The 57,092-nt window shown below is 68.4% G+C and carries 55 protein-coding genes and 2 pseudogenes (1 of these 57 running past the window's edge); 27 read left to right on the top strand and 30 right to left on the bottom strand.

Annotated features, from left to right (window positions below; all coding sequences use genetic code 11):
- Both PGN37_RS07440 and PGN37_RS07435 read left to right on the top strand, forming a co-directional pair.
- Positions 1-1,181, top strand: the 3' portion of a protein-coding gene (locus PGN37_RS07440; protein ID WP_442932877.1) for a primary-amine oxidase. It extends 835 nt beyond the left edge of the window; 1,181 of the gene's 2,016 nt are visible here — the last part of the coding sequence; the start codon falls outside the window, past its left edge; the stop codon is at positions 1,179-1,181.
- Positions 1,182-1,187: 6 nt separating this feature from the next.
- Positions 1,188-1,514 (top strand): YnfA family protein, encoded by a 327-nt coding sequence (locus PGN37_RS07435; protein WP_335330389.1) that lies wholly within the window; start codon positions 1,188-1,190, stop codon positions 1,512-1,514.
- Positions 1,515-1,518: 4 nt separating this feature from the next.
- Here the strand turns inward: PGN37_RS07435 and PGN37_RS07430 are convergent, their stop codons facing one another.
- Positions 1,519-2,412, bottom strand: a complete 894-nt coding sequence (locus PGN37_RS07430) for an SCO6745 family protein (RefSeq protein ID WP_335330388.1) — start codon at positions 2,410-2,412, stop codon at positions 1,519-1,521.
- Between the two features lie 56 nt (positions 2,413-2,468).
- On the opposite strand from PGN37_RS07430, the gene PGN37_RS07425 reads away from it, so the two are divergent.
- Positions 2,469-3,212 (top strand): DUF4333 domain-containing protein, encoded by a 744-nt coding sequence (locus PGN37_RS07425; RefSeq protein ID WP_335330387.1) that lies wholly within the window; start codon positions 2,469-2,471, stop codon positions 3,210-3,212.
- A 2-nt stretch (positions 3,213-3,214) separates the two neighbouring features.
- Here the strand turns inward: PGN37_RS07425 and PGN37_RS07420 are convergent, their stop codons facing one another.
- Positions 3,215-3,916: a FadR/GntR family transcriptional regulator gene (locus tag PGN37_RS07420; protein WP_335330386.1), complete on the bottom strand. Its 702-nt coding sequence runs from the start codon at positions 3,914-3,916 to the stop codon at positions 3,215-3,217.
- A 150-nt stretch (positions 3,917-4,066) separates the two neighbouring features.
- Between PGN37_RS07420 and PGN37_RS07415 the strand changes: the two genes are divergently transcribed.
- A complete protein-coding gene (locus PGN37_RS07415; RefSeq protein WP_335330385.1) occupies positions 4,067-4,579 on the top strand; it encodes a gluconokinase in 513 nt (170 codons plus the stop codon).
- Complete coding sequence (locus PGN37_RS07410) at positions 4,579-6,060, top strand: GntP family permease (RefSeq protein ID WP_335330384.1); 1,482 nt, start codon at positions 4,579-4,581, stop codon at positions 6,058-6,060. Before PGN37_RS07415 ends, PGN37_RS07410 begins: the two co-directional genes overlap by 1 nt.
- Positions 6,061-6,069: 9 nt before the next feature.
- Here PGN37_RS07410 and PGN37_RS07405 read toward each other — a convergent pair whose 3' ends face one another.
- Positions 6,070-6,564: an RDD family protein gene (locus PGN37_RS07405; RefSeq protein ID WP_335330383.1), complete on the bottom strand. Its 495-nt coding sequence runs from the start codon at positions 6,562-6,564 to the stop codon at positions 6,070-6,072.
- A 100-nt stretch (positions 6,565-6,664) separates the two neighbouring features.
- On the bottom strand, positions 6,665-7,552 hold the full coding sequence (locus PGN37_RS07400) for a DoxX family protein (protein WP_335330562.1): 888 nt from the start codon (positions 7,550-7,552) through the stop codon (positions 6,665-6,667).
- Positions 7,553-7,622: 70 nt separating this feature from the next.
- Here PGN37_RS07400 and xylB point away from each other — a divergent pair, with 70 nt between their 5' ends.
- A complete protein-coding gene (xylB, locus tag PGN37_RS07395) occupies positions 7,623-9,017 on the top strand; it encodes a xylulokinase (protein WP_335330561.1) in 1,395 nt (464 codons plus the stop codon).
- A 3-nt stretch (positions 9,018-9,020) separates the two neighbouring features.
- On the opposite strand, the gene PGN37_RS07390 is transcribed toward xylB, so the two are convergent.
- Positions 9,021-9,947: a LysR family transcriptional regulator gene (locus PGN37_RS07390; protein WP_335330382.1), complete on the bottom strand. Its 927-nt coding sequence runs from the start codon at positions 9,945-9,947 to the stop codon at positions 9,021-9,023.
- Positions 9,948-9,982: 35 nt separating this feature from the next.
- On the opposite strand from PGN37_RS07390, the gene PGN37_RS07385 reads away from it, so the two are divergent.
- The gene (locus tag PGN37_RS07385) at positions 9,983-11,464 is read left to right on the top strand and encodes an FGGY-family carbohydrate kinase (RefSeq protein ID WP_335330381.1); all 1,482 of its coding nucleotides are present in this window, start codon (positions 9,983-9,985) and stop codon (positions 11,462-11,464) included.
- Positions 11,465-11,470: 6 nt separating this feature from the next.
- On the opposite strand, the gene PGN37_RS07380 is transcribed toward PGN37_RS07385, so the two are convergent.
- Positions 11,471-12,226, bottom strand: coding sequence for an SDR family NAD(P)-dependent oxidoreductase (locus PGN37_RS07380; RefSeq protein WP_335330560.1), 756 nt, complete (start codon positions 12,224-12,226; stop codon positions 11,471-11,473).
- 32 nt (positions 12,227-12,258) lie between these two features.
- Positions 12,259-13,314 carry a sugar-binding transcriptional regulator gene (locus PGN37_RS07375; RefSeq protein ID WP_335330380.1) on the bottom strand — a complete coding sequence of 352 codons (1,056 nt, stop codon included), beginning with the start codon at positions 13,312-13,314 and terminating at the stop codon, positions 12,259-12,261.
- Between the two features lie 116 nt (positions 13,315-13,430).
- Between PGN37_RS07375 and eltD the strand changes: the two genes are divergently transcribed.
- The 8 genes from eltD (at position 13,431) to PGN37_RS07335 (ending at position 22,297) form a co-directional block, all read left to right on the top strand.
- Positions 13,431-14,519, top strand: a complete 1,089-nt coding sequence (eltD, locus tag PGN37_RS07370; protein WP_335330379.1) for an erythritol/L-threitol dehyrogenase — start codon at positions 13,431-13,433, stop codon at positions 14,517-14,519.
- Between the two features lie 61 nt (positions 14,520-14,580).
- Positions 14,581-15,987: an extracellular solute-binding protein gene (locus PGN37_RS07365; RefSeq protein ID WP_335330378.1), complete on the top strand. Its 1,407-nt coding sequence runs from the start codon at positions 14,581-14,583 to the stop codon at positions 15,985-15,987.
- A gap of 14 nt (positions 15,988-16,001) precedes the next feature.
- The gene (locus PGN37_RS07360; protein ID WP_335330377.1) at positions 16,002-16,958 is read left to right on the top strand and encodes a carbohydrate ABC transporter permease; all 957 of its coding nucleotides are present in this window, start codon (positions 16,002-16,004) and stop codon (positions 16,956-16,958) included.
- Positions 16,959-16,961: 3 nt separating this feature from the next.
- Positions 16,962-17,843 (top strand): carbohydrate ABC transporter permease, encoded by an 882-nt coding sequence (locus PGN37_RS07355; protein WP_111512279.1) that lies wholly within the window; start codon positions 16,962-16,964, stop codon positions 17,841-17,843.
- Positions 17,843-18,949 carry an ABC transporter ATP-binding protein gene (locus tag PGN37_RS07350; protein WP_335330376.1) on the top strand — a complete coding sequence of 369 codons (1,107 nt, stop codon included), beginning with the start codon at positions 17,843-17,845 and terminating at the stop codon, positions 18,947-18,949. The genes PGN37_RS07355 and PGN37_RS07350 overlap by 1 nt, the downstream gene beginning before the upstream one ends.
- Positions 18,946-20,073, top strand: a complete 1,128-nt coding sequence (locus PGN37_RS07345) for an ABC transporter ATP-binding protein (RefSeq protein ID WP_335330375.1) — start codon at positions 18,946-18,948, stop codon at positions 20,071-20,073. The genes PGN37_RS07350 and PGN37_RS07345 overlap by 4 nt, the downstream gene beginning before the upstream one ends.
- The gene (gene derK / locus PGN37_RS07340; protein ID WP_335330374.1) at positions 20,070-21,821 is read left to right on the top strand and encodes a D-erythrulose 4-kinase; all 1,752 of its coding nucleotides are present in this window, start codon (positions 20,070-20,072) and stop codon (positions 21,819-21,821) included. Before PGN37_RS07345 ends, derK begins: the two co-directional genes overlap by 4 nt.
- A gap of 5 nt (positions 21,822-21,826) precedes the next feature.
- A complete protein-coding gene (locus PGN37_RS07335) occupies positions 21,827-22,297 on the top strand; it encodes a ribose-5-phosphate isomerase (protein WP_335330373.1) in 471 nt (156 codons plus the stop codon).
- Between the two features lies 1 nt (position 22,298).
- Here PGN37_RS07335 and PGN37_RS07330 read toward each other — a convergent pair whose 3' ends face one another.
- Positions 22,299-22,889: a TetR-like C-terminal domain-containing protein gene (locus tag PGN37_RS07330; protein ID WP_335330372.1), complete on the bottom strand. Its 591-nt coding sequence runs from the start codon at positions 22,887-22,889 to the stop codon at positions 22,299-22,301.
- An 85-nt stretch (positions 22,890-22,974) separates the two neighbouring features.
- Between PGN37_RS07330 and PGN37_RS07325 the strand changes: the two genes are divergently transcribed.
- A complete protein-coding gene (locus PGN37_RS07325) occupies positions 22,975-24,207 on the top strand; it encodes an FAD-dependent monooxygenase (RefSeq protein ID WP_335330371.1) in 1,233 nt (410 codons plus the stop codon).
- Between the two features lie 2 nt (positions 24,208-24,209).
- Here PGN37_RS07325 and PGN37_RS07320 read toward each other — a convergent pair whose 3' ends face one another.
- The 8 genes from PGN37_RS07320 to PGN37_RS07285 all read right to left on the bottom strand — a co-directional run bounded on the left by PGN37_RS07320 (position 24,210) and on the right by PGN37_RS07285 (position 31,937).
- Entirely contained in the window at positions 24,210-25,097 is an 888-nt protein-coding gene (locus PGN37_RS07320; protein ID WP_335330370.1) for an LLM class flavin-dependent oxidoreductase, read from the bottom strand.
- A 183-nt stretch (positions 25,098-25,280) separates the two neighbouring features.
- Positions 25,281-25,652: a hypothetical protein gene (locus tag PGN37_RS07315; protein ID WP_335330369.1), complete on the bottom strand. Its 372-nt coding sequence runs from the start codon at positions 25,650-25,652 to the stop codon at positions 25,281-25,283.
- A gap of 66 nt (positions 25,653-25,718) precedes the next feature.
- On the bottom strand, positions 25,719-26,972 hold the full coding sequence (locus PGN37_RS07310; protein ID WP_335330368.1) for an HNH endonuclease signature motif containing protein: 1,254 nt from the start codon (positions 26,970-26,972) through the stop codon (positions 25,719-25,721).
- A 58-nt stretch (positions 26,973-27,030) separates the two neighbouring features.
- Entirely contained in the window at positions 27,031-27,681 is a 651-nt protein-coding gene (locus PGN37_RS07305; RefSeq protein ID WP_335330367.1) for a class I SAM-dependent methyltransferase, read from the bottom strand.
- 2 nt (positions 27,682-27,683) lie between these two features.
- Complete coding sequence (locus PGN37_RS07300; protein ID WP_335330366.1) at positions 27,684-28,016, bottom strand: DUF732 domain-containing protein; 333 nt, start codon at positions 28,014-28,016, stop codon at positions 27,684-27,686.
- A complete protein-coding gene (locus tag PGN37_RS07295) occupies positions 28,013-30,910 on the bottom strand; it encodes an MMPL/RND family transporter (protein WP_335330365.1) in 2,898 nt (965 codons plus the stop codon). The genes PGN37_RS07300 and PGN37_RS07295 overlap by 4 nt, the downstream gene beginning before the upstream one ends.
- Entirely contained in the window at positions 30,907-31,332 is a 426-nt protein-coding gene (locus PGN37_RS07290) for an MmpS family transport accessory protein (RefSeq protein ID WP_442932886.1), read from the bottom strand. Before PGN37_RS07290 ends, PGN37_RS07295 begins: the two co-directional genes overlap by 4 nt.
- Positions 31,333-31,523: 191 nt before the next feature.
- Complete coding sequence (locus tag PGN37_RS07285; protein WP_335330364.1) at positions 31,524-31,937, bottom strand: hypothetical protein; 414 nt, start codon at positions 31,935-31,937, stop codon at positions 31,524-31,526.
- Positions 31,938-32,041: 104 nt separating this feature from the next.
- Here PGN37_RS07285 and PGN37_RS07280 point away from each other — a divergent pair, with 104 nt between their 5' ends.
- The gene (locus PGN37_RS07280) at positions 32,042-32,848 is read left to right on the top strand and encodes a nuclear transport factor 2 family protein (protein WP_335330363.1); all 807 of its coding nucleotides are present in this window, start codon (positions 32,042-32,044) and stop codon (positions 32,846-32,848) included.
- A 59-nt stretch (positions 32,849-32,907) separates the two neighbouring features.
- On the top strand, positions 32,908-33,486 hold the full coding sequence (locus PGN37_RS07275; RefSeq protein WP_335330362.1) for a hypothetical protein: 579 nt from the start codon (positions 32,908-32,910) through the stop codon (positions 33,484-33,486).
- Positions 33,487-33,493: 7 nt separating this feature from the next.
- On the opposite strand, the gene PGN37_RS07270 is transcribed toward PGN37_RS07275, so the two are convergent.
- Both PGN37_RS07270 and PGN37_RS07265 read right to left on the bottom strand, forming a co-directional pair.
- Positions 33,494-34,273, bottom strand: a complete 780-nt coding sequence (locus PGN37_RS07270) for an SGNH/GDSL hydrolase family protein (protein WP_335330361.1) — start codon at positions 34,271-34,273, stop codon at positions 33,494-33,496.
- Positions 34,274-34,284: 11 nt separating this feature from the next.
- Positions 34,285-35,064 carry a hypothetical protein gene (locus tag PGN37_RS07265; protein WP_335330360.1) on the bottom strand — a complete coding sequence of 260 codons (780 nt, stop codon included), beginning with the start codon at positions 35,062-35,064 and terminating at the stop codon, positions 34,285-34,287.
- 32 nt (positions 35,065-35,096) lie between these two features.
- Between PGN37_RS07265 and PGN37_RS07260 the strand changes: the two genes are divergently transcribed.
- Complete coding sequence (locus tag PGN37_RS07260) at positions 35,097-35,570, top strand: NUDIX domain-containing protein (RefSeq protein WP_335330359.1); 474 nt, start codon at positions 35,097-35,099, stop codon at positions 35,568-35,570.
- 34 nt (positions 35,571-35,604) lie between these two features.
- Here the strand turns inward: PGN37_RS07260 and PGN37_RS07255 are convergent, their stop codons facing one another.
- From PGN37_RS07255 to malQ, 7 genes and pseudogenes are all read right to left on the bottom strand, one after another.
- Positions 35,605-37,005, bottom strand: a complete 1,401-nt coding sequence (locus PGN37_RS07255; protein ID WP_335330358.1) for an MmgE/PrpD family protein — start codon at positions 37,003-37,005, stop codon at positions 35,605-35,607.
- Positions 37,006-37,102: 97 nt separating this feature from the next.
- Positions 37,103-37,525, bottom strand: coding sequence for a hypothetical protein (locus PGN37_RS07250; protein WP_335330579.1), 423 nt, complete (start codon positions 37,523-37,525; stop codon positions 37,103-37,105).
- A gap of 333 nt (positions 37,526-37,858) precedes the next feature.
- Positions 37,859-38,048, bottom strand: a pseudogene (locus tag PGN37_RS07245) (LysR family transcriptional regulator); the annotation flags it as partial.
- On the bottom strand, positions 38,048-39,151 hold the full coding sequence (locus PGN37_RS07240) for a PDR/VanB family oxidoreductase (RefSeq protein ID WP_335330357.1): 1,104 nt from the start codon (positions 39,149-39,151) through the stop codon (positions 38,048-38,050). The pseudogene PGN37_RS07245 and the gene PGN37_RS07240, both read right to left, overlap by 1 nt.
- Positions 39,151-40,074, bottom strand: a complete 924-nt coding sequence (locus PGN37_RS07235) for a metal-dependent hydrolase (RefSeq protein ID WP_335330356.1) — start codon at positions 40,072-40,074, stop codon at positions 39,151-39,153. The genes PGN37_RS07240 and PGN37_RS07235 overlap by 1 nt, the downstream gene beginning before the upstream one ends.
- 59 nt (positions 40,075-40,133) lie before the next feature.
- Complete coding sequence (locus tag PGN37_RS07230; RefSeq protein ID WP_335330355.1) at positions 40,134-40,607, bottom strand: hypothetical protein; 474 nt, start codon at positions 40,605-40,607, stop codon at positions 40,134-40,136.
- An 84-nt stretch (positions 40,608-40,691) separates the two neighbouring features.
- Entirely contained in the window at positions 40,692-42,854 is a 2,163-nt protein-coding gene (malQ, locus tag PGN37_RS07225) for a 4-alpha-glucanotransferase (RefSeq protein WP_442932875.1), read from the bottom strand.
- Positions 42,855-42,927: 73 nt separating this feature from the next.
- On the opposite strand from malQ, the gene PGN37_RS07220 reads away from it, so the two are divergent.
- The 5 genes from PGN37_RS07220 (at position 42,928) to PGN37_RS07200 (ending at position 48,979) form a co-directional block, all read left to right on the top strand.
- Complete coding sequence (locus PGN37_RS07220) at positions 42,928-44,115, top strand: MFS transporter (protein WP_335330558.1); 1,188 nt, start codon at positions 42,928-42,930, stop codon at positions 44,113-44,115.
- Positions 44,116-44,185: 70 nt separating this feature from the next.
- Entirely contained in the window at positions 44,186-45,763 is a 1,578-nt protein-coding gene (locus PGN37_RS07215) for a carboxylesterase/lipase family protein (RefSeq protein WP_335330353.1), read from the top strand.
- A 48-nt stretch (positions 45,764-45,811) separates the two neighbouring features.
- The gene (locus tag PGN37_RS07210; protein WP_335330557.1) at positions 45,812-46,702 is read left to right on the top strand and encodes a sterol desaturase family protein; all 891 of its coding nucleotides are present in this window, start codon (positions 45,812-45,814) and stop codon (positions 46,700-46,702) included.
- Positions 46,703-46,712: 10 nt separating this feature from the next.
- Positions 46,713-48,125, top strand: coding sequence for an NAD(P)/FAD-dependent oxidoreductase (locus PGN37_RS07205; protein ID WP_335330352.1), 1,413 nt, complete (start codon positions 46,713-46,715; stop codon positions 48,123-48,125).
- A 182-nt stretch (positions 48,126-48,307) separates the two neighbouring features.
- Positions 48,308-48,979, top strand: a complete 672-nt coding sequence (locus tag PGN37_RS07200; RefSeq protein ID WP_335330556.1) for an Rv1815 family serine proteinase — start codon at positions 48,308-48,310, stop codon at positions 48,977-48,979.
- Here PGN37_RS07200 and PGN37_RS07195 read toward each other — a convergent pair.
- Positions 48,976-49,440 (bottom strand): nitroreductase/quinone reductase family protein, encoded by a 465-nt coding sequence (locus PGN37_RS07195; RefSeq protein ID WP_335330351.1) that lies wholly within the window; start codon positions 49,438-49,440, stop codon positions 48,976-48,978. The two genes, PGN37_RS07200 and PGN37_RS07195, sit on opposite strands and share 4 nt — an antisense overlap.
- A 105-nt stretch (positions 49,441-49,545) precedes the next feature.
- Here PGN37_RS07195 and PGN37_RS07190 point away from each other — a divergent pair, with 105 nt between their 5' ends.
- On the top strand, positions 49,546-50,229 hold the full coding sequence (locus PGN37_RS07190; protein ID WP_335330350.1) for a TetR/AcrR family transcriptional regulator: 684 nt from the start codon (positions 49,546-49,548) through the stop codon (positions 50,227-50,229).
- A gap of 4 nt (positions 50,230-50,233) precedes the next feature.
- Here the strand turns inward: PGN37_RS07190 and PGN37_RS07185 are convergent, their stop codons facing one another.
- Positions 50,234-50,662 carry a hypothetical protein gene (locus PGN37_RS07185; protein ID WP_335330555.1) on the bottom strand — a complete coding sequence of 143 codons (429 nt, stop codon included), beginning with the start codon at positions 50,660-50,662 and terminating at the stop codon, positions 50,234-50,236.
- Between the two features lie 205 nt (positions 50,663-50,867).
- Here PGN37_RS07185 and PGN37_RS07180 point away from each other — a divergent pair, with 205 nt between their 5' ends.
- Both PGN37_RS07180 and PGN37_RS07175 read left to right on the top strand, forming a co-directional pair.
- Positions 50,868-51,359, top strand: coding sequence for a VOC family protein (locus PGN37_RS07180; protein WP_335330349.1), 492 nt, complete (start codon positions 50,868-50,870; stop codon positions 51,357-51,359).
- Entirely contained in the window at positions 51,356-52,861 is a 1,506-nt protein-coding gene (locus tag PGN37_RS07175) for an FAD-binding protein (protein ID WP_335330348.1), read from the top strand. Before PGN37_RS07180 ends, PGN37_RS07175 begins: the two co-directional genes overlap by 4 nt.
- A 3-nt stretch (positions 52,862-52,864) precedes the next feature.
- Here PGN37_RS07175 and PGN37_RS07170 read toward each other — a convergent pair whose 3' ends face one another.
- From PGN37_RS07170 to PGN37_RS07160, 3 genes and pseudogenes are all read right to left on the bottom strand, one after another.
- A complete protein-coding gene (locus tag PGN37_RS07170) occupies positions 52,865-54,781 on the bottom strand; it encodes an ABC transporter ATP-binding protein/permease (protein ID WP_335330347.1) in 1,917 nt (638 codons plus the stop codon).
- A 45-nt stretch (positions 54,782-54,826) separates the two neighbouring features.
- Positions 54,827-56,724: pseudogene (locus PGN37_RS07165) on the bottom strand (ABC transporter ATP-binding protein/permease).
- 78 nt (positions 56,725-56,802) lie between these two features.
- On the bottom strand, positions 56,803-57,092 hold a 290-nt coding region (locus tag PGN37_RS07160), incomplete at its 5' end, for an aromatic-ring hydroxylase C-terminal domain-containing protein (RefSeq protein WP_442932874.1).

The following is a 57,092-nucleotide window of genomic DNA, read 5'->3' as shown; positions in this document are numbered from 1 at the left end:
ACCACCGGGAGGGCATGACGCTGCACACGATCCGATACCGGGACGGGGACCGTGACCGGTCGGTCGCCCACCGGATGTCGTTCGCCGAGATGGTGGTGCCCTATCGCGATCCGTCGCCGGATCACTACCGGCGCACGGCTTTCGACATCGGGGAGTGGGGCCTGGGCTTCATGACGACGTCGTTGGAGCTCGGCTGTGACTGTCTGGGGGAGATTCGCTACCTCGATGCCGTGCTGCACGACAGCGCCGGTGAGCCCTACCGCATCACCAATGCGATCTGCCTGCACGAAGAGGACAACGCCGTGCTGTGGAAGCACGTCGACCACGACATCGGCGCCGAGGTGCGCCGGATGCGGCGGCTGACGCTCTCGTTCCACGTGACCGTCGCCAACTACGAGTACCTCGTCTACTGGCGTCTCTACCAGGACGGCAACATCGAATGCGAGGTCCGCGCGACCGGCATCATGGTGACCACGCCGCTGCCCCCCGGTGCGCCCAGTCCCAACGGCACGATCGTCGACGAACGCACGTATGCGCCCTTCCACCAACACTTCCTGGTGGCGCGCCTCGACATGGACGTCGACGGCACGGACAACACGGTCGTGATGAGCGAGTCCGCGGCAGAACCGATCGGTCCCGACAATCCCTACGGCTTGTCGGTGGTGACGCGCAACGTCCCGTTGCGCACCGAGAAAGAGGCCCGCCAGGACGTCGACTTCGGCACGCAGCGCGCGTGGAAGGTGGTGAACCCCAACGTGGTCACCGGGATCGGTGCCCACCCGGCCTACAAGCTGGTGCCCAGCGGGGCCATTCCGCCGATGTTCGACCCCGCCTCGCCGGTACTGCAGCGCGCCGGGGTGATCGCCCACACCCTCTGGGTCACCCCGAACCGACCCGACGAGCGTTGGCCCGCAGGCGAATTCGTCAACCAATCGGTCCGCGACACGGGGCTCACGCAGTGGACGGCGGCTGACCGTCCGATCGAGAACACCGACGTGGTGCTCTGGTACGTGTTCGGTATCCACCACATCACCCGGCCCGAAGACTGGCCGGTGATGCCCGCCGACGTCGTCTCGTTCTGGCTCAAGCCCTTCGGCTTCTTCGACCGCAACCCCGCGCTCGACGTCATCGACACGCCGCCGCAGGCGTGTCACACGTCGAGCACCAGCGCGCACCACTAGCGCAGCGTGATCGCCAAATCCGCCGCACTGTTCGTCCTCGCTGCGGTCCTCGAGATCGGTGGGGCGTGGCTGGTGTGGCAAGGAGTTCGCGAGCACCGCGGCTGGCTGTGGATGGGTGCCGGGGTGATCGCCCTAGGCGCTTACGGATTCGTCGCCGCGTTCCAGCCCGACGCCCATTTCGGCAGGGTGCTCGCCGCCTACGGTGGCGTGTTCATCGCCGGCTCACTGCTGTGGGGGATGGCGCTGGACGGCTTCCGCCCGGATCGGTGGGACGTGGCCGGTGCCTTGATCGCTCTGCTCGGCGTGGCGCTCATCATGTACGGCCCGCGCTGAGCACTCACCCGAGATGGGCGCTCCCGTCGTCGAGGTCGTCGCGGCGCAGCCCCATGGGCGTGCCCGCAGGCACGTCGCCGGCCGCGATCACGGCGCGGGTGATCGGGGTCAGGGCACCGAACAGCGTCTCGACCTCGTCGTCGCCGAGCGCGTCGAGAGCGGGCAGGGCGAGCGCATCGGTCCTGTCCTCGATGTGCTGTTTCAACGCGCGGCCCTCGTCGGTGATGGCGCCGGCGGAGTCGAGCAGTCCGCGCTGGCGCAACGCATCACTGTGTTCTGCCCACTGCGTGTCGTCGTAGTCGCGGCTGCGCTTGATCATCTGCTCGGGCACCCGGCCGGCGGCGGCGTGCAGCACGTTGCATTCGCGGCCACACAGACCTTCGGCGGTGAGCACGGCGACGTGACCGTCGCCGCGATGCTCCCGCAGAAGGGTGGCTGCGTGCCACAGGCGTGGCAGCGGGTCACTCGGCCACGACAGCGACCGGTTGGCCGCATACAGCACGCGACCGTCGACGCCGGCACCTGCTGCCGCACGAGCGGCCAGCTCGGACGCGGCGTGCGCATCGGCGTCGGTGACACCGCAGCGGCGCAGCGCCGCCACCGCACCGTCCTCACGGGCGCGCAGGGCCGCTGCCGGTGGAGCCACATCCCACGCGGCGGGCAGTGCTGTGGCGACCCGATCGGCGGTGAAGTTGTAGAACGCCGCGGTGACCACGTCGGACGGGACGATGCCCAGCGGTGCGGACCGGGCGGCGAAGTAGCCCATCCAGAAGCCGCGGTAGCCGAGTCCGTCGAGAGCTGCGCGGGCTTCCGGCGCGAAGTAGGTGACGGCGTGGACGGGTTCGATCCGGTCGAAGAATCGGCGTGCCAGCGTGATCGGGCGAGAGCGGTTCTGCACCCTCGCAGTCAATCACCCCGCAGGCGCAGGTCTGCTAACGTCCCCGTGGGTCGGGGGTGACAGGCAAACAGATGGCCAAGCTGATCGGAGTGTTCGCCGGGCTGGTTCTCGGCTGCTACGTTCTGCCGGCCTGCAGCTCGCCGGTCAGTTCCGACGCCGTCCCCGCCGTGGCGCCCGACGATTTGCAGGCCGACATCGCTGCGCGACTGGCGAAGGCAGGGCAGACGCCGGAGTCGGTGGTCTGCAAGGACCCACTGGTCGGCGAAGTAGGGCAGTCCGCGCGATGCGACGTCGTGCTGAGTCCGACGAACAGTTTCGAACCGATTGTCACCGTCACCGACATCGACGGCGCCTCGATCGAGTACGAGATGATCCCGGCGCTCTCGCAACCTCAACTCGAACGTGCTGTGGCGCGGCTGGTGTCGAGCACGCCCGACACGGTGGCGTGCCTCTCGGGACTGCCCGGCCGTGCCGGTGCGGTCGCGCAGTGCGATGTCTCGGCAGGCGGTGCTCCGGTGCGTCGCACGGCGACGGTCACCGGCGTCACGGGGTTGACGATGACCTTCGACCTGCTGCCTCTGCTCACCAAGGAGGAATTGGAGTCGTCGCTGCTCGACGAGCTCACCGGCAGGGTGAACAGGAGACCGGACTCCGCGGTGTGCGGTGGCGGCTTGGAGGGCCGGGTCGGTGACACCGTCGACTGCACGGTGGTCTCGGGTGCGGAGCGGGCGGAGCTGACGCTCACGGTGACCGCCGTGGACGGCACCAAGATCGATTACACCTACGCGCCGCGGCGCTGATGTCAGTCGTCGGCGGCAACCGCCGACGCCGCCTCGTCGATGATCGCCCGCATCGCGTTCTCCGCGGCATCTGCCTCGCCCAGTCGGACCGCACGGGCCACCTCGTCGTGCAACGCGATCGCCGCCGGGTTGGGCGTGTCAGGCATCATGCCGTGATGAGTGCGGCCTGCCAGTACCTCGGCGACCACGTCGTAGAGGGCGCGAAACATCTCGTTGCCGCTGGCCTCCAGGAGCGTTCGATGAAAGACCTTGTCGGCCAACAGATACGACTCGAGATCCCCGGATCGTCCGTGCATCACCATGTCGGAGACGGCGGCGGCCATGATGCGGCACTGGTGCGGATCTGCGCGCTGCGCGGCCAGTGCGGCGGCTGCGGGTTCGAATCCGCGCCGCAGTTCGGACAGTGAGGCGAGTTGCCGGGCGCGGTCGTCGGAGTCCAGGCGCCACCGAATCAGTCGGGGGTCGAAGACGTTCCACGAGGCGGCCGGCTGGATCGTGATGCCGACGCGGCGTCGGGAGGCCACCATGCCCATGGATTCGAGGACCCGGATGGCCTCCCGGGCGACGCTGCGCGACACCTGGTAGCTGACACAGACGCCGTCCAGGTTCAGGACGTCTCCGGCGGCGTGGGTGCCGGACACGATGGCTGTACCGAGCGCGCTCAGCACGCTGCCATGGAGGGCTGCGGATGGCGTCTCGGTCACGCAATCATCCTGTCATACGCTTCAGTCGCTTCGAATAATCAGATAGATATCGGCATCTACTTGCAATCGTATGCCTATTAAGGCATGGTGTGTGACGGCAAGCACAGCAGGGTAGCCGGGCGCGGTAGTCGGCCGGGGCAGGAGGATCAGGTGGCGTCACCCGTGGTGGTCATGGGCGTGTCGGGGTCGGGCAAATCGACCGTGGGTGCCGCACTGGCGCAGCGGCTGAGAGTGCCGTTCGCCGACGCGGACGACTTTCATCCCGCCGCCAACATCGCCAAGATGACGGCCGGCCATCCCCTCGATGACGACGATCGGTATCCCTGGCTCGAAGCGATCGGCGACTGGCTGGCGCAACGCTGCGAGGACGGCGGGGTGATGAGCTGCTCCGCGCTCAAGCGCAGCTACCGGGACCAGTTGCGCCGGCACTGCCCGGGTGTGCTGTTCCTGCACCTGAGCGGCACGCCGGACGTCATCGCCAGGCGGCAGGCGAGCCGGCCCGGGCACTTCATGCCCGCATCACTGTTGGCCTCGCAGTTCGCGACCCTCGAGCCGCTGGACGCCGACGAGCCGGGCACCACCATCGACGTCGACCAGAGTATCGACGCGATCATCGACACATATTGCACGACAACAGCTTCGACGATCGAACAGGAGAAGTGATGATCTCGTCACCCACGTCATCGGCGGTACTGACCGTCCTCGCGGCGGACACCGAGCTACCGGAACCGGTGGCATCGGGCTGGCAGCTGGTGCTGGCGGCGTTGGCCGGTATCGCACTGATCGTCGTGCTCATCACCGTGGCGAAGCTCCACCCGTTCCTGTCCTTGATCTTCGGCGCGCTGACCGTCGGGATCGTCGCCGGCATGAACACCGGCGACGTCCTCGAGTCGTTCTCCGACGGATTCGGCACCACGGCGGCCGGCGTCGGCATCCTGATCGCGCTCGGCGCGATGTTCGCCAAGCTGCTCGCCGATTCGGGCGGCGCCGACGAGATCGTCGACACGATCGTGGGCCGCGCCTCACCACGCGCGCTGCCGTGGGCGATGGCCGTCGTCGGCGCGATCATCGGTCTCCCGATGTTCTTCGAGATCGGCGTCGTGCTGCTGATGCCCGTCATCTATCTCGTAGCCAAGCGCTCGGGTCTGTCGTTGATCACCATCGGAATCCCCGCTCTGGCAGGGCTTTCCGCGATGCACGGGCTCGTCCCGCCGCATCCCGGACCGCTCACCGCGATCGACCTGCTCGGAGCCGACCTCGGCGTCACGCTCGCCCTGGGTGTGGCCGTGGCGATTCCCACCGTCATCGTCGCGGGTCCGCTGTTCGGCAAGCTGGCCGGTCGCTGGGTCGTCATCGACATCCCGGACCGCTTCAACGCTGACGACGTCCGTGGCGGCGGCGATGGAAACGGCGGCACCGGCATCGCGGAATCCGGTGGAGCCGCCGGTGGCCTGCAGACGGTCGCTCAGCGCACCCGACCGAGCTTCGGCATCACGATCTTCTCGGTGCTGTTGCCGGTCGCGTTGATGATGGGCAAGGCACTGGTCGACATCTTCATCGACGACGAGAACAACGTGCTGCGACAGACTTTCGACATCCTGGGCCGGCCGCTCATGGCGCTGCTGATCGCCGTGATCGTCGGGATCTTCACGCTCGGCCGCGGCGCCGCGATGACGCGCGACCAGATCGTGAAGTGCGTCGAATCGTCGCTGCCGCCCGTCGCGGGCATCATCCTCATCGTCGCCGCGGGTGGCGGATTCAAACAGCTACTCGTCGACACCGGCATCGGCACGCTGTTGGCCGACTGGGCCAAGGGTGCCAATGTCTCGGTGATCCTGCTGGCCTGGACGCTTGCGGTGCTGATCCGTCTCGCCACGGGCTCTGCCACGGTCGCCACGATCACCGCGTCGTCGTTGATGCTGGGTCTGGTCGAGGGCTTGAGCACCGGCGAGGTGTCGCTGGTGGTGCTCGCCATCGGCGCCGGGTCGCTGTTCTTCTCCCACGTCAACGACGCCGGCTTCTGGCTGATCAAGGAGTTCTTCGGGATGAGCGTCGGACAGACCATCAAGAGCTGGTCGGTGATGGAGACCGTGCTGTCGGTGACCGGTCTGATCCTGGTGCTGCTGCTCGGACTCGTCATCTGAGTCCAGCTGTCAGGGGGCCTTCAGCACCTGGGTTCCGCCGGCGAGCTCGTCGTGCTTGCCCTGCTTGGTGGGGCTGCTGTTGATCGTCACGGCAATGACGACGATCGCCACCACACCGAGCAGACCGCCGATGAACGGGATGATCGGCAGCAACGTCCACGAGTTGCGGATCGCCGATTGTGCGGCAGTGGGTTTGGGCGCACCGCCGGGACCGTGCACGCTCAGGCCCAGCAGCTTCTTGCCCGGGGTCCAGCCCTGCGTCACCTCGAACGCCACGTAGTACGCGAAGCTCAGCGCGCCGGTGAACAGGCCGGTGATCCAGACGTTCGATGTCGCACCGATCGCGAACACGATGATGCTGCCGACGATGCCGACGATCAGACCATCGATGAACCGGGCGGCGAAGCGCACGCCGACACCGCCGGGCTGGGCGCCGCCGCCGGGCGGCGGGTACGACCCGGGGTAGCCGTATTGGCCGGACTGCGGGGGATAGTCGCTGGTCATCAGGGAGCTCCTCGTGGCGGCGGCTGGGCTGCGAGCTCACCGTACCCAGCAGCAAGCTCCCGCGAAAGGGCTTCGCGGGGGCTGCTCCTCGGCGCTGGGGTCAGCGCAGCTGCTTGCGGCGCTTCTTGACCTCGGAACCGGCGGTGTCGGCCAGTTCTGCAGCCCGCTCGCGCGCGACATCGGCCGAGCGCAGTGCTCGCTCGCGCGCGGCGTCGGCCAGCTCGGGTGCACGGTCACGTGCCGCGTCGGCGAAATCCTCGCCGCGCTTGCGTGCCAGCACCGCCCACTCGCCGCCGCGTTCCCGCGCGACCTCGGCCAGTTCACCGCCACGTTCGCGAGCCACCTCGGCAAGCTCACCGCCACGTTCGCGAGCCACCTCGGCGAACTCGCCACCGCGCTCTCGGGCGATGTGGGCCAGCTCGCGACCGCGCTCAGCGCCCACCTGCAGACCGTGGCCCAGCTTGTCGGCGAACTCGCTGTCGGCCAGAGAACCACCCGCGGCCGCGCCGACCGGAAGCGCGGCGCTCACCGCCTCGGCGGCCTTGCGCGCCGCGCGACGACCCCGCCAGCCGAGCGACGGCCGTCCTTCGGTGTCGACCGCGGCGATGATGAGCCCGCCGATGAGGCTGATGTCGGTGACGAATGCGCGCCGCTCGTCGGCCTTGCGCTGCGGATCGGTCTCGTTCCAGAAGTTGTGTCCGCCCAGGGATCCCGGCACCACGGTCAGCGCCAGCGCCGCCGAGGCGAACCGCGGGAGCTTCCCCGTCGCCAGCAGCAGACCGCCGCCGATCTGGACGGCGGCGTTGATCCGGGCCACCGTCTCGGCATCCGACGGCAGGTTGGTGCTGACCGGATCGGGGAGCTTGCTGAGCCCGTCGAGAGTGTTCTGGGTGGACTGGGCTGCGGGTTTGGGACTCCGCAGGGCCTCGACCCCGCGGGAGATGAACACGGCGGACAGCATTGGGCGCGCGACGCGACGGATCAACATGCCGGACATGTTCCCACGCGATTCGGCGACCAAACCCGACCGGGTGACCTACCGGGGTAGCTTCGCAGGCGTGCCACTCGTCGCGGGAATCGACTCGTCCACCCAGTCGTGCAAAGTGCTGATCTGTAGTGCCGAAACCGGCCGCACCGTTCGGTCGGCGGCCAGTGCTCACCCGGGCGGCACCGAGGTGGCGCCGGCGCACTGGTGGGACGCGCTGAAGGCGACGATCGACGAACTGGGCGGTGTCGACGACGTCGCTGCTATCTCCGTCGGCGCGCAGCAGCACGGCATGGTCTGCCTCGACGACTCGGGGACCGTGGTCCGCGATGCGTTGCTGTGGAACGACACCCGTTCCGCCGGTTCGGCGGACGATCTGGTCGACGAACTCGGTGGCCCGCAGAAGTGGGCACAGCGCACGGGTGTCGTGCCCGTCGCCGCCATCACGGCCACGAAGCTGCGGTGGCTGGCCGACCACGAACCCGAGCACGCCGATGCCACCGCTGCGGTCTGCCTGCCACACGACTGGCTGACGTGGCGGCTGTCCGGCTCCACCGACATCGGCGATCTGACCACGGATCGCAGCGACGCCAGCGGGACCGGATACTTCTCGGCAGCGACGAATTGCTATGACGTGGATCTGCTCGAGTTGGCGATGCGGGGGCGACGCCCGGCACTGCCGACCGTCGTCGACCCCGCCGGTTCGGCGCTGCAGACCGCACACGGCGCGCTCCTGGGGGCCGGCGCGGGGGACAACGCGGCGGCGGCTCTCGGTCTGGGCGCCGGTCCGGGGGACTGTGTGGTGTCTCTGGGCACCTCGGGGGTGGTCAGCGCCGTCGGTGCGACGGCACCCTGTGACCCCGAAGGTATCGTCGCGGGGTTCGCCGATGCGACAGGACGTCAGCTGCCCCTGGTCTGCACCCTCAACGGGGCACCTGTGCTCGCCGCGGTGGCGCGCATGCTCGGCGTCGACTTCGACGAGTTCGACAGGCTCGCCCTCAGCGCCGCCGTGGGCGCCGACGGCTTGACACTGGTGCCCTATCTGGACGGGGAACGCTCACCCAATCTGCCCGACGCCGCCGGCGCACTGCACGGCATCACCACGCGAAACCTGAACTCCGCCAACATCGCTCGAGCCTCCGTCGAGGGCCTGCTGGCATCCATGGCTTACTGCATCGACAAGATCCGCGCACACGGCGTCGCGGTCGACCGCATCATCTTGATCGGCGGTGGGGCACGCTCCGCGGCGGTCAGAGCGGTGGCGCCCGCCGTTCTCGGGGCACCTGTCCATGTCCCGGCGCCGGCCGAGTACGTCGCGCTCGGCGCGGCGCGGCAGGCGGCCTGGGCGCTGGCGGGCGGAGAGAATCCGCCGCAGTGGTCGCTGGTTGACACCACCGTCCACGAGGCGGATCCCACTCCGGAGGTGCTCGACCGCTACCGCATGGCCGAGCGGCTGACCTTCCGCTGACCCTCAGGCGGGATGTGCGGCCTCGGGTCGCGGCCACATCGGGCGCGGCAGCGGTTCACCCGCCGGCGGTCGCACGGCGTCCAGCACCGCCCGCAGCGGCGGCCAGTCGGCGCGCCCGATCCTGGTGACGGCGTAGGCGGTGAGGACGACGTCGGGTCCGGTGAGGGGCAACACCGTCACCCCGTCCGCGGTGGGGCGCTCGATCGGTAAGAGTCCCACCCCATAGCCCGCGGTGATGAGCTCTTCCACCAGATCCAGGCTGTCGATCTGATGGGCGATCCGCGGGGTGAAGCCGGACAGCGATGCCAGTGTGCGCACCGCGTCCTCGTCGGCGGTGTTGCGGGAGTTCACGATCCACGTGTGCTCGGCGTAGTCCCGAAGAGTGGTCATGGTGCGCGCGGTGCCACTCGGCACCCCCAGGCCCCAGCGGATCGACCAGAGCGGCACTGTTTCCAGCAGCGCCCCCGGCGAGGCCGGCGCCAGGTTGTAGTCGTAGGTGAGCGCCAGGTCCAGGTCATCGGCCGTGAGCAGCCGAAACGCCTCCACCGGTTCGTACTCGCTGATGATGAAGTCCACCTGGGGCAGGCGTTCCCGAAATGCCGCGGCGATCGGCAGTAGCGACACCCGGATTCCGGTGGCGAACCCGCCGACGCGGACCGTGCCGGCCGGGTCGGCGCCTGCGTCCAGGTCCAGTCGTGCGCGATCCACCGCGGCGAGGATGGTCACCGCGTGATCGGCCAGGCGCCGTCCCGCCGGGGTGAGCCGCACTCGTCGGCCCTGCGGCTCGATCAGTTGCGCTCCCGTTTCGCGGGTCAGGGCGGCAATCTGCGCCGACACGGTCGAGGTGGTGAGGTGGTACTCGTCGGCCACCGCTCGCATCGAACCGAGCCGCGACAGTGCGAGCAGGAGCTGGAGTCGACGGAAGTCCACGCCTGCGATTGTGCTCCTGCACGTAGGGTTGGTTCGTGGACACGCTGCTCGGCATCGACATGGGAACCGGAAGCACCAAGGGAGTTCTCGTCGACAGCTCGGGCATCGTGCTCGCCACGGAGACCATCACGCACGGGATGGATCTTCCGCGGCCGGGGTGGGCCGAGTTCGACGCCGAGGCGGTGTGGTGGCGTGAGGTGTGCGCGATCAGCAAGGCGCTCATGGCCCACCAACCGGCCAGCGCTTCCCTGGCGGGCGTGTGTGTCAGCGGTGTGGGCCCCTGCCTGGTGCTCTGCGACGCCGATCTGCGCCCGCTACGTCCGGCGATCCTCTACGGCATCGATACCCGTGCGCACGCCGAAATCGAATCATTGACAGCGGAATTGGGCGAGGACAGGATCCTCGAGAGGGCAGGCACGCTGCTGTCCAGTCAAGCGGTCGGGCCCAAGATCGAATGGGTACGCAACCACGAGCCGCATGTGTTCGACGCCGCCGCGGGCTGGTACGGCTCCAACTCCTTCATCGCAGCGAAGCTCACCGGCGAATACGTGATGGACCACCACACCGCAAGCCAGTGCGACCCGCTCTACGCCACCCGCGATTTCGAGTGGAACCGGGAGTGGGCCGAGCGCATCTGCGGACCGTTGCCGCTGCCGTCTCTGGTGTGGCCCAGCGATGTCGTCGGACACGTCAGCGCCGCGGCCGCCCGCGAGACCGGGCTGCCGGCAGGCGTTCCGGTCGCCGCGGGCACTGTCGACGCATACTCGGAGGCGTTCTCGGTCGGTGTGCGGCGTCCCGGGGATCAGATGCTGATGTACGGCTCGACGATGTTCCTCGTTCAGGTGATCGACGAGTACCACAGCGATCCCACATTGTGGACCACTGCGGGGGTGGAGCCCCGCACGCTGTCGCTCGCTGCCGGGACGTCGACCGCCGGCACGATGATCAACTGGCTGCAATCGCTTACGGGCAAGCCTTCTTTCGAGGAGCTGACCGCTGAGGCGCTGGCCGTGCCCGCGGGCAGCGAGGGCCTGCTGATGCTGCCGTACCTGGCGGGTGAGCGCACCCCGGTGTTCGATGCGAAGGCCCGCGGTGTGCTCGCAGGGCTCACACTGCGGCACGGACGCGGGCACCTTTTCCGGGCGGCCTACGAGGGCATCGCCTTCGGCATCCGGCAGATCCTGGACCGGTTCGACGACGCCCACGAGGCGAGTCGCACCGTCGCGGTCGGCGGCGGCCTGAAGAGCCCGGTGTGGGCGCAGGCGGTCAGCGATGTCACCGGTCGCTCGCAGCTGGTTCCCGAGCAGGCCATCGGAGCCAGCTACGGTGACGCGCTGCTGGCCGGTATCGGGGTGGGGTTGGTTCCGCCCGAGACGGATTGGGCCACGATCGACCGCGAGATCACGCCCGACCCGCGCAACCGAGCCCGCTACGAGGAGCTGTTCGCCACGTGGGCGCAGCTGTATCCCGCCACCCGGGAACAGGTGCACCGGCTGGCGGCGTCGGACTCCGACTGAGCCGGCTCAGCCCATCGTGTAGCCGCCGTCGACGGGAAGGTCGACGCCGTTGATCATGCTCGCGGCATCGGAGCACAGCCACACCACCGCGTCGGACACTTCGTGGGGAACGGCGAAGCGGCCCAGCGGAATTCGGGCGATCATCGGCGCCGCCTTGGCTTCCTCACCCCACACCCGTTGGCCCATCTCGGTCAGCACCACGGTGGGGCACACCGAATTCGCGCGGATGCCGTGCGGACCCAACTCGCGGGCGAGGACCTTGGTCGCCATCACCAGGCCGGCCTTGGAGGCGCAGTAGGCGTAGTGCTCCGGCAGCGGGGCCAGCGCCGCCGCGGAGGCGACGGTGACGATGGCGCCACCGGTGCCCTGCTCCACCATGAGCGCGCCGACCTGGGCTGCCAGGAGTGCAGGGGCCCGAAGATTCACCGCGAGCGTGGCGTCGAAGTTCTCCGCGGTGGTGGCCACCACCGATTCGGGCAGCGAGATGCCGGCGTTGTTGACCAGGATGTCGAGACCGCCGAAGGCTTCGGAAGCGGTGCGGCTCAACGCCGTTGGACCCTCCGGGACGGACAGGTCGGTCACCGCGGTGCGGACTTCGACGCCGTACTCGTCACCGAGGGCCTGCCGCGCCTGTGCCAGTTCGGCCTCGTCGCGTCCGCTCAGCACCAGGTGGGCGCCCGCGGCCGCGAACGCACGGGCGATGTCGGCGCCGATGCCCTTGGTGGCACCGGTGATCAGCGCGCGTTTGCCGTCCAGCCGCATCACCCCGGAGTATCTCTGCTCGGCGGTGGTGGTCACGAAACCTCCTGTGCTACCTGCTTGTCGGTGGGGTCATCGGTGGCCGCCAGCAGCGCTTCGGCGGTGCCCGGATCGGTGACGAGTCGGTTGAAGTAGCCGCCCCGGGCGCCGGCGGTGATGGATTCGACCTTGTCCCTTCCGATCGCCACCGCGATGGTGACGGGGATGTGGCGCAGCGTCTCCAATTCCAGCGCGATGAGCCGTTCTGCGCCGTCGAAGTCGACGGGTGTGCCGTTGCGGTCGTAGAAGCGTGAGCACACGTCACCGACGGCGGCGCGCAGGGACGTCGAACCGGTCGGCACGAACTGGGGGATGTCCGACCGGATGAGCGGCGGTGCGCCGACACCCATCAGCGCGCACCGGGCATGCGGCCACTGGTGCAGCACGCGCTGGATGCTCGGATCCTCGAGCAGGGAGTCATACAGCGCCGGACCCGGAAGTGCCGGTGCGAACAGGTAGTTGGCACGACCGCCGACGCGATTGGCGACAAGCCGCGTGATCTCGTTGGTCTGGTACCACTCGTAGGGTTGGTCGTTGCCGCCGACGGTGGGGGTCACCACCACGCCGGGCAGTGAGGTGAGTTCGTGCTGGGCCAGCTCGTAGACCGTGCGGCCGGACGACACCAGGAGCACGTCGCCCGGGAGCAAACCCGCTTCGGCGAGCGCCCGCGCAGTCGCGGGTGCGATTACCCGGCCCATGATGTCGACGACGCTGCGTCCTGGGCCAGGCGCTGGTAGCGGCGGCGACAGGTAGACCGTGTTCAGGTTCAGGGCCCGGGCCACCCGGTCGGCGAGCTCGCCTGTGCGGGCGTCCTCGGGTGCGATCACCTCGATGCGCACGATGCCCTGGCGTTTCGCCTCGGCGAGCAGCCTGCTCACCGTCGCTCGGCTGGTGCCCAGCTGCTCGGCGATCTCGGCCTGGGTGGCCTCGTCCTCGTAGTAGAGCCGTGCCGCGGTGTAGAGCAGGGTGGCCGGGAAATGGCTGCTCTCCGGCTCGGGCGCGGCACCATCCGACTTCGCCGACGAGGTGGCGGGCGCGGACGGCCGAGGCATGGGCAAAGTATGACACCGAACGTCTGCTCTGGAAAGAAGTTCATTGAACAGATGTTCTGGACAGATGTGCACCAGCTTCGCTACTGTGACTCCGAACACAAAGGGAGGAACCCGCGATGGCTGCTCAGATCCCCGAAAAAATGCAGGCTGTGGTCTGCCACGGGCCCAACGACTACCGACTGGAGGAGGTGGCCGTTCCCCAACGCGGCCCCGGCGAAGCCCTTGTCAAAGTCGAAGCGGTCGGAATCTGCGCCAGCGACCTGAAGTGCTACCACGGCGCCGCGAAGTTCTGGGGCGACGAGAATCGTCCCGCGTGGGCGGAGACCATGGTGATCCCCGGGCACGAATTCGTCGGGCGCGTCGTCGATCTCGACGATGAGGCCGCCTCCCGGTGGGGCATCGCCGTAGGCGACCGGGTGGTCTCCGAGCAGATCGTGCCGTGCTGGGAATGCCGGTTCTGCAAGCGCGGCCAGTACCACATGTGCCAGCCGCATGACCTGTACGGCTTCAAGCGCCGCACCCCGGGAGCGATGGCCAGCTACATGGTGTATCCCGCGGAAGCGTTGGTGCACAAGGTCTCTGCCGATGTCGAGCCCCACCACGCCGCCTTCGCCGAACCGCTGTCGTGCTCACTGCACGCGGTGGAACGCGCACAGATCCTGTTCGAAGACGTCGTGGTCGTCGCCGGCTGCGGGCCCATCGGCCTCGGCATGGTCGCCGGCGCGCGTGCCAAGAACCCGATACATGTCATCGCGCTCGACATGGCGCCCGAGAAGCTCGAGCTCGCCAAGCTGTGCGGCGCCGACATCACGATCAACATCGCCGAACAGGACGCCGTGGAGATCGTCAAGGAGCTGACCGACGGCTACGGTGCCGACGTGTACCTGGAGGGCACCGGCCATCCCTCGGCGGTTCCGCAGGGGCTCAACCTGTTACGCAAGCTCGGCCGGTACGTCGAGTACGGCGTGTTCGGCAGCGACGTGACCGTCGACTGGAGCATCATCAGCGACGACAAGGAACTCGACGTCCTCGGTGCACACCTGGGCCCGTACTGCTGGCCCGCGGCCATCAAGATGATCGAGTCCGGTGTCCTCCCGATGGACCGGATCTGCACCCACCAGCTGCCACTGACCGAGTTCCAGCAGGGGCTCGACCTCGTCGCCAGCGGCAAGGAATCGGTCAAGGTCTCCCTCATCCCCGCCTGAGGCTCGGGACACCAAGAACCCCAGAAAAAGGACCCCGATGAGTCTGTTCTCGAATCCCCCCATGGGACAGCAGTTCTCGCGCCGCAAGATGCTGACGGCGCTGGGTGTGGCGGGCGCCGCGGCGGCCAGCGTGCCGATGCTGAGTTCGTGCGGCGTCGGCGGCAAGGCCAGCATGCCCAACGGCGCCGATGCGGTGACCGGTGGCTTCGACTGGCGCAAGGCGGCCGGCTCGACCATCAACATCCTGCAGACCCCGCACCCGTACCAGCTGTCCTACCAGCCTCTGCTCAAGGAGTTCACCGAGCTGACGGGAATCAACGTCAACGTCGACCTGGTGCCCGAGGCGGACTACTTCACCAAGCTGAACACCGAATTGGCCGGCGGCTCAGGCAAACACGACGCGTTCATGCTCGGCGCGTACTTCATCTGGCAGTACGGCCCGCCGGGGTGGATCGAGGACCTCAACCCCTGGCTGTCCAACACTGCGGCCACCAACGCCGAGTACGACTTCGAGGACATCTTCGACGGGCTGCGTACCTCCACCCGGTGGGACTTCCAGTTGGGTCAGCCGTTGGGCACCGGCGGACAGTGGGCGATCCCATGGGGATTCGAGAACAACGTCGTCGCCTACAACAAGCGGGTGTTCGACGAGAAGGGCATCACCCGGCTGCCCGACAATCTCGACGACTTCATCCAGCTGGCCATCGATCTGACCGACCGCTCCCAGAACCGCTACGGCATCTCCACCCGCGGGTCCAAGTCCTGGGCCACCATCCACCCGGGCTTCATGACGCAGTACTCCCGCGAAGGTGCCGTCGACTACACCTGGAACGGTTCGGAACTCATCGCCGAGATGGACAGCGACAAGGCCATCGACTTCACGAAAAAGTGGATCGCCATGCAGCACGAGGCCGGTCCGACGTCGTGGACCACCTACGACTATCCCAACGCCACCGGCGATCTCGGCGACGGCAAGGCGATGATGGTCTACGACGCCGACAGCGCCACCTACCCGAAGAACAAGCCGGGAGCCAGTAAGGAAGCCGGCAACATCGCGTGGTACGCGGGGCCGGCCGGCCCGGACGGCAACTACAAGACCAACCTGTGGACCTGGAGCTGGGCGATGAGCGCGAACTCGCGCAACAAGTTGCCGGCGTGGTTGTTCATCCAGTGGGCGACGGGCAAGGAGTCGATGAACAAGGCCGTCGAGGGCGGGACCTACGCGGACCCGGTCCGAAAGTCGGTGTTCGACACGACGTTCAAGCGGGTCGCCGCCGACCAGTTCGGCTATCTCGAGGCCTTCGAGACGGTCATCGGCCAGTCCAAGATCCAGTTCACGCCGCAGAAGAAGTTCTTCGACACGACCCAGAACTGGGCGGTGGCACTGCAGGACATCTACGGCGGTGAGGACGCCGCGTCGCGGTTGCGCAGCCTCGCCAAGACAAACACGTCCAAGGTCAACCTCTAGGAGCTCTGGCATCGATGACGACTCAGACATCCAAGGCGCCTGCCGCGTCGCCGCGGCCCGATTCGTCGGCCGGCGCGCGCAAGCTCCCCGAGGTGCCGACCTGGCGGCGCAAGTTACGGCCCTATCTGCTGTCGATCCCCGCCCTGGTGATCGTCATCGGCATCCTGTACCCGTTCTTCGTCGGCGCGTACTACGCGTTCCTCAACTACGCCGCCGTGAACCCCGATCCGCACTTCGTGTGGTTCGACAACTTCGCCTCGGTCCTCGGAGACCAAGTGTTCTGGCAGAGCGTCAAGGTCACCGTGATCTTCGCCATCGCCGCGACGGCGATCGAGACGGTGCTCGGGGTCGGGCTCGCTCTGCTGCTCAACCGGTCCAGCATCATCGGCAAGATCTTCGAGAAGGTGCTGATCCTGCCGCTGATGATCGCCCCGGTGATCGCGGGCGTGATCTGGAAGCTGATGTTCAACCCGCAGTTCGGCATCCTCAATCACGTTCTCGGCCTGGGTAACACGTTCGACTGGCTGTCGGCGAACAACGCCCTGTTCTCGGTGATCCTGGTCGACGTGTGGATCTTCACGCCGTTCGTGGCGATCCTGGTGCTCGCGGGCATCCGCTCGCTGCCCAAGGAGCCCTTCGAGGCGTCCGACGTCGACGGCGCCAACTGGTTCTACATGTTCCGCAAGCTGATGCTGCCGATGCTGTGGCCCTACATCCTGGTCGCCGTGATCTTCCGGTTCATGGACAACCTCAAGGTGTTCGACCACATCTTCGTGCTGACTGCGGGCGGCCCCGGCGTGGCCACCCGCACCCTGCAGATCGGCGCCTTCGAGGACTCGATCATCAACCTGGACTACTCGCGCGGCAGCACCTACATGCTGCTGCTGTGGATCATCGTGTTCATCACCGCGCGCTACCTGGTGAGCGTGCTCGGAAAAGCGCAGCGCCGCGCTGCCGGAGCGGAGTCGTAGATCATGGCCCTCAACCTGTCCCGAGCCGAACTGCAACCCGGTCAGCGGCGTTGGTCCATCGGCGCCGTCGCCGCCGACGTCGGTCTGATCATCTGGTTCGTCTTTTCGCTGTTCCCGATCTTCTGGATGCTGATGCTGGCCCTGAAGAACGCCGAACAGCAGACGACGACGTACTTCTCGTTCAGCCCGACATGGTCGAACTTCGCGACGGTGGTGTCGGACAAGGGCACTCAGATGACGAGTGTCGACTTCAAGGCGTCCCTGCTCACCAGCCTGCTCAACTGCGGCGGCGCGGTGATCGTGTCGCTGGTGATCGGCATCCCCGCCGCCTACGCCGCGGGCCGCTGGCAGTACCGCGGCAGCAACGACCTGATGTTCCAGATGCTGTCGTTCCGGTTCGCTCCCGAGCTGATGGTGATCGTGCCCCTGTTCGTGATCTACAACCAGATCGGCCTCTTCGACACCAAGGTCGGAATGATCTGGGTGCTGCAGCTGGTCACCATGCCTCTGGTGGTGTGGATTCTGCGGTCCTACTTCCAGGATCTGCCCGAGGATCTGGAGCAGGCGGCCCTGCTCGACGGCTACACCCGGCGGCGCGCGTTCCTGATGGTGGCGCTGCCGATCGTGCGGCCCGGCATCGCCGCGGCGGCGCTGCTGGCGTTCATCTTCGCCTGGAACAACTACGTGTTCCCGTTGATCCTGGCCGACAGCAACGCGGGCACCGTCACCGTCGCCATCACGAAGTTCCTCGGCGGCGGCGGCCAGGCGTACTACAACCTCACGGCTGCCGCGGCGTTGATCGCCGCGCTGCCACCACTCGTCCTCGCGCTGACGATCCAGCGATACCTGGTGCGGGGCCTGTCATTCGGGGCGGTGAAAGCCTGATGGCCACGGTAACGGTCACCAACATCTGCAAGACCTACGGCAAGGACGTCCGCGCGGTCGACGGCATCTCGCTCGACATCGCCGACGGCGAGTTCTTCGTCATCCTCGGCCCCAGCGGTGCGGGAAAGACGACGACGCTGAAGTCGATCGCCGGCCTCGTCGACGTCGACTCGGGGTCGGTGTCGATCGGCGGGGTGGACATGACCGCGGTCGAGCCCTACCACCGCAACGTGGCGATGGCGTTCGAGAGCTATGCGCTGTACCCGCAGAAGACGGTCGCCGAGAATCTGGCGTCACCGCTGAAATCGGGGCGCACCGGCAAGTACTCGGAGCAGGAGCGCGCCAAGCGCATCGATCAGGTAACCACCACGCTGGGCATCGATCACCTGAAGAACCGGCTGCCCCGGGAACTGTCGAACGGTCAGCGCCAACGCGTGGCGCTCGGGCGGGTGCTGGTCCGGCCCGCTGATGTCTACCTACTCGACGAGCCGCTGAGCCATCTGGATGCCAAACTGCGTGCGTCGATGCGGGCCGAGTTGAAGCAACTCGGCGCGATGTCGAACACCACGACGATCTACGTCACCCACGACTACCAGGAGGCGCTGGCGCTCGGTGATCGCATCGCGGTCATGCGAGAGGGCCGGCTCATGCAGATCGGTACGCCTGAAGAGATCTGGCGCAAGCCCGCCGACACGTTCGTCGCACGCGCCCTCGGCCAGCCCGAGATCAACCTGCTCGACGGTGTCGTCGACGACGGCCGAATCCGGCTGGGTGACGGTTCACTCGACGTGCCGGTACCGGCGGATGTGAACTGCGAGCGCGGCACCCGCGTTCGAGTCGGGCTGCGCCCCTGCGACATTCACGTGACCAGCCGGGAGGGTTCGTTGCGTGGGCGCGTCCAGCTCGCCGAACGACTGGGCCGCAACATCGAGCTGACCGTCGACGTCGGCGGCGCGCAACTGATCGCACTCACCTCGGGACGCCATGGTGTCGGCGAGGGAGACGACGTCACGATGCGTATCGCCGAGTCCGACGTGCACGTGTTCGCGCCGGGCGACGGGGACACCAGCCGGTTCAGCGATCAGACCCTGGAGGTAGTGCAGTGAGCGTCGCGACGGACAACCCCACCCAGCAGGGCGCGCAGAGCCTGACATTGCGCGACCTGGTGAAGACCTACTCGTCACGAGGCCGCGATTCGGTGACCGCCGTCAAGGGCATCGACCTCGACATCCGGCCGGGGGAGCTGGTTGCGCTGCTCGGCCCGTCGGGATGCGGCAAGACCACGACGCTGCGGATGATCGCCGGCCTGGAGACGGTGACCAGCGGGTCGATCAAGATCGGTGAGAGGGAGATCTCCCAGTTGCCCGCGGCCAAACGCGGGATCGGCGTGGGCTTCGAGAGTTACGCGTTGTACCCGCCGCTGTCGGTGCGCGACAACCTGCTCTACGGACTGAAGGCCCGCAAGGTCAAGGGCGCCGAGAAGATGGTCTCCTCGATCTGCGATCGACTGGAGATGAACGATCTGCTCTCGCTGCGGCCGGCAAGTCTGTCCAGCGGTCAGAAGCAGCGCGTGGCGTTGGCCCGCGCGCTGGTGCGTAACCCGCCGGTGCTGCTGCTCGATGAGCCGTTGAGTCACCTCGATGCGTCCGCACGCAACCGCGTGCGGCGCGAACTGAAGGTCCTGCAACGCGAGTTCGGCTACACGACGATCGTGGTCACCCACGACCAGGTGGAGGCGCTGTCGCTGGCGGATCGGCTGGCCGTGATGGACGGCGGTGTCGTGCAACAGTTCGGGACGCCCGACGAGGTGTTCGACGATCCGGCCAACCTGTTCGTCGCCGGCTTCGTCGGTGAGCCTGCGATCAACGTGCTGCCCGGTGTCGCGAGGGTGCGCGAGGGCCGGGTGCACGTCGAGATCGGTTCTGGCGCAGGGTCTCTGGAAACGTCGGCGACCTCGGTCAGTGATGGCACGGCAGTCACGGTCGGCATTCGTCCGCAGGACTGCGCGCTCTCCGACCGCGGCGCCGAGGGCCTCGCCGCGACCGTCGCCTACTTCGAGCACCTGCTGGAGTTCGGCCTGGCGACCACCACGGTGGCGGGCATCGAGGACGGTATCGTGGTGCAGACCCCGGCCGAACAGAGCCACGATCCAGAGCAACAGGTATCGGTGACAGCGCCGGCGCAGCGGGTCTACCTGTTCGACGCCGACACCGGGGAGCGACTTCGATGACCAAGCTCTACAACGACCCCGCCAGATTCACCGAAGACATGCTCGTCGGGTTCCTGGACGCCAATTCGCGCTACGTCGCCGGAGTGCCGGGCGGCGTGGTTCGTGCCCACCGGACGCGCCCGGGGAAGGTCGCGGTCGTCATCGGCGGCGGATCGGGCCACTACCCGGCGTTCTGCGGAACGGTCGGTGTCGGCTTCGCCGACGGCGCCGTCGTCGGCAACATCTTCACCTCGCCGTCGGCGGAGGAGGCCGCGTCGGTGGCCCGCGCCGCCCACGGCGACGCGGGTGTCCTGCTGACCACCGGCAACTACGCCGGAGACGTGATGAATTTCGGCCTCGCGGTGACTCAGCTGCGCGGCGAGGGCATCGACGCCGAATACTTCGCCGTCACCGACGACGTCGCCAGTGCACCCCGGGGCGAGGAGGCGAAGAGACGCGGTATCGCAGGCGATTTCACCGTGTTCAAGTGTGCGAGCGCCGCGGCCGAAGACGGCCTCGATCTGGCCGGGGTGGTCCGGGTCGCGGAGGCGGCGAACGCGGCGACCCGCACGCTGGGCGTGGCGTTCGACGGTTGCACGATGCCGGGTGCCGACCATCCGCTCTTCACCGTGCCCGAGGGCACGATGGGCGTCGGTCTCGGTATCCACGGGGAGCCGGGCGTGGCCGACGAGCCGATGCCGACCGCGGAGTCGCTCGCCGAAACGCTGGTCGACGGTGTGCTCGCCGATCATCCCGACGCGACGTCGACGCGGCTGGCGGTGATCCTCAACGGGTTGGGTCGCACCAAATACGAAGAGTTGTTCGTGGTGTGGGGGACGGTGTCACGGCTGCTGCGGGATCGCGGCTTCGAGATCGTCGAGCCCGAGGTGGGTGAGCTCGTCACCAGCCTCGACATGGCCGGTTGCTCGCTGACCGTGATGTGGCTCGACGACGAGCTGGAACGCTACTGGACCGCGCCGGCCGACACCCCGGCCTACCGCAAGGGTGCGCCCGCTGATGCCGCGGACACCGGGGAACGGCGCAGTGCCGAAGAGCTGCAAGCGAATTCGTCGGCACCGGCGCTGGACGAGCTCGCCGACGACGAGGGGCGCCGCGGTGCACAGGTGGTGCTGCGTGCCATCACCGCGATGGCCGGCATGCTGGCCGACGCGGAGGACGAGCTCGGTCGCATCGACGCCGTTGCCGGCGACGGCGACCACGGCAGGGGAATGGTCAAGGGCAGCTCGGCCGCGTGTTCGGCAGCGCAGCGGGCGGTCGACGCCGGCGGTGGCCAGGGGTCGGTGCTCGCCGAGGCAGGCAAAGAGTGGGCAGCCAAAGCCGGCGGCACCTCCGGGGTGCTGTGGGGCGCGTTGCTGTCGGCCCTCGGCGCTCGACTGGGGGATACCGGCCGTCCCGACGGTGAGGCGCTGTCGGGCGGAATGCGTGACGGCTACGACGCGTTGGTCTCGCTCGGGGGCGCCGCACCGGGAGACAAGACGATGCTCGACGCACTGCTGCCGTTCGTCGACGACTTCGACCGACGGGTCGCCGACGGGACCCCGTGGCAGGAGGCGTGGGGCGAAGCGGCCGAGGTCGCGACCGAGGCAGCGCACGCAACGGCCGACATGCGACCCAAGGTCGGGCGGGCGCGTCCGCTGGCCGAGCGCAGCGTCGGCACCCCCGACGCCGGCGCGACGTCGCTGGCGATGTGTCTGCGCACCGTCGCCGACACGCTGAATTCGACTCGCACAACAGCGAAAGGGGAGTGACCCTCATGGCAGGGCTCCGGATCGTCGTCGGCTCCGACGACGCAGGCTTCGACTACAAGGAAGCACTCAAGAGTGATCTGCAGGCCGATGATCGCGTCGCCGAGGTCACCGATGTCGGGGTGAGTGCCGACGAGAACACGGCCTACCCGCACGTCGCGGTGGCCGCCGCGCGGATGATCGCCGAGGGTAAGGCCGACCGCGCGCTGCTGGTGTGCGGAACCGGTCTTGGCGTGGCGATCAGCGCGAACAAGGTGCCGGGTATCCGCGCGGTCACCGCGCACGACAGTTTCTCTGTGGAGCGTTCGGTGCTGTCGAACAACGCCCAGGTGCTGTGCTTCGGGCAGCGGGTCGTCGGTCTCGAACTGGCCCGCCGGCTCGCCAAGGATTGGCTGGGTTACGAATTCGATCCGCAGAGTGCGTCGGCTGACAAGGTCGACGCGATCTGCTCCTACGAACCCGCGCACATCACCAGCTGAGTCACCGCCGGGTGACCAGCGGCAGGAACACGTCGTCGACGATCTCGGTGATGGTGTCCTGCGTTACCGCGGACATGGTCATGAACAGCTCGTGGCGCAGCAGGTCCGCGGGCAGATTCAGGATGCGCGGCGGCGGCATCGCCGCCAATTCGCCTCGTGCGACGGCACGTTCGACGATCTGCGTCATGATGCTCGGCCCGTCGGGCACGAACAGGGCGCGTAGCTTCGCCGGCGAACCGCCTGCCTCGTCGTAGTAGGCGCCGAACAGTGCGGCGAACAGGCCCATCGTGCGCGCCCGGCGATCGTTGAAATCGGTGAGCACCGTGAGGACATCGCCGCGTAGTGTCCCCGTGTCCGGGACAGGCACCGTGTCGACCTCGCCGCGCCGGCGGATCACCGCCTCGAGAAGATCCAACCGCGTCGGCCAGCGGCGGTAGAGCACAGAGCGTGCTGCCTCCGCCCTGGCGGCCACCGCCTCGATCGTGAAGCCCGCGTAGCCGGCGTCGAGCAGTTGTTCCCAGCCCGCGGCCAGGATCGCGGAGTCGAGTTCAGCGCCGCGCCGCCGCTGGGTGGGGGCTGCCTTAGAGGACACTTGCGTAGCTTAACGCACGGCGCTACCGTGGCGAGTGTAAGAGACACTTCTGTAGCTTATTCCGTCCGATATGTGTGGGGCTTCCATGACACGTAAAGCTGTGATCTCCGGCGCGAGCATCGCCGGCCCTGTTCTGGCGTTCTGGCTGGCCGAGGCGGGCTGGCACGTCACAGTCGTCGAGCGCGCAGATCAGTTGCGCACCAGCGGTTATCCGGTCGACGTCCGCGGTGCCGCCGTCGACGTCGTCACCCAGATGGGTCTTCACGAGCAGCTGGTCGAGCATCGCTACCGACATGTGCCCGTGGCCCTGCTCAGCCCGCGGGGTCACCGCCTGTGCACGCTCGATTACGGCAATCTGCTCGGCTCCTCGGGGGACGGCGACGTCGAGATCTCCCGCGGAGAACTCAGCTCGGTGCTTTTCCAGGCAAGCGCCGACCGTGTCGACTACGTGTTCTCCGAGTCGATCACCGCGCTGCGGGAGCTCGACGGCGGGGTGGAGGTGACGTTCGAACGCCGTCCCACCGAAGTCGTCGACGTGGTGATCGGCGCCGACGGTATCCATTCCAACGTCCGCGCGCTCGCGTTCGGCCCCGAGGAACGCTATCTCCGCCACCTCGGGCCGTACGTGGCGGTCTGGGACCTGCCTGACGACGCATTCGCGCCGGGGGCCGGCTATTTCTCGTCGCATCCGGGACGCACCGTTCTGGTCGAACGCCCCGCCGACGGCGCGCCGGGCCGGGCGTTCGCGACGTTCGTCCATCCGGCGCCGGGAACGCTCGACCGCCACGACCGCGCGGCAGTCGTCGATGCGTTCCGCGAGGCGTTCGCCGAGGATCGTTGGCGGACAGCCGAAGTCATCGACACGATGGCCGATACCAACGACCTCTACGTCGACACGGTCAGTCAGGTGCGGATTCCGAACTGGAGCTCGGGTCGGGTCGCACTGGTCGGTGACGCGGCCTACGCGCCGGCGTTCCTGTCCGGGCAGGGCACCAGCATCGCGATCGCCGGAGCGTATGTGCTGGCCAGTGAACTGGCGGCGCACGAGAGCCTCCGGGATGCCTTCGCCGCGTACGAGCTCCGTATGCGTGATTACGTGACGATGAATCAGGACCTGGCGCTACGCACCGACGGCACGGTCCTCGTGCGAACCGGCGGTCAGCTTCTGCGTCGCAATGTGAAGCTGTGCGCCGTGCCGTGGTTACAACGGCTCGGGCTGCTGGGCCTGCTGCAAGGGCCGCTACGCACTGCCGCGACGAGCCTCGCGCTGCGCGATCACGACCTGCGGCGGACGCCGGAGACGCTGCAGCATCGGTGACGTCAGGCGATCAGCAATCGGCCGAACAGATCCAGCTGGCGTTCTTCGGTTCCCAGAATCGGCTGCAGCACAACGGAATCGGCCCCGGCTCCGGTCAGCCGGGTGATCGCCTCGCGGCAGGTGGAGGCGTCACCGGACACCGTCACGCGCCGGATCGCGTCGAGACTGCACTCGGCGCCTGCGAGATCGCCGAGTTGAGCTGCGAGGTAGGGCTTCCTCACGGCCTCCGACACTTTCTCGGCGAGCGCGTCGGACCCTGCTCGTGCATCGTCGGGGTCGATGTTCGACCAGACGAACACGGTGATGTCAGCCTCAGGTCCCAGCTGCCGTCGAACGTCGGCGACGTATTCCGGTGTCGAGCCTTCGGCGAGAATGACGCCGAGGCCGAGTTCTGCTGCCAGGGCGATACCCCGGGGCCCCCGCACGCCGAGGCTCAACGGTCTCGGTGTCGCGGGAGGGTGAGCGATTTCCACGTTGGTCAGATGCACCTGTTCACCGTGATACGTCACCGCCCCGCCGTCCATGAGGCGGCTGACGGACTCGGACACTTCTTTCAGGCATGTCATCAGACTGCGCGGGTGTTGACCGACCTGGGTCAGCCAATTCGGCATCCCGTGACCGATACCCGCGTGGAACCGCCCATGGGACAGTCGCGACACGGCACTGAGTTCCATGGCCAGATACGCCGGATTGCGCACCGCTGCGGGCGCGATACCGAGTCCGACCTCCAGCCGATCGGTCACAGCGAGAGCGGCGGCCGACTGGGCGATCCCGCCGGCGAGTCCGAGGTCCTCACACACCCATAATTGGTCGAATCCCGCCGATTCCGTGGCCCTGGCGAGATCGATGACATCCTCGGCCGGTCTGGCGTCGAGTTTGAATCCGAGCACGGTCTTTCACCTCTCCAGCGACGTGACCCCCCAGGTCACCGGTGAGCCGCCCGCGACGGCGATCGATGCCGGGGCAGTAACCATCGTCGGGGGATCCGGGCGAGGCGAACAGACGCAACGTGGGCAGCCGATGCGGTGAGCACTGCACGGTCTGCGACACCAGGGGTGCTCGCGTAGTGGCGCCTACGCGGCGGCCGGCGTGGTCGCCTGGAGTACCGCCTCGATCAGGGCGTCGGCGCGCAGGTGCTCGAACCGCTGGTACTCCGGATCGCTGATCATGTCGACGAAATGCTGGCGGCTGGGATAGCGCACGAGCGCCACCATGTCCCAGTCCTGGCCCGGTTCGGCCGCCAGTGCGATGCCACCGGCACCGACGTAGAGCACGTCGACGCCATACTTCGCCTGCACGCCAGTGCTTTCGAACTGGGCGATGTACTCGAGGTAGGTGTCCCTGCCGCCGTCGGGTCGGAAGCGAAGCAGATTCAGCATCACCACGGGGCCGTCGTGGTCCTCGCTCAGATAGGAATCCAGTGCGGTGGTGTCGAGCGTGATCATCGTGTCTCCTCAGTTGTCAGCCCCCATCCGGACACTAGGCAGGGGTACCGACAACAACGAGGTGCGTCAGTCGTCGGGTGGGCGGGGTTCGTAGGGTTGGTACCACCACCAATTCGCGCGTTCGCCGGTGGGGCCGGGACACGGTGCCACGTCCGGTGGTGGTCGGGTGGGTGTGCGGGCGAGGGAGGCGGAGGTCAGGGCGCGGCCGGCGGCGTCGGTGACGACGAGGTGGTCGGCGGGGCCGGTGATCGTGATCAGGCCGCGGTGATGTGCCCGATGGTGATACGGGCACACCAGCGCCAGGTTCCACAGCTCGGTGGGGCCGCCGTCTTCCCAGTGCACCAGGTGATGCGCGTGCAGTGCCCGGGTGGCCCCGCAGCCCGGCACCACACAGCAGCGGTCGCGATGCTCGAGCAGGCGGCGTAGCCGCCGGTTCACCGTCCTGGTTGAGCGGCTGGCCCCGATCACCCGCCCGTCGCGACGAAACCACACCTCGCACGTGGCATCGCAGGTCAGGTAGCGGCGGTCACTCTCGGGCAGAACGGGTCCCAAATGCAGTGCCGCTAGCTTGTCCGCGACATCGACATGCAGAACGACGGTGGTGCGCTGCCCATGCGGTCGCGCGGAAGCTTCTGCGTCCCAACTCATATGGACCAGGCGCAGAAACGCCGCCGCGGTGGTCGGCATCGCTGCCCGCCCATCGGGGTCGGCGGCTTTCCACTCGGTGATCAACGCGTCGCGATGAGATGCCAGCGCAGCTTCGAACGCCGCGGCCTCGCCATGCGGTAACGCGATGTGCCAGTAGGTGTACTGCTCATCGGAGGTCGAGGTGATCGAGGGCTCCGGCCCCGAGTCGGCGACGGGCACGTCCTCGTCGTCGGAGTCCGGCTCCGGCGCTGGTTCGGGCTGGGGTTTGGGTTGCATCTTCAGCGCAGTGCGCAACTGGCTGACCGTCGCGCACTGGGCCATGGTCGCGAAATGGGCGTCCGAGCCGGGCAGACCATGCTCGGCAATCACCCCGACCTGATCGACCGAGAACCGGCCCTCCCGCAATCCCTCGATGCAGGTGGGAAATTCGTCGTAGCGCGCTGCGATCGCAGCGATCGTGTGCGCTCGCGACGGCGACACTCCGGCCTTCCACGCCAGCCAGCCTGCCGTCGACCGCGCTCCGGCGGCCGCCCACAACTCATCCCGGTCGATCTCCGCAGCGATCTCGACGATCCGCGCATCGATCGCATTGCGCTGCCCCGTCAGCTCCGCCAATTCCTCATGCAACACCGACAACCGCTCATCGATGGCGAGAGAACTGCTCGGAGACATGACCCCAATCTCCCAGCGCCCACCGACAATTCGGCCCCGCGAATGAGCTAGCTGGGGATCAAATCGGCTCTGGGGACAACTCGCCGACGGTGATGAGGTCGGAGAGCACCTGGGTCCACAGCGGGCGGTGCACGCGGTGCTGATCGGCGACGGTGAAGCCGGCGTCGGTGAACAACCGCCGCATCGCCGCCGGGTCCGGCGCGTCGTAGGCCGGCAGCCGCACCGCCGCCAGCACCTCGACCGGCACCAGTCGGCGCGGGCTCAGCGTCGCGACGGCCGCGACACCGCCGGGGGAGAGCACGCGGTGGAACTCCCGCAGTGCCGCAGGCTGATTGAACCAGTGGAACGCCGACGTGCTCACGACCGCGTCGAGGCTGCCGTCGGCGAACGGCAGCTGCTCGGCCGGTGCCCGCAGCCAGTTCACCTTCGTCGAGCGACGCTGGGCCTCGGCCAGCATGCCGTCGGACAGATCCACGCCGCTGACCTCGGCGCCAGGCACCTCACGAGCGATTCTGTCCGCGAGAATCCCTGTGCCGCAACCGACATCGGCGATCCGACGAGCGCCGCGGTCCTGCAGCAGCGCGATCATCTCGTCCTGGGCCGGCCGATACACCCACCGTTGCACCACGGCCGTGTCATAGACCGGCGCCGCAAAACTCCAGAACCCGGTGACAGCCTCGTTGAACCGTCTCCGGGTGGCCGACGGCACGGCTAGCGAGCCGCGTCGAGAACGGAGAGCTTCTCCGGGCAGTACGTCCGCAGACCCGCACCGATGAACTGGTAGGTCTGCTCGGTGGTGGTGCCCTTCTCCATGTTCATCTGGATGAAGCGCGCCGTGGCGAACACGTCCTTGTCCACACCGGTGTAGAGCCGCTTGCACATGATCTTGCCGATCCAGGCGTTGTAGTCCTTCTGCCCGTAGATCCCGTAGACATGCAACTCGTTGGCGAAATCGGTGTCCGGGTCGGCCATCGCGGGCGCCGCGGTGCCCAACGCTCCCACCGTCAAGGCCGCCGCAGCGATCCCCATCAGAACTCGCTTCATACCCTCACTCCTTCTGCCGGATCACTCTGCAAGCCACCGGGTCTCGGCCACGGCGCCGGAACGGGACGCCGTCGCACCCGTTGCGGCCACCAGAACCACGGGCCCATCAGCGCGGCGATCGCCGGCGTCATGAACGCCCGGATCACCAACGTGTCGAACAGCAGCCCGAGCCCGATCGTCGTACCGACCTGCCCGATGATGGTCAGCTCGCTGACCGCCATCGACATCATCGTAAGCGCGAACACCAATCCCGCGGCCGTGACGACAGAACCGCTGCCACCCATCGCCCGGATGATGCCCGTACCGATGCCCGCGTGGATCTCCTCTTTCAACCGGGAGACCAGCAGCAGGTTGTAGTCGGCACCCACGGCAAGGAGGATGATCACCGCCATCGCCAGCACCATCCAGTGCAGCGGCTGACCCAGGATGTGCTGCCAGAACAGCACCGACAGACCGAACGACGCACCCAGCGAGATCACCACCGTGCCGACGATCACCGCCGACGCGACGACGGCGCGCGTGAGGATCAGCATGATGATGAAGATCAGGCCCAGCGCGGAAATGCCCGCGATCAACAGGTCGTAGTTGTTGCCGTCCTTCATGTCCTTGAAGGTGGCCGCGGTGCCGCCGAGATAGATCGTCGAGCCCTCCAGCGGAGTGCCCTTGATCGCCTCCTTCGCGGCGTTCTTGATCTTGTCGATGCGAGCGATGCCCTCTGGCGTCAGCGGATCACCCTCGTGGGCGATGATGAACCGCACCGACTTGCCGTCGGGGGAGAGGAACTGCTCGAGCCCGCGCTGAAAGTCCTTGTTGTCGAAGATCTCCGGGGGCAGGTAGAACGAGTCGTCGTTCATGGAGTTGTCGAACGCCTCACCCATGGCGTCCGCATCCTCCTGCTGCGCCGCCATCTGGTCCTGCATGCCCTTCTGCGACTGATACATCGTCAGCATCATGGTCTTCATGGTCTTCATCGTGGAGATCATCTCGGGCATCAACGCCACCATCTGCGGCATCAACGTGTCGAGCCGCTCCATCTCCGGGATGATCTCCTTGAAGTCGTCGGTCATCACGTTGATGCCGTCGAGGGTGTCGAACACCGACCGGATCGCCCAGCAGACCGGGATGTTGTAGCAGTGCGGTTCCCAGTAGAAGTAGTTGCGGATCGGCCGGAAGAAGTCGTCGAAGTTCGCGATGCTGTCGCGCAGCGCCTCGATGTCGACGTACATGCTCGTCATCTTGGTCACCATCGAGTGGGTGACCTCCGACATCTGCTTGGTGAGGCTGGACATCTTCTCCATCGTCGCGATGGTCTTGTCCATCTCGGCGGCCTGATCCAGCATGTCGGCCATCCGGTCCTGCATGTACTTCTGGTTCAGCCGCTGCGTGGTGCCCTGCATGCTCATCTGGAACGGGATCGACGTGTGCTTGATCGGCTTGCCGTCCGGGCGGGTGATCGCCTGCACACGCGCGATGCCCTCGACCCGGAACAGCGCCTTGGCGATCTTGTCGATCACCAGGAAGTCCGCGGAGTTGCGCATGTCGTGGTCGCTTTGGACCATCAGCAGCTCCGGGTTCAGGCGGGCCTGTGAGAAGTGCCGATCGGCCGCGGCGTATCCCTCGTTGGCGGGGATGTCGGCGGGCAGGTAGTTCCGGTCGTTGTAGTTGGTCTGGTAGCCGGGAAGCGTCAGCAGACCAACGAGGGACAGCGCGATCGCCCCCACCAGGATCGGGCCGGGCCACCGCACGATCGCGGCGCCGATCTTGCGCCAGCCACGAATACGCATGGCGCGCTTGGGCTCGAGCAGCCCGAAGCGGGTGGCCAGCGAGATGATCGCCACCATCAGCACGACGCCGGCGAGCACGACGACCACCATGCCGATGGCCAGCGGCACGCCCATCGTCTGGAAGTACGGGAGCCGGGTGAAGCTCAGGCAGAACGTCGCACCGGCGATCGTCAGGCCGGAGCCGAGCACGACATGCGCGGTGCCGTGGAACATCGTGTAGAACGCGGTCTCTTTGTCCTCACCGACACTTCGCGCCTCCTGATATCGCCCTATCAGGAAGATCGCGTAGTCGGTGGCCGCGGCTATCGCCAGCGTGACGAGGAGATTGGTCGCGAACGTGGAGAGCCCGATGATGTCGTGATAGCCGAGGAATGCCACCAGGCCACGGGCCGTCGCCAGCGACAACACCACCATCACCAGCGTGATCAGCACCGTGACGATGGACCGGTAGACCAGCAGCAACATGATGATGATGACGGTGAACGTGGCCGCCTCGATCATCCGCATGCTGCGATCACCGGCGATGTGCTGGTCGGCGGCCAGCGCCGCCGGCCCGGTGACGTAGACCTTCACACCCGGGGGTGGCGGCACCGTCTTGACGATCTCCTGGACCGCCTCGACCGACTCGTTGGCCAACGCCTCGCCCTGGTTACCCGAGAGCTTGACCTGAACGTAGGCGGCCTTGCCGTCATTGCTGGTGGACCCGGCCGCGGTGAGCGGATCACTCCAGAAGTCCTGCACCGACTGCACATGCGTGGTGTCGGCCCGAAGCTTCGCGACCATCTGGTCGTACCAGGCATGCGCGTCGTCGCCGAGCGGCTTGTCACCCTCGAAGACGATCATCGCCGAGCTGTCGGAGTCGCCCTCCTTGAAGGCCTCACCGACCTGCTTCATCGAGACCACCGACGGCGCCTCGTCCGGGCTCATCGAGACCGCACGCATCTGGCCGACCGCCTCGAGCTGGGGCACGACGGTGTTCAGGATGATGATCACCGCGACCCAGACCAACACGATGGGCAGCGCCATCGTGCGGATCACCCGCGGAATCAGAGGCCGGTGCGGGCGAGAAGGCTGCGGTTCGGTGGGGGCGTCGTGGACAGGTGCGCTCATGCCGACTTCACGAAACAGAAGGTCTGGGCGTTGAGCCCGTCGGTCGTCTTCTCGTCGCGCAGCTCGTCGTCGACCAGGATCCGGCAGGTGATCGAGCCACCGTCACCCTGGGCGACGATGTTCGGGGCCGCGGACGGCTCCGTGGTGGACAGCGTCAGCGTCCACGGCAACGCCGCGTTGTCGACGCGCTGCGGCTTTGCGTCGAGATCCAGATAGTTGATGTCGGCGTAGCTGCCGCTGCCGGTGACCTCGTACCGGACCACCTTGGGGTCGAACGGTTCAGGGAGGTCGGCGAAGTTGCGGGGCGTCTCGATGATGCCGTCGGATCCGAAGAACGTCCGGATTCGGGAGACGGTCAGGCCGGCGATGACCACGACGACCACGATCAGCAGGGGCAGCCACACCTTCCTGGCGACCTTCATCACGAGCTGTGTCTCCCGATCTGTCCCCGGCATGTGCCGCGCAATGTAACCCCTGGCCTGGTGAGATGTTCCGCCGATAGTAACTTAGCCGGTATAACTTCTCATCGGACACACAGTAGATCAAGTCAGTGTGGTCCCGCTAACTACATCGCCGCGCGAGCGATACGCGTCACACGAGGGAAAGAACCCCACTACTGCGGGGTGTCACCACCCGTCTCGGGCCCGGTCTCTGTCTCTGACTGTGCGGCGTCCAGCACACTGACCGCGATGCCATAGGGCAGGAAGCGAACCCGGCGGGTCGGATCCGTGTTGTCCCTGTTGGCCCGCAGAGCGTCCAGCTCCGTCGGGAACACCTGCTCGATGTGCGCCCCACCGGACGGGTCGACGGTGAAGATCGCCCACACCCCGTCACCGGTCTCCCCGGCCGTCTCGGGCCGGCGCGGCCGCCCGCCGCGAGCCAGGTCGTCGAACAGCACCGACCAGCCGGCACGTTCGCCCGACGTCGTCATGAACTTGCCCAGCGCGTCACGCAGGCCCTCGCCGGCGTCCCGGATCACCCGGTCGAAGTCCTCGGGATCGAAGCCGAAAGGTCCGTTACCGCTCATGGTTGTCCTCCTCGCAGGCTGTGACGCGCACAGCAGATGCATCCAGTGTGCCTGCGACGGCGGGGACAGTCGACTGTCCGGGGGTTCGGGTGGTAGGCAACCGTATGGCCTCTCTGCGCGCTGACGTGCTGTCGGCCGCCCAGCGTTCCCTCGCCGCCGCGGGCGCACACGACCGCGCAGGGTGGTTGGGACTGTTCACCGACGACGGCAGGGTCGAGGACCCCGTCGGATCCTCGCCGCACAGGGGTCGTGTGGCGATCGGGCACTTCTACGACACGTTCATCGGCCCGCGCGACATCTCCCACGACCTGGACGCGGACCTGGTCGCCGGTGCAACGGCACTGCGTGATCTCACGCTGGAGATCCGCATGTCGCCGACGCTGACCATGCAGGTGCCGGCCTACATCCGCTACGACACGAGAGACACCCCGGCCGGACTCCGGATCGCGGCTCTGTCCGCCTACTGGGAACTGCCCGCCATGATCCGCCGGTTCCTGCTCGGCGGGCCTGCGGCGCTGCCCGCCGGCCTGGCACTGGGCCGCGCGATGATCACCCACCAGGGGCTGCGCGGCAGCGCGGGATTCCTGCGCGGATTCGGCGGTGTGGGCAGCGGCATCGGGACGGCATTCGCGCGGTGTCTCGACGACGCGTGCGCCGGCGACGAGGTGGGGCTGCGGCGACACACCACCGGCGTGGAGATCACCACCGGGGACGACGAGCCGTGCACCGCCTCCGACGTCGCGCGGCTGCTCGCAGGCGGCCGCTGGGACAAGCGGATCCGCTCCGGCCGGTCCGTCGTCGCCCGGGTGCACACGGTCGACCGGCGCGCCGTCGCGATCGGGGAATACGGCACCCGCCGGGCCGAACGGCCCGCGTTGACCCGGCTGCGGGTCTTCACCGATACCGACTGAGGCCGAGAACGGCGGTGTTGTCGCCTCGGGCGGGAGGAACGTGAGAACGTAGCAGGACCATGAACACCACCTCTGACGCTGCCACGAAGTACATGAGCTACGAAGAGTTCGGCCGGCGATTCTTCGAGGTCGCGGTGACCGAGGAGCGGGTGGGCGAAGCGATCGGCCAGATCGCCGGCGAAGCCTTCGAAATGGGCCCGATCGCCCAGGGTCCGGGCAAGTTGGCCAAGGTGACGGCCAAGGTGCGCATCCAGACGCCGCGGGTGAACCGCCGGGTGGCCGAAGAGATCACGTTCGCGATCCGCATTCCACTGGAGATCGACATGGTGGTCGACCTGCGGATCGACAAACCGAAGTTCGTGGTGTTCGGTGAGATCTCGCTGCGCGCCGTGGCCCGCGCCGCCGAGCCGCTGCTGCTGATCATCGACGTGGAGAAACCGCGCGCATCCGACATCGCCATCCACGTGACCTCCAAATCGCTGCGTGGAGAGGTGGTGCGCATCATCGGCGGCGTGGACGCCGAGATCCGGCGGTTCATCGCCGCCCACGTCGCGGGTGAGATCGACAGCCCGGAGTCGCAGAAGGCCAAGGTCATCGACGTCGCGAACGAACTCGACACGACATGGACTGGAATCTGAGTCCGGGTCAGCCGACGAGCTGAGCCAACGCCGGGCGCCGGGGACCGCGCGTGGCGGACACCGAGTGGCCGCGTAGGTGGTTCCACAAATACGGCATCAGCATGTTCTGCGTCCAGAGCAGCTGCGAATAGGTCCGTGAGCGCAGCGACGGCGGCGCCGCGGTGGGGTCGGCGGTGGCCCAGTGGTGAGAGCTACCCGGCAGACCGAGCGCTTCGGCAGCCGCCTCGGCGAACAGGTGATGCCCGCGCGGGGAGCCGTGCACCCGGTCCGGGCTCCACGTGTCGGGCTGCGTCATCGACGGTGCTTCGTACAGGTCGACCAGCGCGAAACCGTGCCGCTGGGACGCTGTGCGGATGACCTCGTTGATCGCCAGAACCCTGGCGCCGAGAACCCGCCCGATCGGCAGGATGCGGGCCAGATCGGGGAACGTCGTCGTCACCACCGTCGCCCCGGATGCGGCCAGCGCACGATGCACCTCCCGCAGCTGTGTCAGAGCCTGCTCGAAACCCGATCCGGGCCGGGTCATGTCGTTCATGCCGATGCAGAGGGTGATCAGATCGGCGTCCATGGCCAGCGCGGCGGGCAGCTGGACGTCGGCCACATCGCGAATCTGGTTGCCGCGCACCGCCAGATTGGCGTACTGCAGACCGGGGGAGAGCACGTCGAGCCGCTCGGCCAGGCGATCGGCGAACCCCCGCAGGCCGCCCGCGTCGTCGCCGTCCCACAGCCCTTCGGTCTGACTGTCACCGAGGGCGACATAGCGGGAGAACCCGATGTGACCGGTCACGGCAGACGACTCTAACGCGACCGGCCCAGCCGGGTCAGGTTGAGCACCATACCGGCGCTGAGTCCGGTGATGGTGTCTTCCAAGCGTTTCCGGTCCAAGTCGGCACGCCACTGGGGCAGCGTCCCGGTCACCCGCACCACCTTCGGTGCGAATTCGACACCGGTCAGCGACAGCCCGTGTGCCAGCTCGGGCAGCCGCACCGGGTAGGCGGGGGTGCGCGCCGGCAGGTGCCAGCGCCGGGCGCCCAGTGCCACGGTCCGGGCCTGCAGCCACAGCGTGGAACCGTCGACACTCACATCGACCTCGACATGGCCGAATCGGGGCCGGCGAGCGAACCGGATGCGGGCCACCCCGTCCTCGCCGACGTCGCCCGCCAACCGCGGCGCGGCACGGCCGAACATGTCGTCGACCATCGGAGCCGGCACCTCCAGCGTCACCTCCACTGGTGCGGCCACCAGTGTCGGCGGAGAGCCGGGCCGGACGTGAACGTTGTGCAAGATCACGGTTGCGGTATTGAGAACGCCTGCCTGCCAACGAATGTCGGAGGCCACCAACCGGACGTCGGTGAGCTGGCCGACCGACAGACCGTGCACGTCGAGCCGGGAGTCGAAGCGGGTGACGGTCAGGGTCAGATCACCGTCGTCCAGACGCACCGTGAGACGCCGCCCCAGAACGAGGCGCCGCACCGTCACGAACAGCGTGCGATAGGCGGCCGCGGCACCGCTGTTGACCGGCACCATGGTGGTCGCCGACCACAGCGAGGTGAGCATGCGCCGGGTGGGACGGGTCATCGACTCCATCCTTACACGGGCTATCGTCGGTTGTGCCTTCCCGCAGCGCCGGTCTCCTGCTCTACCGCGACGGCCCCGGCCACCACGACGACGAACTCGAGGTGCTTCTCGGCCATCCGGGTGGGCCGTTCTGGGCACGCAAGGACGACGGTGCATGGTCGATCCCGAAAGGCGAATACCACGACGGGGAGGACCCGTGGGCGGCTGCGCAACGCGAGTTCACCGAGGAGATCGGCACGCCGCCGCCGACCGGACCCCGCATCGACCTGCCCCCGGTGCGCCAGTCCGGCGGCAAGATCGTCACCGCGTTCGCGGTGAAGGGCGACCTCGACGTCCGGGGGGCGGTCAGCAACACGTTCACGATGGAATGGCCGCCCCGCTCCGGTCGGATGGCGGAGTTCCCGGAACTCGACAGGATCGCGTGGTGGGGCATGGCGGCCGCATACCAGAAACTGCTGAAAAGCCAACGGCCGCTGCTCGATGCGCTGACCGAGGCGTTGGGCTAGCCCCTGTGGTGTCGGCACCGGTAGAGCCCTGTTCCTAGAAGCGCCGCGGGGTGCGCGTGCGCTGCGGGGTCGGTGCGATGCGGGACAGCAGCGTCGTCACGTCGCGGACCGCGATGCGGTCCAGATCGGCGACAGCCGCTACGATTTCAGCGCGTAGCGACTGATCGCAAAAGGGTTCGGCGAGCCACGTGAACTTGTCGGTCACCCGATCCCAGGACATGGGCTGCGTCGGCGAGCCCTCGTAGTCCGCGCGGTCGAGGTGGTAGTCGGTGCCACGCCAGGTTCGGACATGCACACGCACCGGCGTGCGGTCGGGGTAGGCCGCGCTGAGCTCGTCATCGGGAACGACCGTGACGCGCTGCATCAGGTTCTGGACGTCCTCGCCTCGAATCCGGTCGATCTCGAGCTGTTCCGGGCCGACGGCCCCGTCCAGCAGCGCCACCGCGGTCAGGTACTTCAGGTTGTAGTCCGCCTGCTCTTTGGTGCAGACCTGCGACTTGTCCCCGTAGCTGCCGCCGCCGGCGAAATCGTAAGCACCCCGGAACACCTCGACGCGAACACTCTCGACATCGTCGGCATCGAGGTCGTGTTCGGCGCTGATCGACAGCGCCGCATCGATGACCGCTTGTCCGTGGATCAGCGAGCAGTACTGCTTGAGATACGTGCGTCCCGCGGCAGCCAACGTCCTGTCGTCGGTGCGAAAATCCAGGGCCCGGCCGAGCAGTCGGGTCAACCCGTCGGGCCCGTCGAACACCGCTTTCGGGCCGGTGACACCGCGGGCGGCCAGAAATGTCACGGTGACCGCACGCATCGCCGTGATCGCGGGGGAGAAGCCTTTCCACATCGACACCGGCTCCGCATGCACGGCAGCCAGGGAGACGTTGTCGACCGTGGCGGCCGAAATTGCGTCGGCCGTTGCCGACGGGCCCAGCCCGAGCAGCCGCGCCGCCGCGGCACTGCTCGACACAGCAAGGGAGAGTGCATGATTGAGGCCGCCCGCCATCAACGGCACCTGGGCGGTGAACCGGCATTGGATCTCATAGGCCACGGCCAGCGCGACCAGGAAGTCCCCACCGCTGGCATCGACGTGCTCCGCGACGGCCAGTACTGCGCCGAGATTGTCTGCCGGGTGGCACAGGCCGCCGTCGGCGAGGTAGGTGTCGAGCAGGTCGGGGTACCGCACGAGCACGGAGTTGAAGAAGGCGGCCTGGTCCACCGACACGCGCCCGCCACCGACGAGGGTGGCGGTGGGAGAGCCGCTGAACTGCTCGACGTGTTCACGCAGCGCCCCGATCAGGCCCCCGTCGAGCGCGCCGACCGCGCAGGCGACGCCGTCGAGCACGTTGCGTTTCAGCAGTCCCAGCGATTGGATGTCCGATTGCGTTGCAGAGCAGGCGAATTCCGCGAGCTGGTCGACAATGTAAGTGGCATTCATCGGGACTCCTCGTCGTCACCACCGAGTCAAGCGCGACCACTCGGGGCAGTCCAGGTGCACCTGCTTACCTCACGTCGAGTTCGCTTCTCACTGCTGCTCAGCCCGGGTGAGTCAGCGCGCCGAGGTGGGGGTCGTCAGCGGGTGCCCACCAGGGGTCATCCGGTGCCGCCGTCCACTGCTGCGCATCAGCGTGCCCGCGGAGCGCGGTACGGACGTGGATGACCGCGGGGCGATCGTCGTCGCGGCGGGACAGCAGCGACCACGTCCACAGCGGGATCGGCGCCACCGGCCGGACGCCGAGGGTCGGGGGCGTCGCGACCGTGTGCCGCTTCGGCGAGGCCAGCACCGCGGACCTGGCCTGGCCCACGTGGGCGTGGAAGGCGGCGCCGGTGATGCCGCCGTCGTCGATCTCGGTGATCCGGGCGCCGACACGGGTGGCGAATTCGGTGACGAACCGGTTCCAGGACGACCATGCCGACTCGCCGGCGTCCGTCAGCACGGTGAGCTGACGCGCCGGCACGGGGGTGATCAGATGTCGCGCCGGGTACGACGGCGTGCAGTCTCTCGGCGCGAATCAGATCGGCACGCAGGGCCCGCCGCTCGATGTCGGCCCGACTGACCCAGGCGACCGCGAGGTCCAGAGACCCGTCGGCGACGCGGTCGGCCTGCGTGTGGGAAGGCAGGACCCACTCATCCAACCGCACAGCGCAGTCGGGGCCGACCACCGCGCCGATATCAGGAGGCAGCCAGCTCACGTAACCCAGCAGCAGGGGTGGACTCAGGGCGGCGGTCTCGCGCAGCTTCTCCCGCGCCACGTCGGCCATCGCCAGGATCCGTCGCGCATCCTCCAGCAGTGAGCGGCCCGCGCCCGTCAACGCGACGCGGCGCCGATCCCGGAGCAAGAGCGCTACGCCGAGATCGCGTTCCAGCGCGATGATCTGCTGCGACAGAGCCGGTCCGGAGATGTGCAGTCGCTCAGCTGCGCGCCCGAAATGCAGTTCGTCGGCGACGGCCACGAAGTAACGCAGCTGTCGCAGTTCCATCAGAGGTCGAGTGTGATCGGCCCGCGGCCGCGGGACACGCACGTCAGCATCATCGCCGCCGCACGCTCGGGGTCGGTGAGCAGAGTGTCGCGATGGTCCACCTCGCCGGCGAGCACCCGAACGCGGCACGTCCCGCAGAACCCCTGCTGGCACGAGTACGGGGCGGCGATCCCGGCCCGCTGCAACGCCGTCAGCAGGGTCTCCTGCGCGCCCACGGTGCACGTCGTCCCCGTCGATGCCACGCTGACCTCGAACGGGGTGCCATCCTGTACAGGGGGCGCCGCGAAGCGCTCGAAGTGCAACTCCACGTCGCCGCGGTCCACCAATGCCGCCCGCACCGCCGTCAGCATGGGCGCCGGACCACACGCATACACCGCGGTGCCCACCGGACAGCCGCCGAGAAGCGTTGCCGCAGAAGGCAACCCGTGTGTGTCGTCGGTGCGGACGTCAACCGCGGCGCCGAAAGCCGCCACCTCGTCGAGAAACGGCAGGCTGTCGCGGCTGCGGCCGGTGTAGACCATCGACCACTCCACGCCGAGGTGCCGCACCGCCCGCAGCATCGGCAGGATCGGGGTGATGCCGATGCCGCCGGCGATGAAACGCACACGGCGCGTGGGAGATCCGTGTCCGGGCACGGTCAGCGGGAATGCGTTGCGCGGGCCGTGGGTGCGCACCGTCGCACCGACGGGCAGCCCGTCGTGACACTCGATCGAACCGCCGCCACCGTCGGGGATGCGGCGCACCGCGATGCGGTACTCGCCGGAATCGGCAGGGTCACCGCACAGCGAGTACTGACGGATCCGCCCGCTGGGCAGGTGCATGTCCAGATGGGCACCGGGGTACCAGCGGGGGAGTGCACCGCCGTCGGCAGCGCCCAGCGTCAACTCCACGACGTCCTGATCGTGAGCCACCACCCGGCGCCCGCGCACCGTGAGCGTCAGTGTCGGCCGCCCCTGACTGGTCGGCGGACGGATTCGGCGCGTCGCGGTCACCGAGAACAGCCGCGCGAAACCCGCACCGGCGAGCGCCAGTACCGGGTCGTGGCGGCTGCGGCCCGACGCGCTGGGCGGCGTCTGCCGGTAGTGCTTGCCGATCACCGACATCACAGATGCGCCGCGCGCGCTGCGGGCGAACTCGCCAGATAGGCGACCGCCTGCGCGGTGGACCCGAACTGCTCCGGCGAGTAGCCGCGCCGGAAGTAGGTCAGCGTGCTCGACCCGAACAGCGAGCGGTAGCGCGGCAGCAGGCCGAGCTTGGAGTCGCGCATCCGCATCCGATTGAAGCCCCACCACGACGACGTGACGCCCGGGTCCGTCTTCACCAGGTACCACGCGGTGCGCTGGAAGAACACGAACAGCATCGACGCAGCGATCGTCATCGCCCGGATTCGGGACAGGTAGCTGTCGTGGAAGTAGGTCGCGACGTCGTGGGCGACACTGCGGTGCTCGACCTCCTCACTGCCGTGCCAGCGGAACAGGTCGACCAGCGTCGGATCGGCACCGTGGTCATCCCAGGTGCAGTTCAGCGCGAAATCGCCCATCACCGCGGTGTAGTGCTCGATGGCGGCGATGAGCCACAGCCGCTCACAGAGGTGGTTCAGGCGCACCTCGGGGTCGGGGGAGTCGATCGGCGCGAGCACCCGGGAGAACACATGCTCGACCTGGGCGAGGATCGGGCTCGGATCGACGCCACGTTCGACCATGAAGTCGTGCAGGATCGCGTCGTGCACGTCGGCGTGGGTGGCCTCCTGGCCGATGAACCCGCGGATGTCGTCGGCCAGATGCGGATCGGTGACCATGGGCAGCGCCTCGTTGAAGGTCTCCACGAACCAGCGCTCACCGGCGGGCAGCACCAGGTTCAGCACGCTGATCACATGGGAGGCGGCTGGATGGCCCGGTATCCAGTGCAGCGGAACATCGCTGACGTCGAAGCTGACCTTGCGGGCCTGGATCTGCACAGGCCCGGGATCGATGTCGTCGACGCGTGCGGTGTCGTTGCGTGCGGTGTCGTTGCGGGATCGCAGCATGAGCGAGAGTTTACGACGACTGCCGGGATTGGTGGGACCGCAGGTCCCGGATAAATGGATCAGCCGGCAGGCAGCGGCTGACCGGGGATGGCCGGCCCGCCCGGAATCTGCTGAGGCGCCCCGGCGACGGGGGCGCCCGCGCCCGGGGCCCCGGCGATCGGCACGACCGGAGTCGGCGTCACCGTGGTCACGCCGTTGGCGCCGACCGTGGGGCCACCCACCGGACCCTGAGCCTTGATCTGGTCGGCGGCGGCCTGCGTGCAGTCCAGAGACAGCAGCATCCGACCACCGCTGGTGACCTTCTGCTGGTCGACCAGGCACGCCGACTGCGGCAGGACGCTGCCGCGGGAACCGCCGAAGTAGGCCTTGACGCCCTGGCTCTTCAGGATGGCCAGCGCGCGGCCGTACTGCTCGCCGGTGACGTTGTACGGGCTGGGCGCGCCCTGCGGCTGTGACAGCGCGGCACCGGCCCCGACCAGGGCGATTGTTCCGGCGGCCACCAGGCCGCCGCTGAACACGACGAGCTTATTCACAGCAAGTATCTCCTCGGGTCGGCGACGCGGTGCGAACATATCGCAGCGGTGACGAATGTGAAACCGCTGCGAAGGCCGCAGGCGTTACAGGGGGTCGCCCTCGCGATGCGACGGCTGCTCGGCGGCCGCGCGCATGACGTCGCACAGGGCGGCCGCCCGCGCGTCGTCGAACAGGTGGTCCAGCAGCACCGCACGGCCGTCGGGCCCGGCCAGCGGCACCCGCCAGTTCGGGTACTCGTCGGTGGTGCCCGGCTGATTCTGGGTGCGTGTCTCGCCGACCGCGTCGGCCAGCGACATCGCCAGCAGCTGCGACGGGCTGCGGCCCAAGTATCGATGGAGCGCGATGACGACCTCATCGACATCGAGATCCGTGTCTGCCTGCTCGCCCAGCAGACCAACCCGGCGCACCTCGGCCAGCCACGCATCGCGGTGGGCGCGATCGGCCGCCCACTCCTGATCGGCCGGACGGGTCAGCAGGCCCAGCTCGTCACGCAGCCGGACGTGCTCGCCGACCAGGTAGCCGGCGGTCGGCGGCAGGTCGTGGGTGGTGACCGCCGACAAGCAGGCCTGGCGCCACTGCTCGGCCGGCAGCGGCGCACCGTCGGAACCGGATTCGAACCACAGGATCGAGGTGCCGAACAGGCCCCGGTCCCGCAGATGATCGCGAACCCACGGTTCGACGGTGCCGAGATCTTCGCCGACGACGATCGCCCCCGCCCGGTGCGCCTCGAGCGCGACGATCCCGATCATCGCCTCGTGGTCATAGCGCACGTAGGTGCCCTCGGTCGGCGCCACGCCCCGGGGAATCCACCACAGCCGGAACAGCCCGATGATGTGGTCGATGCGCACCCCGCCCGCATGCCGCAGAGCCGCGGCCACCAGCGCCCGGAACGGTTCGTAGGCGGCCTCGGCGAGCCGGTCGGGACGCCACGGCGGCTGCGACCAGTCCTGCCCGAGCTGATTGAACTCGTCGGGCGGCGCACCCGCGGTCACGCCGAGCGCCAGCACGTCCTGCAGCGCCCACGCGTCGGCGCCGGCAGGGTCGACCCCGACGGCAAGGTCGGCCATGACGCCCACTTCCATGCCGGCGCCCACGGCACCGGCCTGCGCCGCGGCGAGCTGCTCGTCGAGCTGCCACTGCAACCAGCGGTGGAAGTCGACGGCGGCGGAGTGCTCGGCGGCGAACGCGGCCACCGCCTCGCCGCGCGGATGCTGCAGCTCTGCCGGCCATCGCCGCCAGTCGGAGCCGTGCTCTTCCGACAGTGCGCACCAGGTGGCGAAATCGTCGAGAGCTCGCCCCTCGCGGCGGCAGTATCCCTGATAGGCGAGCTCCCGGCCGCGGCTGAACGGGACCAGGTAAACAGCTTGTAGGGCAGCACGTTTGGCTTCCCAGGCGCGATCCCGGTCGATACGCTGCGAACGCGCTGCCCGGGCCTGCACCCGCGCGTGGGCTTTGCGCACCCGTCCGCGGTGGCGCAGGTAGGCGTACTCCGGCACGGCTTCGACCCGCAGGTACAGCGGGTTGACGAACCGGCGCGAGGTCGGCAGGTACGGCGAGGGCTCCATCGGCGGCGTCGGCGCCGCCGCGTGCAGCGGGTTGACCAGGATGAAGCCCGCGCCGTGCTGCCCCGCAGACCACACGGCCAGATCTGTCAGATCGGTCAGATCGCCCACGCCCCATGAGTTCTCGGAGCGCACGCTGTAGAGCTGAGTGGACAGCCCCCACAGCCGCCGCGCACCCATCCGCACCGGGGTGGCGATGTGGGACGGCGTCACGATCACCGTGGCGCTCGTGTCGAAGGCGCCGACCCGCAGATGCACCCGGTGATACCCCAGCGGCAGATCGTCGGGCAGTTCGAATGTCGCCTCGCCGACCAGCCGGCCGTCGAGATCGTAAGGCGGGCGGTTGTTCTCGAGCTGACGCAGGCCGTCGCGGCGTGTACCGTCCTCCAGCTGCAGCCACACATCGACCGGGTCGCCGTGGGTGACGTGCACCCAGAACGGTGTCGCCGCCCCGGCCCGCGCGACGATCGACGCGGGCAGCGAGCGCGTCCAGTGGGCGCGCTCGTGCGCGGTGAGGGCGGTTGCCCGCTCGGCGTCGGTTCCCGCGGCGACGCCAAGGGCGCCCAGCACGGCCACCAGCGTCGTGTCGGGCACGGTGACGTGCCGGCCCGACCAGTCCTGATAGTCGGTGGACACGCCGTAGCGGGCGGCGAGTTCGATGAGCGACGAGCGGTCCACGGGCATGGGCGTCATCTTGCCGTCCCGTGGCCGCGCCGTCGCAGCGACCGTCCGGCGCGACGGTAGGGTCGCACGCATCATGGCGCCCCACCCGCTCGACGGCGGCCAGGCGCGCGACCGGCGGGCTCGGATCGCGATCGGCGCCGTCTTCCTCACCAACGGCGCGCTGTTCGCCAACCTGTTGCCCCGACTACCCGAGGTCAAGACCGACCTGGGGTTGTCGAACGCGATGCTGGGCGGCTCGGTGGCCGCGTTCTCGGCGGGCGCCCTGATCTTCGGACCCGCCGCCGGCGCGCTGGTCCGGCGCTACCAGTCCGCGCGCGTCAACCTCGGCACCACGCTGATCCTCGCGGCGTTCGTCGTGACCGCCTCGGCCGCGCCCAGTGCCGTCACATTCGCGGCGGCGCTCTTCGTCGCGGGCGCCGCCGACGCGATCACCGACGTCGCGCAGAACGTCAACGCGCTACGGCTGCAACGGCTGTACGGCCGCTCGATCATCAACTCGCTGCACGCCGTGTGGGCGGTGGGTGCGGTGCTGGGCGGGCTGATGGCCGCCGGAGCCATCGCGGTGCACCTGCCCCGCACACTGCACCTCGCCGTGGCGGCCGCGCTGTTCTGCGCCATCGCGCTGGCGGCGTATCCGTTCCTGCTGCACGGACCCGACCACGACGACCGGCCCAGCGCCGGCCGTGGCGCTCCGACCGCCCGTTCCGCTGTCTACCTGGTGCTGCTGGCGCTGATCGGCATCGCGATCGCGGGAGCCACCGTCGAAGACGCCGGAAGCTCGTGGGCGACGCTGTACCTGCGGGACAGCCTGGGTGCCGCGGGGCCGGTCGCCGCACTCGGATATGTCGCGCTGGTCGGTGCCATGTGTGTCGGGCGATTGGCGGGTGACGGCCTGGTCGACCGTTTCGGAGAGCGGGCAGTGGTGCGGGCCGGCGGGGTGATCACCGCAGCCGGGATGGGCGCCGCGCTGGCGTTCCCGTCGGTGCCGGGCAGCATCGCCGGGTTCGCCGCGGCAGGGCTGGGCGTGGCGACGGCGGTTCCGGCCGCGATGCGCGCCGCCGACGAACTCCCCGGGCTGCGCGCGGGCACGGGCCTGACGATCCTGACGTGGCTGATGCGTGTCGGGTTCCTCGGCGCCCCTCTGATCGTGGGGGTGTTGGCCGATGCAGCGGGGTTGCGCGTCGGGTTGATCATGGTGGTGGCAGCGGGGCTCGCCCTGCTCGCCCTGGGTGGTGTGCTGGCAGGCAAAGCCCGGCAGTGATGTCAGAATGCGCTGGTACAGTGGCGTACCGAGGCCGTACCGGCCGTGCGATCGAAGGAGATCTACTGAGATGACCGCGGAAGCCCGCTCCGAGGAGACCCGCGGCAGCGCCGGTGGACATCCGGTGGTCGATACCGCATACGGGCCGGTCCGCGGGGTCGACGACGGGACGATCGCATCCTGGAAAGCCGTTCCGTACGCCGCGCCACCCGTCGGCGACCTGCGCTGGCGCGCGCCCGTCCCGCCGAGCGCCTGGACCGAGCCGCGCGACGCCACCCTCGTCGGGCCGGTCTGCCCGCAGCCGACCGACCCGCGCATTCCCCTTCCCCTCGGCGCTCCCCAGGGCGAGGACTTCCTCACCCTCAACGTCTGGGCCCCATCCGGCACCGAACCCGGAGCGGGCAAGCCGGTGATGGTGTGGGTGCACGGCGGTGCCTACATCCTCGGCTCGGCCAGCCAACCGCTCTATCACGGCAAGCGGCTCGCCGCCGACGGCGACGTCATCGTGGTCACGATCAACTACCGCCTCGGTGCGCTGGGCTTCCTCGAACTCGCCGCGCTCGGCGCCGAATCCGAACGTTTCGCCACCAACGTCGGACTGCGCGATGTCATCGCTGCGCTGACCTGGGTCCGCGACAACATCGCCGCGTTCGGCGGCGACCCCGGCCGGGTGACCCTGTTCGGAGAGTCCGCAGGCGGCGGTGTGGTGACCACGCTGCTCGGTAGCCCCGCGGCCAAGGGCCTGTTCCACGCCGCGATCGCGCAAAGCTCGCCCGTCACCTCGTCCTACGACAGCGAGCAGGCCGGCCGCATCGCGGCCCGGTTCCTCGACGTGGTCGGGGTCGGCCGCGACGAGCTGTCCCGGCTAGCCCAGCTGCCGATCGGGGCGATCGTGGATGCGTCGCGCACCGTGTTCAACGAGGTGCCGGTGCGCACCCCGGGGCGGCTGGCGTTCGCACCGATCGTCGACCGCGACCTGGTGCCGGACTATCCGATCCGGCTCGCCCAGAACGGTCAGACACACCCGGTGCCGCTGATCATCGGCACCAACCGCAACGAGGCTGCACTGTTCCGCTACATGAAGTTGCCGCTCCTGCCGATCAAGGCCGATGCGATCCAGGCGATGTTCGCCCAGATCGCCGCCGAACAACCGGAGCTGACACTGCCCGAGCGGGCCCAGCTCGAGACCATGTATCGGGGGCGCCGGGCGGGCAAGGGTCTCGGACTGGCCAGCGATCTCGGGTTCCGCATGCCGTCGATCTGGTTCGCCGACGGCCACCGCGCGACCGCGCCGGTGTACCTGTACCGCTTCGACTTCGCCACCCCGATGCTGCGTGCGCTCCGGATGCCTGCCGCCCACGCGACCGAATTGCCGTTCGTGTGGGGCAATCTCGGAGCGGGGCGCAAGGATCCGATGTTCGCCCTCGGGGGCCGCGCGGCCGGCGCCGAGGTGTCGCGGCGGATGCGCGCCCGCTGGACCGGCTTCGCCCGCAACGGTGTACCGGGCGCCCCCGCCGCCGCGCCGCAGTGGCGCCCCTACGACGACGCCCGTGCCACGCTGGTCATCGACCGGCAGGACGCCGTGGTCGACGACCTCGACGCACCGGTGCGGCAGGCGTGGGGTGACGACGTGCTGAGCTTCCGCTAGGAGACAGCAGTGCCATCACCGGACTTCCTCACCGTGCTGCCGCCGGCGATGCGGGACCCGGTGCTGTTCGCGATCCCCTTCTTCCTGCTGCTGCTCGTCATCGAGTGGGTTGCGGCTCGCAAGCTCGAACATGTTGTTGCAGAACAGGAAACCCAAGAGCGACCCGGCGCCGGGGCGTACCTGACCCGCGACGCGTGGGCGAGCATCTCGATGGGGCTGGTGTCGGTCGCCACCATGGGCGCGTGGAAGTTCGGGGCGCTACTCGGGTATGCCGCGATCTACACCTACGTGGCGCCGTGGCACCTGTCGGCGACGCAGTGGTACACCTGGGTGATCGCGCTCGTCGGGGTCGACCTGCTGTTCTACGCCTATCACCGCATCGCCCACCGGGTCCGGCTGATCTGGGCCACCCACCAGGCACACCACTCCAGCGAGTACTTCAACTTCGCGACCGCGTTGCGGCAGAAGTGGAACAACAGCGGCGAGATCGTGATGTGGATACCGCTGCCGCTGTTGGGGATTCCGCCGTGGATGGTGTTCTTCAGCTTCTCGGTCAGCCTGGTCTACCAGTTCTGGATCCACACCGAGCGGATCGGCACGCTGCCGCGCCCCATCGAGTTCGTGTTCAACACCCCGTCCCATCACCGTGTGCACCACGGCATGGACCAGATCTACCTCGACCGCAACTACGGCGGCATCCTGATCATCTGGGACCGGCTGTTCGGCACGTTCCAACCCGAGTTGTTCCGTCCGCGCTACGGCCTCACCAAGCCGGTGAACACCTTCAACATCTGGCGGCTGCAGACGCGTGAGTACGCCGCCATCGGCCGCGACGTCCGCTCGGCGCGCCGGATACGCGACAAGCTCGGCTACGTCTTCGGCCCGCCCGGCTGGCAACCGGCGCCGCAGCCCGTCGTCGGCACCCATGTCAGCCCGTAGTCTTCGCGGTGTGCAGACAGTCTTCGATGCCCCCGTCGACTCCTCCCTGGTGGACCGGTCCCTGTCCGGCAGCACGCTGGGCTCGGTGTGGCTGGACCCCGGGGCGGTCACGCGCCCGGACCATCCGCCGCTGACGGGGCCGCTGACGGCTGACCTGCTGGTCGTCGGCGGTGGCTACACCGGTCTGTGGACCGCACTGCACGCCGCGCGCCGCCACCCTGACCGCCGCGTCGTACTCATCGAGGCCGACCGCATCGGGTGGGCTGCCTCCGGCCGCAACGGCGGCTTCGTCGACGCCAGCCTGACCCACGGCTACGAGAACGGGAAGTCCCGCTGGCCCGAGGAGATCGACACCCTCGAGGCGCTGGGCATCGAGAACCTCGACGGTATGCAGGCCGAGATCGCCGAGCTCGGCCTGGACACCGAATGGCAGCGCACCGGCATGCTGACGGTGGCCACCGAACCGCACCAGGTGGAGTGGCTCTCGGAGTCGGCGCCGGCACACGGACAGTTCCTCGACACCGCCGCCGTGCGTGCCGAGGTCGCCTCACCGACGTATCTGGCGGGTCTCTACAGCGCCGATGACTGCGCGATCGTGAACCCCGCGAAGCTGGCACTCGAACTCGCCCGCGCCTGCCAGGAGGCCGGCGTGGAGATCTTCGAGCACACGACCGCCCGCCAGATCCATTCCGGCGGGGCGGCACTGCGCGTCGACACCGACGGACCGGCGGTGACGTGTCGCCAGATCATGTTGGCCACCAACGTCTTTCCCAGCCTGCTGCGCCGCAACCGGCTGCATACCGTGCCGGTCTACGACTACGTGCTGGCCACCGAACCGCTCACCGATGCTCAACTGGACCGCATCGGGTGGCGCCACCGGCAGGGCGTCGGCGACTCGGCCAACCAGTTCCACTACTACCGCCTCACGATGGACAACCGCATCGTGTGGGGTGGATACGACGCCGTCTACCACTTCGGCCGCAAGGTCAAGGCCAGCTACGAGGACCGCACCGAGAGTTACCGCCGCCTCGCCGCGCATTTCTTCCTCACGTTCCCCACCCTCGACGACGTCCGCTTCACCCACCGGTGGGCCGGCGCGATCGACACCAACACGAGGTTCTGCGCGCACTGGGGGACCGCACGCGACGGGCGCGTCGCCTACGTCAACGGCTTCACCGGGCTCGGTGTCGGGGCGGCCCGCTTCGCCGCCGACGTCTGCCTCGACCTGCTCGAGGGGACCTCCACGCCCCGCACCCGGCTGGAGATGGTGCGCCGCAAGCCGATGCCGTTCCCGCCCGAGCCGGTCGCCAGCGCCGGCATCCAGGCCACCCGCTGGTCTCTGGACCGCGCCGACCACAACGGCGGGCGGCGAAACCTGCTGCTCCGCGGACTCGACGCGGTGGGGCTCGGCTTCGATTCCTGACCCCTGACCCCGCTGTGATGGTGTAACGCCCCGTTATCGACTCGCGATGAGCCAGTTACACCGTCACCGCACGGGGGTAATCACCTCCCCGACGTGAGCGCGGCGGTCGCCAGAACTCACCCGGGGAGAGTGGAGGGGCCGTGCCGAACCGACTGAAGAGTCGCCTGTCATCGCGACATGCGATGGCGGCCACGGTCCTCGCCCTCCTGGCGCTGATCCCGTCGGCCCCCGCCGGCGCGCAGCCGGACCCGCTGGTCTTCCCAGGCATGGAGATCCACCAGGACTCGGTGCTGTGCACCCTCGGATACGTCGACCCGGCCACCCGCATCGCGTTCACCGCCGGACACTGCCGGGCCTCGGGCACGGTCACCGACAAGACGGGCACCGTGATCGGCACCCAGGGCTCCTACCGGGACAACACCCCCGACGGCATGACCGTCGACACCAACCATCAGATCGCCGACTGGGAAGTCATCCACCTGCTGCCCTCCGCCAAGGTCAACAACGTGCTGCCGTCGGGCAAGGCGCTGGTCACCGACCCCGCCGTGCTCCCGGTGGCCGGGATGCCGGTCTGCCACTTCGGCGTCGTGACGGGGGAGAGCTGCGGCACCGTCGAGGCCGTCAACAACGGGTGGTTCACGATGGCCAACGGAGTGGTCAGCCGCAAGGGTGACTCGGGCGGGCCGGTGTACACCCCGACGCCGGACGGCCGCACCGTGCTGATCGGGGTGTTCAACAGCACGTGGGGCACCTACCCCGCCGCCGTCTCCTGGCAGACCGCGAGCGCCGAGGCCCGCGCGGACACCGTCTCGGCGGCCTCCGCCGAGATCACGCCGGTCTCCGCCCAGCCCTAGCGCGACAGCGCGAACACCGGGATCGACGGCGCCACGGCCCGCAACTGCTCCTCGGTCGATGCCGGCGTCAAGCCGCCGATGTGGCCCTTGACCTGCCAGTACCACCGGTCGAGGTAGGGGCGCAGCAGGGCGGGCTTCGCATCGTCGGCGAGCTCGACCGCCTCGCGGCGCCGAGGATTCCTGCGAGGCCCGGTCTCGACATCACCCGCCGCGCGTACGTTGCGCGCCCACTGGGTGTTGCCGCGCGGTGAGACCAGGTAGTCGCGGCCGTCGATCGTCAGCAGGTTGATCACCACCTGACGCGGCTCACCGCTGGTTCGCCCCCGCACTCGCAGCGCGGTGCTGCCCTGGATGCTCACCCCGCGCTCGGCGAGCCACCGGATCGCGCTGTTCACCAGGCGGGCGCCAGGCCCGGGGACGTCGTAGCGGGCCTGGGAGCTGTGGGCGTGGCGGTCGGTCATCTCGGATCTCCTCGTCATCTGTTTCGAGAGCATTGCTCTCACAACGGTGACACGAGACGCGAGGAAATTCAAGAGCAGTGCTCTCGGATGTGTCACACTGTCGGCGTGGGGAAACGTGAGGACAGCCGCGCGCGTGTCGAAAAGCAGATCATCGAGATCGGTCGGCGCCACCTGATCACCGACGGCGCCGCCGGGCTGTCGCTGCGCGCGATCGCCCGCGACCTCGGCATGGTCTCCTCGGCCGTGTACCGCTACGTGGCCAGCCGCGACGAGCTGCTGACCCTCCTGCTGATCGACGCCTACACCGAACTCGCCGACGCCGTCGACGAGGCGCACCGGACCGCGGCGCCGCAGTGGCGAACTCAGCTCGCCGCCGTCGCGCACGCCGCCCGAACCTGGGCGCTCGATCAGCCGGCGTGCTGGGCGCTGCTCTACGGAAGCCCCGTGCCCGGCTATCACGCACCCGCGGACCGCACCGTCGGGCCGGGCACACGGGTGATCGGCACCCTGTTCGGCATCGTCGACTCCGCCGTGACAACCGGCGTCATCGCTGAGTCCAACATGGCTGCGCCACAACCACTCTCAGACGATTTCCGCAAGCTCACGGCAGAGTTCGGGCTCACACTCGACGACGGCACGCTCGGCCGGTGCTTCCTGCTCTGGGCTGCACTGGTCGGTGCGATCAGCCTCGAAGTCTTCGGTCAGTACGGCGCCGACACGCTGACCGACCCCACGTTGATCTTCGATCTCCAGGTGCAACTGCTCACCGACATGCTGACTCAGCGATGATGACTCAGTAACCCCGGCTGCCGTCGGGCGACGTGACGAAGCCGTGCTCGCCGTAGTGGCGATCCGGGGGATCGACGGTGTCCGCCGGCCAGGACGCGGGCTTGGCCGCATGGCAGGCGAGCGTCTCGGCGTCCGGGATTGCGCACACCACGCCGTTGCCCGCGTCGAATCGCGAGCCCTCCGGCAGCAGCAGCGGCTCGGGGGCCCCCGGGGGCATGTCGGATTCGGTGAACACGGCCTCGTGCGTCAACGACATCGACACCATCGTCGCGTCGGTCCCGGCCAGCGGGCCGGAGCAGACGATGCCCAGGTCGGGGATCAGACTGTCCTGGCAGCGGACGCCGGCCGGGGTCCGGAAGATCCACCCGGACGTGCTCGGATGCGCGCCGAACACCTGATACGGCGCCGTATCGACGGCCGGGTACGCGGTCAGGTCGACCTCCGGCGGGGCGGCAAGCCCGGGGGCTGCGCCGACGAGCATGCCGGCGCAGACCAGCACGGGGGTGGCGAACACGGCCGAGGTGCGCATGCCTGGACTATCGCGTCGCCGGCTGATGCCGTTAGCCCACCGCGCCGTCAGTCCGAAAAAGTAGAACACGTTCTAGCACGCGGGGCCGGCTGACGATATTCTCGACTCGATGCAAGACCAGACACCTGTCCAGATTGCCTGGGTGACCCGCGACCTTGACGCCACCGAGGCGGCGCTGACCACGCTGCTAGGGGCGCGCACCTGGGTGCGCATGCCGGGCGTGCACTTCGGCCCGGAGTCCTGCACGTACCGGGGCGCACCGTCCGACCACGTCGCCGACGTCGCGCTGAGCTACGCGGGGGACACCCAGCTCGAGGTCATCGCACCCGTACGCGGACAGAGCATCTACACCGAATTCCTGGACCGCAGCGGTCCCGGCCTCCACCACGTGTGCCGCGCCGCCCCGGACCTCGCATCGTTCGACGCGGCGGTCGACGCCGCCGAACGTGACGGCACCCAGGTCGCGATGGCGGGCACCATGGCCGGCATGCGGTTCGCCTACCTCGAAGCCCCCGACGCCGGCGTGCCCTACACCGAAATCGCTTACATCCCAGACGAACTCGCCGCATTCTTCGGCCACATCAAACAGGAGCAGAAGTGAGCTTGCCCACCCCCGACACCGTCCGCGCCGCCGACGTCACCTCCTGGTCCGATGAGGCGGACGTCGTCGTCATCGGGTTCGGCATCGCGGGCGGCTGCGCCGCCGTCAGCGCCGCAGCCTCCGGCGCGCGGGTACTCGTCCTGGAGAGGGCAGCCGCCGCAGGCGGCACCACCTCGATGGCGGGTGGCCACTTCTACCTCGGCGGCGGCACAGCCGTGCAGCAGGCCACCGGCCACCCGGACTCCCCGGACGAGATGTACAAGTACCTGGTCTCGCAGTCCCGAGATCCCGAGCACGACAAGATCCGCGCCTACTGCGACGGCAGCGTCGAGCACTTCGACTGGTTGGAGGCCCTGGGCTTCCAGTTCGAACGCAGCTATTACCCCGGCAAGGTCGTCGTGCCGCCGGGCACCGAGGGACTGTCCTACACCGGCAACGAGAAGGTGTGGCCGTTCTGCGAGCAGGCCGTCCCCGCGCCGCGGGGGCACTCCGTTCCCGTGCCCGGCGAACTCGGCGGAGCAGGGATGGTGATCGACCTGCTGGTCGCCCGCGCCGGTGAGCTCGGCGTGCAGTTCCGCTACGAGACCGGGGCGACCGCACTGGTGATCGACGACACCGGGGCCGTCGCCGGGGTGCGCTGGAAGCACTTCGGCGACACCGGCGACATCAAGGCCAAAGCCGTCGTGATCGCCGCGGGCGGCTTCGCGATGAACGCCGAGCTGGTGGCCGAGTACACCCCCGCGCTGGGTGCCGAACGCAAGACCAAGCACCACGGCACCGTCGCCCCCTACATTCTGGGCAACCCCAACGACGACGGCCTGGCCATCGGGCTCGGTGTCTCGGCCGGCGGTGTGGCCACCCACATGAACGAGCTGTTCATCACCGCCGCGGCGTACCCGCCGGAAATCCTGCTCACCGGCGTCATCGTCAACGCCGACGGTCAACGGTTCGTCGCCGAGGACTCCTACCACGCCCGCACCTCGGCGTTCGTCCTCGACCAACCCGATCAGGTGGCCTATCTGATCGTCGACGAGGCGCACATGCAGATGCCCGAGATGCCGCTCATCAAATTCATCGACGGGTGGGAGACCGTCGCCGAAATGGAGGAGGCGCTCGGCATCCCGTCCGGCCACCTCGCCGCCACGCTGGACCGCTACAACGCCGGCGCCGCCCGCGGCGAGGACCCCGACTTCCACAAGCAACCCGAGTACCTCGCCGCACAGGACCAGGGGCCGTGGGCCGCGTTCGACCTGTCCCTGGGCCGCGCGATGTACTCCGGGTTCACGATGGGCGGGCTGAAGGTCTCCATCGACGGTGAGGTGCTGCGCTCCGACGGCAGCGCGGTCGCCGGTCTCTACGCCGCCGGGGCCTGCGCGTCGAACATCGCCCAGGACGGCCGGGGCTACGCGAGCGGAACCCAGCTGGGCGAGGGATCGTTCTTCGGCCGCCGCGCCGGGCGCCACGCCGCCACCCGGGCCGCCGCCAGCACGGCCGCCGTGTAGCGGTCAGACCCGCGCCGGCTCCCCGCCGATCAACCCGTGCTCCCACGCTCCTCCACCCAGCAGTTTGAGCTCGCGCGTGTGGTGGCGCTGCAGGCTGCTGCGGTGGCTGACGCTGACCAGGATCGTGTCCGGCAGTTCGGTACGCACCAGCTGGTACATCGTCAGCTCCAGGCCCTCGTCGAGCGCTGAGGTGGACTCGTCGAGGAACACCGCCTTGGGGCGGGTCAGCAGGATGCGCGCGAACGCGATGCGCTGCTGCTCGCCCGGGGACAGCACCTTCGCCCAGTCCTGCACCTCGTCGAGCCGGTCCACCAGGTGGGGGAGGGCGACCTTGTGCAGTGCCTCGCGCACCGCGTCGTCGCCGATGTCGCCCTCCTTGTTGGGGTAGGACACCACCGCGCGCAGATCACCCAGCGGCACGTACGGCATCTGCGACAGGAACATGGTTTCGTTCTCGTCGATCGGATAGGTCAACCGGCCGGACGTGAACGGCCACAGCTGGGCCAGGCTCCGCAGCAGCGTGGTCTTGCCGGTGCCGGACTTGCCGGTGATCATCAGGCACTCGCCCGGCTCCAGGCGAAGGTTCACCGGGTCGAGGAGCTGCTTGCCGTCGGGGGTGCGCACCTCGACGTTCTCGAGCGTGACGTTCTGGCCGGTGCAGCCGGCGACGTCGAGGTGCGGCAGCGCGCGCCCCTGCTCGTCGGCGGTGACCAGCCCGTCGAGACGGATGATCGCAGCGCGGTAGCCGGCGAACAGGTCATAGGCGTTGCGGAAGAACGACAGGCCGCCCTGGATCGCGCCGAACGCCGACGCCGACTGGTTCAGCGCGCCCAGCGGGATCTCGCCGGAGGCGAACCGGGGGAACTGCACGAGATAGGGCAGCGGCACGATGAGCTGACCCATCGACCAGTTCCAGCCGTTGAAGCGCAGTGACCGGTTGATGTACCGGCGGTAATTCGTGACGACGGGAGCGAACAGTCTGCGCAACCCGGTGCGTTCGGCGGCCTCACCCCGGTAGAACGCCACCGCCTCCGAGGCGTCGCGCAGCCGCACCAGCGCGTAACGGAAGGCGGCGTTGTACTTCTCGTTGAGGAACGACAGCCCGATGATCGGGCGGCCGATCCAGAAGGCGACGACCGTGGCGAACAGCACGTAGATGATCGCGATCCAGAAGATGGCGTGCGGCAGCGTGATCCCCGCGACGGTCAGGGGGCCCGACAGATTCCACAGGATCAGCGTGAACGACAGGACCGAGGTGACCGCCGAGATCGCGCCGAACAGCAGTGAATTGCTCGAGCCGTAGTACGGCAGGTTGGGCTGCGGCCCATTGGTCGCGGTGAAGATGTCGATGTCGGACTGGATGCGCTGGTCCGGGTTGTCGATGGTCTCGTCGATGAACCGGGCGCGGTAGTAGGCGCGGCCGCTGAGCCAGTCACCGGTCAGCCGGTCGGTCAACCACGCGCGCCAGCGCAGGCAGAACCGCTGGAAGAGGTACATGTCGAGCAGCAACTGCGTGATCGACAGCGCCGCCAGGATGCTGAAGATGACGATCGTCGACCAGAACCCGTCGATACCGGACTGCCGCACCTCGTCGTTACCCGACGTCAAGCCCTGCACGACCACCTGGAAGCTGGTCAGCAGATCGTTGCTCTGGTAGGTGAACAGCACGTCGAGGCGCACGTTGATCATCACCGAGGCGAGCAGGACGGCGATAAAGGCCCAGACCTTGATGCTGTCGCGCCCGGTGAAATACCCGCGTGTGATCCTCCAGAACTGCCGACCCCAGTTGGTGAACCGGCCGATGAGCAGCAGCACGACCAGCGTGGCGACCGCCGCGATCACCCAGGCCTTGGCAACCCACCACAGCGAGGTCCACAGTTCGCTGCCCCAGTCCAGCGTCGGGGTGAACAATTCCTCCATGCGGGCAAGGTACCGCGCCAACCTGCCCGCGGCGTTGCCGAGGCGTCAACCCGACGACGCGCGTCGCTCCAATTGCCACTGGCCGTCACCGACCAGCGAGAGCCGACGGTCATGCAGCGGATGCACGGTGGCCCGGTGGCTCACGCTGACCACGATCGTGTCGGGCAGACGCTCCCTCAGCAGGCGGTACAGCATCTCCTCGAGTCCCTCGTCGAGCGCCGACGTGGACTCGTCGAGGAACACCGCACGCGGCTGCGCCAACAGCACCCGGGCGAACGTGATGCGCTGCTGCTCCCCCACCGAGAGCACCTTGGCCCAGTCCTGCGCCTCGGCCAGCCGGATCATCAAGTGCGGCAACGCCACATCGCGCAGCGCGGTCTGGATGGCAGCGTCGTCGTAGGCGTCCGGCGGACTGGGGTAGGCGACCGCGGTCCGCAGATCGCCCAGCGGCAGGTAGGGCAGCTGCGGCACGAACATCGCGCGATCGCGTCCGCCGGGCAGGCGCACCTCGCCCGAGGCGTACGGCCACACCCCGGCCAGGCTGGCCATCAGCAGCGACTTGCCGATGCCCGACGGACCCGTGACGACGAGTGACTCGCCGGGTTCGAGTGCGACGTCGAGCGGATGCAGCAGCGGGCTGCCGTCGGGCCGGCGCACCGCCACGCTCGACACCTCGAGTCTGCCGTCGGAGGACTCCGACGGGCGCACCGGGCTGAACCGGCCCGCCCGCTCGTTCTGATCGGCCAGCCCGTCGAGCCGGATGATCGCCGCGCGGTAGCTGGCGAACTGGTCGTAGGCGTTGCGGAAGAACGACAGGTTGTCGTGGATCGCGGCGAAGGCATTCGAGGACTGCCACACCCCGCCGAACGAGATCCGCTGGGCGAACAGTCCTTGCGCCTGCACCAGCCACGGCAGCGGGTTGATCGCCTGACTCATCGACACGTTCCATCCGAAGAACAGCATCATCCGGTGCAGCCAGTGCCTGTAGTTGTCCATCACCGCGTCGAGGGCGCCCACCCAGAACGGTGCGCTCGGCGCCTTCACCGCGGTAGAGCCCGATCGCCGCGCCGCCCTCGCGCACCCGCACCAGCGCGTATCGGAAGCCGGCGTTGCGCAACTCGTTCACGTAACTGAGGCGGATCAGCGGGGCGCCCGATCGCGAACGCGACCACCGTGGCCACGAGTACGTACACGAGCACGATCCAGAACAGGGCCCGCTGCAGCGTCACCCCGCCCACGGTCAGCGGCTCGGAGAGCTGCCACAGGATCACGCCGAACGACAGCACCGAGAGCACGGCTTCGACAGCACCGAACAGCAGGGTGTTGCCCGAGGTGAAGATCGGATTGTTGGTCTCCCCGCCGACCCCGGTGGTGAACACGTCGACGTCCTGCTGGATGCGCTGGTCGGGGTTGTCGATCGGCCGGGCGCCGAACTGGGCCCGGTAGTAGGCCAGATCGCCCAGCCAGCCGTCGATGAAGCGGCGGCTCAACCAGATTCGCCACCGCATGATGAAGCGCTGCGTCACGTACATGTCGAGCAGCAGACGCACGATGTAGCACCCGGCGAGCACGGCGAAGACCACCATCGTGGCCCAGAATCCGGCGATGCCGCTGGACCGATCCGGGCCCGAGGAGAACGCGATCTGCAACGCGGTGAACAGATCGTTGACGTAGTAGGTCAGCAGCACGTTGATGCGGACCGAGATGATCACCGACAGCAGCAGCACCGCGACCACGGCCCAGACCCGAAGGCTCTGGCGGCCCGTGAAGTATCCGCCGGTGACCCGCCAGAACTGCCTGCCCCATTCGGTGAAGCGGCCCAGCAGGACGAGAACCACAGCCAGGCACAGCGCGGTCACCACGAACGCCGTCAGCACCCAGATCGCCGAATTGAGCCATTCCCGGCTCCAGTCCAGCGTCGGCGCGAACGTGTCGGTGTTCACGCGGCGCACCCCCCTTCGGCACTGCCCGGTCGAAGTTACCGCAGCACGCGCCGCCGGCGTAGGCGCCTCGCGGACCCGCTAGCGGAAGGTCCTGCGCAGGGCCGCGACGACATCCCGGGTGCGATCCCCGGTGCCTCTATCCGTGCTTGCGCTCGAGTACGCGAGGTATCCGTCGGGACGCACGAGGAACACCGCTCCCTCGGTCGCGCCGTACTGCGCGGCGAAGTCGCCGTCGGAGTCGGTGATCACCGGCACCACCGTCCCGAGCGGTTCGGTCCCCGGGGCGGCGACGACGTAGATGTCCAGCTGACCATGCGCGGCGTCCCTCGCGGCCGTGGCGAGCGCGTCGACGGACTCTGGCGACACGC

This window comes from Mycobacterium kyogaense, from assembly GCF_036946525.1.
Taxonomy (GTDB): Bacteria; Actinomycetota; Actinomycetes; order Mycobacteriales; family Mycobacteriaceae; genus Mycobacterium; species Mycobacterium kyogaense_A.
This window is presented reverse-complemented; position numbering and strand designations above follow the sequence as displayed.

Bases quoted from the DNA above. Each gene is read 5' to 3' on its own strand.
- PGN37_RS07280 (WP_335330363.1), top strand. From the start codon at position 32,042: ATGGCCTCTCTGCGCGCTGACGTGCTGTCGGCCGCCCAGCGTTCCCTC.
- PGN37_RS07325 (WP_335330371.1), top strand. From the start codon at position 22,975: ATGACACGTAAAGCTGTGATCTCCGGCGCGAGCATCGCCGGCCCTGTT.
- PGN37_RS07290 (WP_442932886.1), bottom strand. From the start codon at position 31,332: ATGAAGGTCGCCAGGAAGGTGTGGCTGCCCCTGCTGATCGTGGTCGTC.
- PGN37_RS07300 (WP_335330366.1), bottom strand. From the start codon at position 28,016: ATGAAGCGAGTTCTGATGGGGATCGCTGCGGCGGCCTTGACGGTGGGA.
- PGN37_RS07220 (WP_335330558.1), top strand. From the start codon at position 42,928: ATGGCGCCCCACCCGCTCGACGGCGGCCAGGCGCGCGACCGGCGGGCT.
- PGN37_RS07215 (WP_335330353.1), top strand. From the start codon at position 44,186: ATGACCGCGGAAGCCCGCTCCGAGGAGACCCGCGGCAGCGCCGGTGGA.
- PGN37_RS07400 (WP_335330562.1), bottom strand. From the start codon at position 7,552: ATGTTGATCCGTCGCGTCGCGCGCCCAATGCTGTCCGCCGTGTTCATC.
- derK (WP_335330374.1), top strand. From the start codon at position 20,070: ATGACCAAGCTCTACAACGACCCCGCCAGATTCACCGAAGACATGCTC.
- PGN37_RS07360 (WP_335330377.1), top strand. From the start codon at position 16,002: ATGACGACTCAGACATCCAAGGCGCCTGCCGCGTCGCCGCGGCCCGAT.
- PGN37_RS07405 (WP_335330383.1), bottom strand. From the start codon at position 6,564: ATGACCAGCGACTATCCCCCGCAGTCCGGCCAATACGGCTACCCCGGG.
- PGN37_RS07235 (WP_335330356.1), bottom strand. From the start codon at position 40,074: ATGCTGCGATCCCGCAACGACACCGCACGCAACGACACCGCACGCGTC.
- PGN37_RS07295 (WP_335330365.1), bottom strand. From the start codon at position 30,910: ATGAGCGCACCTGTCCACGACGCCCCCACCGAACCGCAGCCTTCTCGC.
- PGN37_RS07195 (WP_335330351.1), bottom strand. From the start codon at position 49,440: ATGACCGACCGCCACGCCCACAGCTCCCAGGCCCGCTACGACGTCCCC.
- PGN37_RS07265 (WP_335330360.1), bottom strand. From the start codon at position 35,064: ATGACCCGTCCCACCCGGCGCATGCTCACCTCGCTGTGGTCGGCGACC.
- PGN37_RS07380 (WP_335330560.1), bottom strand. From the start codon at position 12,226: ATGCGGCTGGACGGCAAACGCGCGCTGATCACCGGTGCCACCAAGGGC.
- PGN37_RS07210 (WP_335330557.1), top strand. From the start codon at position 45,812: ATGCGGGACCCGGTGCTGTTCGCGATCCCCTTCTTCCTGCTGCTGCTC.
- PGN37_RS07310 (WP_335330368.1), bottom strand. From the start codon at position 26,972: ATGTCTCCGAGCAGTTCTCTCGCCATCGATGAGCGGTTGTCGGTGTTG.
- PGN37_RS07285 (WP_335330364.1), bottom strand. From the start codon at position 31,937: ATGAGCGGTAACGGACCTTTCGGCTTCGATCCCGAGGACTTCGACCGG.
- PGN37_RS07240 (WP_335330357.1), bottom strand. From the start codon at position 39,151: ATGTCGGTGATCGGCAAGCACTACCGGCAGACGCCGCCCAGCGCGTCG.
- PGN37_RS07200 (WP_335330556.1), top strand. From the start codon at position 48,308: ATGGCGGCCACGGTCCTCGCCCTCCTGGCGCTGATCCCGTCGGCCCCC.
- PGN37_RS07170 (WP_335330347.1), bottom strand. From the start codon at position 54,781: ATGGAGGAATTGTTCACCCCGACGCTGGACTGGGGCAGCGAACTGTGG.
- PGN37_RS07375 (WP_335330380.1), bottom strand. From the start codon at position 13,314: ATGCCTCGGCCGTCCGCGCCCGCCACCTCGTCGGCGAAGTCGGATGGT.
- PGN37_RS07315 (WP_335330369.1), bottom strand. From the start codon at position 25,652: ATGATCACGCTCGACACCACCGCACTGGATTCCTATCTGAGCGAGGAC.
- PGN37_RS07355 (WP_111512279.1), top strand. From the start codon at position 16,962: ATGGCCCTCAACCTGTCCCGAGCCGAACTGCAACCCGGTCAGCGGCGT.
- PGN37_RS07180 (WP_335330349.1), top strand. From the start codon at position 50,868: ATGCAAGACCAGACACCTGTCCAGATTGCCTGGGTGACCCGCGACCTT.
- malQ (WP_442932875.1), bottom strand. From the start codon at position 42,854: ATGCCCGTGGACCGCTCGTCGCTCATCGAACTCGCCGCCCGCTACGGC.
- PGN37_RS07350 (WP_335330376.1), top strand. From the start codon at position 17,843: ATGGCCACGGTAACGGTCACCAACATCTGCAAGACCTACGGCAAGGAC.
- PGN37_RS07255 (WP_335330358.1), bottom strand. From the start codon at position 37,005: ATGAATGCCACTTACATTGTCGACCAGCTCGCGGAATTCGCCTGCTCT.
- PGN37_RS07335 (WP_335330373.1), top strand. From the start codon at position 21,827: ATGGCAGGGCTCCGGATCGTCGTCGGCTCCGACGACGCAGGCTTCGAC.
- PGN37_RS07275 (WP_335330362.1), top strand. From the start codon at position 32,908: ATGAACACCACCTCTGACGCTGCCACGAAGTACATGAGCTACGAAGAG.
- PGN37_RS07410 (WP_335330384.1), top strand. From the start codon at position 4,579: ATGATCTCGTCACCCACGTCATCGGCGGTACTGACCGTCCTCGCGGCG.
- PGN37_RS07365 (WP_335330378.1), top strand. From the start codon at position 14,581: ATGGGACAGCAGTTCTCGCGCCGCAAGATGCTGACGGCGCTGGGTGTG.
- eltD (WP_335330379.1), top strand. From the start codon at position 13,431: ATGGCTGCTCAGATCCCCGAAAAAATGCAGGCTGTGGTCTGCCACGGG.